This is a genomic window from Acidobacteriota bacterium (assembly GCA_016184105.1).
In the GTDB taxonomy this organism is placed as follows: Bacteria; Acidobacteriota; Vicinamibacteria; order Vicinamibacterales; family 2-12-FULL-66-21; genus JACPDI01.
On sequence record JACPDI010000011.1, the window covers coordinates 1 to 57671 of the forward strand.

The window sequence follows — 57671 nt, forward strand, 5'->3', positions numbered from 1 at the left end:
GTCGGGTTGCCTCCAGTCGTCATCGCGATCGTGGTCGCTGGAGGCACCACGACTGCCGCGCCCGCGCTCGATTTCGAACCGGTCGTCGGAGCGAGAATCGTGATCGCGAGGGTCGAAATCCATAGTGCTGCCTCCCCTGCTGCTGGTCTACAATGCCGATATGCTCGTCGCCTCTGGAAAGGTCGTGGATGGGCGGGTTGAAATCGATGTCGACCTGCCGGAAGGCGCATCGGTGACGGTGCTCGTGATCGAAGGCGATGGAACGTTCGAGGCAGATTCGGAAACAGAGACGATGTTGCTCGAAGCGATTGAGCAGTGCCGTCGCAACGGAACAACGCCGATGACGCAGTTCCTTGATGAGCTGCGGCGAAACGAATGAGGCCCGTGTGCGTACGGCGCTTCCGACATCGTGACGAGGTGACCCCATGAACGTCAAGTTGACAGCCGATCAGCGCGCCTTCGTCCGAAAAGCCATCGAAAGCGGAAGGTTTAGTCGCGAGGAACAGGCCGTTCAGGAGGCTTTGTCTCTGTGGGAGAAGCGTGAGCGCAGACGCCTTGAGATCATCGCGATGATCGACGAAGCGGACGCTTCTCTCGCACGCGGCGAAGGACGGGCGTTTACGAAAGAATCGACGCCGGCGCTCGTCGATGAGATCAAACAGCGTCTTCGCCGACGAATCGCCGCCGAGCGCTCCGCTACATCGCGCTGATGGCGTACCGCCTCGCACCACAAGCCGAAGCGGATCTCGAGGACATCGCCTTCTACATCTTTCTCGAAAGCGACAGTCTCGAAATCGCCGATCGCGTGACCCAGTCGATAGCGGAGCGGTTCGACTTGCTTGACGCGTACCCACGTGCTGGCCGGGCTCGTGACGATCTGCGGCCCGGCATACGCGGTTTTCCTGCAGGCGAATATGTGGTTCTGTACCGCATCGAGGGTGCCGATGTGGCGATCGTGCGTGTGGTCCGAGGCAGCCGCGATCTCGAAGCGCTACTAGACGACGAATAGCGGTCGTCACGTGTCGTGACGCTAAGCGGGGGACAAACGGGTGACAATCGGTAGTAGGTTGGGGTCGCTCGGGGTGGTCTAGGGCTTGCGAAAACTCCAATGAAAACGGGGGCAGCGGCTCCACGCTGCCCCCGGCTGCCTTATACCCGCAGCCTTCTAAGCCGGGGGCCGCAGGTTCGAGTCCTGCCGGGCGCGCCATTCGCAAGATTTCCGCAGCAAGAAACGCGTAGTCCTGAACCCGCTGTTCCGCAGGCCTTCGGCTGGGAAGCCGAGGGTCTGTGACACTCAATCGAAAACGCCCGCAATCCCGGGAGTCCACGGGCGCGCACATCTGTCGATTGGCATCCATTTCGACCCGCGGCATGGCACCGGGCATGGCACCCGCTTCCAAAGGGTTCATGGGCCACGCAGCGCCGGCCGGCCAGCCCAGGGCGAGGTGTCGAGCCGGTTCCGTAAAGAAGCGAAGCGCCGAAAGGTCGGGTACCAAACTCTGATCAATGGCTTTCATCATCGTGCCGAGGTCTCAACCATCGAGGACGAGTTCGGCGCCCGGCTCGATGCAACTGGGGGTGCGTCGGGCGGGTTGACACATAATCCGTGTAACCTTATTATGTGGACATGAATCTGACCCTCTCCGTCGAGGACGGGCTCGTCGAGCGCGCTCGGGAGGTGGCGCGTCAGCAGGGCACGAGCCTGAATGCGCTCATTCGCGACTACCTCGAGGGGCTGACCGGCCAGCTCGGGGGCGACGAGATCTTGACCGAGTTCGAGGCGATGTGGGCGGAGCCCGGTAACTCGGGAGGCAAACCGTTCAAGCGCAAAGAGCTCTATGACGAGCGCCTGAACCGCTACGCGCCGCGATGAGCGACCGCGTCTTCGTCGACACGAACATCTTCGTCTACGCGGACGACAGATCCGCGAGGACCAAGCGGGTGCGCGCGCGCACGGTGCTGTCGGAGCTCATTCGCGCCAAGCGTGTCGTCGTGTCGACGCAGGTCATGCAGGAGTACTTCGCGGCGGCGATCAAGAAGCTCGGACTATCCCCCGAGCGGGCCCGCATCCGGGTCGAGCGGCTCAATCGACTGGACGTCGTGCTCATCCGGCCGGAACTGATTCTCGGAGCGATCGACCTCTGCCGCCTGCACGCGCTGTCGTTCTGGGATGCGCTCGCCGTTCGTTCGGCCAGCGCTGCCGGATGCGGACGCCTGCTCAGCGAGGACCTGCAGGACGGCCAGACGATTGACGGCGTCAGGATCGAGAACCCGTTCGGATAGGACTCGTGGGTGCCTCTTCGTTTGTCCGGACGAAACCGCAAGCTCGCGGTCAGCGCTCCTTCTCCGATGATGCCGGGGCCAGGCCCCCACCCCTAACGATTGGCGCGTTTGGAGCCGACACAGGTAATGTTCTGTTCGCCATCGTACAACTACATTGATCAGCCTTCGCCCGCCTGTTCGTTGCATCGCGGTCGTCGTGTGCGCGAGCGCCACGGCGCTGGTGGCGACGTGGAGCGCGTGGCCGCTCCTATGGCAGACGCCGTTCTTCCTGTCGTTTGCTGCCATCCTGGCGGCCACGCACTTCTGCGGTGCTGTCGCAGGCGGCACGACGCTGGCACTGCTGGCAGCCGCGTGGCTGGCATTTCCGCCGCGTCCGTCGTCGCCGACTCACCTCGCGACTGCGGTGTTCGTCGTGCTCAGCGCGATCTTCATCTGGATGATCGCACGGGGGCAATTCCTGCAAAGGGCCTTCACCGCCCAGGAGGCTCGCCTGCGCCTCATCGTCGCGAACATTCCGATCGTCATGTGGGCGCTCGATCGGCAAAGGCGGTTCACGCTCTCCGAAGGACGCGGCCTGTCCGCGATCGGCTTGCGCCCGGGAGAGGTCGTCGGCCGATCCATTGACGAGGTCTACGCGGACGTTCCCGAGATCATCGATGCGGCCAGGCGCACGCTCGCCGGTGAATCGCTCACCTTCACGACGCGGGCGGCCGGACGATCGTTTGAGTGCTGGTATGCGCCGCTTCGCACGAAGACCGGGGAGGTGGATGGCGCGATCGGGGTCGCCGCCGACATTACGGCCCGCGAATCCGCAGAGGCCGCGCTGCGCGAGGACATCACCGCGCGGCGCGAGCTGGAAAGGCGACTCCAGCACGCTCTCAAGATGGAGGCGGTCGGGCGGCTTGCCGGCGGGGTCGCCCACGACTTCAATAACCTGCTCACGGCGATCCTGGGATATGGCGAGCTGGTGCTGGTGGGGCTCCCGGCAGACGATCCCCGCCGCGCAGACATGGCGGAAATCATCGGCGCCGCGCAACGCGGGGCGGCGCTCACGCGACAACTGCTGATCTTCGGCCGCCGCCACCTCTCGCGGCCACGCATCGTCGACTTGAACGATGTGGTAACCAGGACCCATCGCCTCCTCACGCGCGTGCTCGGCGAAGACATCACGCTCACGATTCGTTTATGGGGAGAGCCGCTGCCGGTGCGAATTGACGTGAGCCAGCTCGAACAGGTCATTCTGAATCTGGCGATCAACGCGCGCGACGCGATGGCTGACGGCGGGCAGCTCACGATTGCGACCGAGTGTGGAGAGCTCGAGGCCGAGCGGCGCGAGGAGGCACCAGGAGGGCCGTCGGCCCGCCTCACCATCACAGACACCGGGAGCGGCATGAGCCCGGAGGTTCAAGCCCGCGCGTTCGAGCCGTTCTTCACCACGAAGCCCGCCGGACAGGGCACAGGCCTCGGCCTGTCGACCGTCCACGGCATCGTCACCGAGAGCGGTGGCGCGATTACGGTCGACAGTGCGCCCGGGCGCGGCGCGACCTTCCGGATCGGGCTCCCCATCGCGCCGGGCGCCGTGGAGCCCCTGGAAGAAAGCGTCGCGTCGGCATTTCCCGCCCGCGGAATCGAGACGATCCTGCTCGTCGAAGACGACGCCGCGGTGCGCGTGACCGCATCGAGCATTCTGACGCGCCACGGCTATACCGTGCTCGAAGCGCGCGACGCACGAGAGGCGCTGGGCCACGTCGGTGACGGAACACGGATCGACCTCCTGTTGACGGACATCGTGATGCCGGGAGTCAGCGGAGTCGAGCTGGCGAGGCGTCTGACGGAGGTCCTGCCTCGGCTGCGCGTGCTGTTGATGTCCGGTTACCACGATCGCAGCCCGACCGTCGTCTCGTATCCTGCGGAGTGGACGATGATCGAAAAGCCATTCGTCCCCGTGACGTTATTGCGGGCGGTGCGGGAAGCTCTCGACCGAGCCGATGCGGCGTGACAGCGACCGGGCGCGGGAGCGGCGAGTACAATAGCCGTGTCAACCCGGTAGCCCAGTGACCGAACCTTCCACCAGCCGACAAGGAGAGCCGCTCCCGGCCAGCACGCGCTGCATCATCATCGGCGCCGGCTTCGCCGGGGCCGCCACCGCGTGGGCGCTCGCGCGAACCGGCCACGGCCCCGGACTGATCCTCGAACGGGAGTTCACGTTCGGCGTTCACGCCTCGGGACGCAACGCCGCGATCATGCGGCTGATCGAGGCCGACCCGGTCATCCGCGCGCTGGCGACAAGATCCGATCGGCACATCCGCGCGCTCAGTGCTGAGGTCCCGCTGCTGCGGCCGACGGGCGGGTACACGCTGGCTTCGGGCGGAGACGTCGCGGCGCTCGAGAGCCTCGGCGACTCGCTCCGCCGCGACGGAATATCGGTCGAGCCGCTGACGGCGGCGGCCGCCCGCGCGCGTGTCCCCGCGCTTGCGGAGGTGCGGTTCGACGGCGCGCTCTGGTCTCCGGCCGAGTCGGTCGTGGAGATACACGAACTCCTCTCTTTGTACTTGGAGCGGGCCGGGCGTGGCGGCTTCCGGCTCCACACGAAGGTACAGGTCGACGATCTGATCGTCGAGGGCGGTCGAGTGTCCGGCGTCCATGCCGGCGACCGCGACATTAGGGCCGACGTGGTGATCGACGCTTCCGGCGCATGGGCCGGCCGGCTCGGACGCGCCGCGCCGCTGCCCCTTCGTCCTCTCCGCCGCCACCTGTTCGTGACAGGTCCCGCGCCCGGCTGGCATCGCGATGGCCCCGTCGTCTGGATCTGGGAGAGCGATCTGTATGCTCGGCCCGAAGGCGAGGGAGTGCTGATTTCGCCGTGCGACGAAACGCTGACCGCCCCGATCGCGCCCGACGTTGATCCGGCGGCGATCGACCTGCTTGCCGAAAAGGTCGCGGCACACGCGCCGGGGTTACAGGATCTCGAACTCCGCCGCGCCTGGGCGTGCCTTCGGACCTTTGCACCGGACCGGCGCCCGGTGATCGGGGCCGATCCCGACCTCCCGGGGCTTTTCCATGTCTCCGGCCTCGGAGGCTTCGGCATGTCGTGCAGCGCGGCAGTCGGCGAGCTGGCGGCCGCGACGATCGCCGATCAGCCGGTCGAGTGGATCGATGCCGGCTGCGTGTCCGCCGGGCGATACCGTTCGTCGAGCCCTTTGACCATCAGCCACGCCGCCAGAGCCACATAGGCGGGAGCCAACGGCACGGCCAACTCCATCACGGGGGGATAGGGCCGAGCCGGCCACCAGGGCCAGTGCCTGGAAAAGCTCCGTCTTCGCCGGGTCCGCCGCTGCGTACTCCTGGCTCAATGACAACATCGACAGCAGCGCGCCGTTGTCAACGGCCTGCAGCGAAAACCCGGCCACGGCAAGCGCCAGGAGCCAGAGCGCCATCGCGGAGCTGTACCGTCGGAAGAACGGCCAGGCCGTGATGGCGATCGCAACCGCCACCGCGCTGCCCACGAACAGGAGCAGCACAGCCGCGCGCACCTGACCAGGGCTCCCCGCCGCACCTGCCAGGAAACCCGCGGGCCTTCTGACTCGGTCCAACAACACAAAGGGAATCGTCAGGCCCGCGATGAGATGCACGAGCAACAGCATGCCGACAGTCCGGCCGACGTTCTCTGCCGATCTCATCCGCGCCTCCCAGCAAGGCCAGCCTGCTCCTTCCACCGTCGTTCGTTCACACCGGCCACGAGGAGCCACACGATCAACAATCCTTCGCCGATCATGCCGGGGGCCAGATTGTAAGGGGACAGATCCTTTGCGAGCGGCGGCCAGAGAAACGTCAGCCAGCCCAAACCGGCAAACACCATCAACACACCGAGAATTCGAGGCAGGAATGTGGATCTGAAAATGAGGTAGCCGACCAGGAGGCACTGGAGACCGAAGAACACCAGGTCTCTCAAAAGAATGAACCCGGTGAGGCCGAAGAGGCTTATGGCGCACCCTGCGAGGCCGAAGAACGCCGCCAGCAAGGACACGCACCTGTTCACCGGCTTGAGCAGGTCATAGAGGAGCAGCGTCACGACGATATAGCACAAGGGCGCGACGATGTTGGCCGCGGAGAAGAGAGGACCGCCGCGAATGAAGAGAGCGAGTGAGCCCGCCATAAAGACCATCAACCAGAAGACGCCGGCGACCCTGGCCTTCAACCGGGGCGACGCCTCCGCAATCTGTTTCATCATGGTGACTACTCCGATCGGAGCGCCTGCAACACGTCCACGCGCGAGGCGCGTGCGGCCGGCATCAACGAGGCGACGATCGCGGCGCCGATGAGCACGGCCGCCGCGCCCGTCACGGGCAGCACGCCCGGCAACTGCACGTGCGCGACGAATTTCGCCGCCACGCGCGCGAGTGCGTAGCCGCCGGTCGCGCCGGCCGCGATCCCGATCGCGGCGATCAGCACGCCCTCCCGGAGCACGCGGGCCAGCAGCTGCCGCGGCGCGGACCCGACGGCGAGGCGCACGCCGAACTCGCGCGTGCGCGCGCTCACCGAGAACGCCAGCACGCCCGCCACGCCCACCACGGCGATGAGCAACGCGATGCCGGCGAATCCCGAGAACACGAAGGCATTCAGCCGCTCCGGCGACAGGACCTCCGCGCGCACGTCCTCGAGCGTCGCGGGGCGCTCGACGGGCTGGTCCGCGGAAATCTCGCGGATGACGCGCGTCACCGACGGCACCAGCGCGTACGGATCGCCCGCCGCGTGCACGAACAGACGGCCCGCGATGCCCATCTGTTGAACGGGGTGATAAACCGTGAGCGCCGGTCCACGCACGACGTTCTCATCGTCCACATCCGCCGCGACGCCGACGATGCGGCGCGGCATGGGCGTGCCGAAGAACGGATCGGTCCACCACAAGTGTCGATTCAGCGCGTCACCGTTCGGGAACATCCGCTGCGCGAGGGTCTGGCTGACGATGACCACGGGCTCGCTGCCGCCGCGGTCATCGTCGGTGAAGTCCCGGCCGGCGAGCATCGGAACGCCGAGCACGGCGAAGAAGCGGGGCGCGACGATCCGCAACCGCGCGCGCGGGTTCTCCTCGCCGGGCGCGGGCGTGTAGCCGTCGACGGCGAACTGGACACCGGGACCGAAGCTGCCGGCATCGCGCCACGGCACGAAGCTGCCGACCGCGACCCCCTCGACGCCGGGCAGGACGCTGATGCGCCGCGTCGCTTCCCGGTAGAAGTCGATCACCTGCGGGCCGGCGACGCCCGTCGCCGACGTCGGGATGTCGAGCGCCAGCACCTGCCGCATGTTGTAGCCGGTGTCCGCGGTCTGCAGGGCGACGAGCGTGCTGAGAAGCATGCCCGCGCCGGCGAGCAGCACGAACGAGAGCGCAATCTGGGTCGTCGCGAAGGCCCGCAGGCGGCGGTTGGTGCCTGCCGTGATCCGGACGCTGCCGCTCGCCAGGCCGAGGCCGGCAGGCGCGTGCGGCGACGGCAGGCGCGGGACGTATGCGAGCAGGACGGCCGCGGCCATCGCCAGGCCGGCGCCGACCCACAGCACGCTGGCATCGACCGTGACCTCGAGCGCGCGGACGGAAAAGCGGGCCGCGTAGCGGGCAACCAGGGCGGCGAGCGGGTACGACAGCACCACGCCCAGCGCGGCGCCGGCGCCGCAGAGCACCAGGCTCTCGGCCAGGAGCGTGCGCCGGAGCGCGCCGTGGCCGGCGCCGAGCGCGGCGCGCACGGCCAGCTCGCCTTCGCGGCGGACCGAGCGCGCCAGGATCAGGTTGGCGACGTTCGAGCACGCGATCACGAACACGACCGCGGCGGCGGCGAGCAGCAGGATCAGGACCGTCCGCGCGGGCGCCGCAATCTGATCGCGGAGCTTCGTGACGCGCAGCTGGACGTTGGCCTTCGACGAGTATGCCTCGGGGTGCTCGCGCACGATGGCGGCGTGCGCCGCGATCAGCGCGGCGCGCGCCGCTTCGAGCGAGACCCCGGGCGCCAGGCGGCCGAAGAGCTCCGTCATCCGGTGGGTGCGGCTGGTGGCCATCGTCGCCCCGAGGTGATGCGGGCTCGTCACCACGTTGGCGATGATCTCGGTGTCGGCCGGATACGGCACCGATGGCTCGAGGACGCCGACGACCGTCGCGGTGCGTGGACCAAGGCGGATGACCCTGCCGATCACCGTCGGATCGCTGTCGAGCGAGCTGGTCCAGAATCGGTGCGTGAGGACCGCCGCGCCCGCCGCCTTGGGACCGTCGTCCTGCGCGTTCAGCAGGCGGCCGAGCACCGGGCGAAGGCCCATCACGTCGAAGAACGACCCGCCGACAACGCCCGCCCTTACCATTCGAGGCTCGCCGCCGAGACCGATCATCGTGAAGTCCACGGTGGAAAAGTCGCCGAACGCGCCGAGCGTGGTCACGCGTGACTTGAAGTCGTCGATCTCGGGCATCGAGAACGTCATGTTCTCGGCGCCGAGGCCCGGCGCGCTCTGACGGATGTAGATCAGGCGATCTTCGTCGCGATTGACCAGGGGACGGAGGAGCACGCCCCTGACGACGCTGAAGATCGCGGCGTTGGCGCCGATGCCGAGGGCGAGCGTCACCACGACGGTGGCGGCCAGGCCCCTGGCGCGCAGGAGAGAGCGCAGGGCGAACCGGGTGTCCCGCCCGAGAGCCTCGGCGGCGTCGAGCCCGCGAGGGCGCCAGACGCTTCGGATCGAATCGCGCGTGAGCGCGACGTTGCCGAATTCCTTCAGCGCCGCCAGCCGGGCGGACGCGGGATCCTCGCCGCGCTCGATGCGCTCCTTGATGCCGGGGGCCAGATGCCCGCGAATCTCTTCGTCGAGCTCGTCGTCATCAGGCCGCATGCGCTACTCCTTGGTCGCGGGCGCCGGGTTCATGATGCGCCCGATCGCGTCCACGAGCTGCGACCAGCGATCCCGCTCGCGCGACAACTGTGCTTTTCCCGCCGCGGTCAGCCGGTAGTACTTCGCGCGCTGGTTGGCTTCGCTGACGTCCCACTCCCACTTCAGCCATCCGCGCTTCACGAGCCGGTGCAGCGCGGGATAGAGGGAGCCGGTCTCGACCCTGAGCAGGTCGTCGGACTGGGCGCGGATCGCCTGACCGATCCCGTGGCCGTGCTGCGGGCCCCACTGGAGGGTCCGGAGGATCAGCATGTCGAGGGTGCCCTGGAGGAGCTCCAGCCGTTGTGCGTCGGTGCGTTTGGCCATAGTCGTAGGCAGTCTACGGCTTTAGACGTAGCATGTCTACTGCTTGTTCCCGTGCGGGAGCCGACTTCACAGACGCGCCGGACGATCCCGAGCGGCGGCTACTCGGTTCGCAGCGCCAGCGTCGGCGCGATGCGCGGCGCGCCGGCACGCCGCCGGGCCACTTGTTCCGCGCTCGTCCCACCGGTCAGCGCGCGCGCCTCGGCTCGAGCACGTAGATGACCCAGGGCGCAATCGTCGTTTCGTTGACCCACGTGAACAACTCGTCGTCTCTTGCGAGCGGCTCGTAGAGGCCGGCGATCTCGAGCCCCGCGCCTCGAAACACGTCTTCGTACGACTCGCGCGTCCAGAGCACATCCTCCACGGGCCGTGCGTCCTCGATCGCCGTGTTGACGATGCGGACGATGTCGCCGCTTCCGGCCGCCCGGTTCTCCGGAAAAGCCGCCGTCGTGAACGACGCCCACTCGTGCACGTAGATGGCCGGCGATGACACGAGGTTCACGATCCGTCCGGCCGGCCGGAGCACGCGTGCCAGTTCGGCGAACAGTCCAACCTTCTGTGCCATCCCCGGGATGTTGTCGAACGTGAATGCCGAGAGCACGAGGTCGAAGCTTCCGGATTGAAACGCGCACAGGTCGCCGCTCCGGATGCGGCGATAGTCTCCCCGGGGATCGATCGCTTTCGCCCTCTTGATCATGTCGCCCGCGATGTCGACGCCCGTGACCTCGAAGCCCTGTTCGCGGAGGAACCTCGTGGACCGCCCCGCCCCGCAGCCGAAATCCAGCGCGGTGTTTCCGCGAACGTGCTCGCGAAGAATCCGCGGAAGGTCGCGGTACGCCAGGTAGTAGGTGCCGGGAAACCGCAGCTTCGAGTACGCCTCGGCGAACTGTGCGTCTTCATACGCGTTCTTGAATGCCATCCGTGCACGATAGCGGCGTCCGGACGGCTCGCCGAGATCCAATCGGGCGGGCTTCTCGTGCGACCGGTTACCGCAACCCCGCGGTCCTGGCCATAATTGGATCTGTCAGTACAAATGAGAATTGGCCATTGTCACTGGTCCAATTTGATGCGATCCTGCAGGAGCCTCCACGAGGCTCGCCATGGTGATTGTCACCGTCGACAAAGGCGCGGCCGCGCCGGCGTACCGGCAGATTTGCGAGCGCCTCATTCAGTTGGTGGACTCCGGGGCGCTGGTGGACGGCGATCGCCTCCCCCCGACCCGCGTCCTCGCGCAGACCGCGGGCATCCACCGCACCACCGTCATGCGTGCGTACGGGGAACTGTGGGCCCTCGGTTACCTGGAGAGCCGTCCCGGCTCGTACTCCACCGTTCGCCGGCCGAGCCGGGCCGTGGCAACAACCCGGCGAGGGACTGACAGCCTCATCGACTGGAACGCGGTGAGCCGGCCGGCCGTGCGGCGGGCGGCCGAGGACGCCGCCCTGCTCGCACGGGACCACGTCGCGGCGCCCGGGGTCATCAATTTCGCGCGCCTGTCCGCCGATCCCGCGCTGGCGCCGGTGGACCAGATCCGGCGGTGTCTCAAACAGGTGCTGCTCGAGAACGGCCGGCTGCTCGTCGACTACGGCGATCCCGCCGGCTACCAGCCGTTGCGCGAGGCACTCGCCCGGCGCATGCGCGTCCACGGCGTCACGGTGTCAGCCGAGGAGATCCTGATCACCAACGGGGCGCAGCACGGCCTGGATCTCGTGATGCGACTGCTCACGCGGCCGGGCGACCGGGTGGTGACGGAATCCCCGTCGTACGCCTCGGCGCTGTCGCTCTTCCGGCTTCACGAGCTGCGTGTCCATGGCATCCCCATGCGATCGGACGGCATGGACCTGGACGCCCTGGAGGCCACGCTCAAGCGCACGCGTCCGGCGCTGGTGTACACGATCCCGAACTTCCAGAATCCAACCGGCCTGACGACCGGCCAGGCTCGCCGGGAGCGGCTGCTCGCCGTGTGCGAGGCGCGCCGCGTCCCGATTCTCGAGGATGGATTCGAGGAGGAGATGAAGTACTTCGGCAAGGCGGTGCTGCCGGTCAAGTCCATGGACACGCGTGGTGCGGTCATTTACGTCGGCACGCTCTCGAAGGTCGTCTTCCCCGGCCTGCGTGTCGGTTGGATTGCGGCGCCGCGCGCCTGTGTCGATCGGCTTGCCGCGATTCAGCGGGCGTCCTGCCTGAGCGGCAACCTCCTGGCGCAGGCGGCGGTCGAACGGTTCTTCAGCCTGGGCGCGTACGACGCGTACCTCCGCCGGACGCACGCGCTGTATCGGAAGCGCATGCAGACGATGCTGCGGAGCCTGAGGCGGTTCGCTCCGCCGGGCGTGGAATGGACGGAACCGGCCGGCGGGTACGCGTTGTGGCTGCGCGTGAACGCCGACCAAGGCACCGAAGAAACCATCTACGAGCACCTGTTGCGGGCCGGCGTCAAGGTCGCGCCTGGCGCCCCGTTCTTCCCGAAGTCGCCGCCCGCACGGCCGCAGTTCCGTCTGTCGGTCGCATGCGTCACGGAGGAGGAGATCGTTGAAGGCTGCCGCCGGCTCGGGCGCGCGCTGCGTTCGGCGCGTCGATAGGTGGCTGGACCGCAGCCGGTGACCTCTCCGCAAGACATTCCTGATCCTGCCGGATTCCCGGCAGAGCGGAAGCCCGACGCAACCCTCCCAGCTAACCGGTTGACATGTCGAACCTTCCGGACGACCTCAGCGCCTCCGGCGAACCGGAAGGTTACCTGCCCGCAGACGGCGCGGCTGTTGCACTCCTCGCTCAGACAATCGAACGCTGTCCAATCCAAAGGAACATCCAACATGGAGGAACCATGCGAAACGCTCTTGTGATCATTGCCGTCGCGCTGACGGTTTCCGCCCCCGCCGCCGCCCAGATGCACGGTGGCGGAGCCGGTCAGCCCCAGGGCCACGGGCACGGTCCGGCCAGCATGCCTACGGCGATGATGTCGACCGACCAGATGATGCGGAACGTCGACGGGACCATGAACAATATCTCCGCGATGATGCAGAACCTTCAGGCCATGCACTCCGGTCAGACGGGTCAGGGCCCGCATGGCCAGATGCTCGGATCGATGCAAACGATGATGGGCCAGATGCGCGACATGCAGGCGGCGCTGAACGGGATGATGCAGGATCCCACGCTGCATCAGAACAACGCCGCTATGAAAGGGTTCGACCAGGCGTGTAAGAACTTCGAGCAGATGGCGTCGGCCTTTCAGACGATGACGAAGAACATGACCCAGGCCATGAAAGGCGTGCATGGCGACGCAAAGAAATAGCGGCGCGACACTGGCCACGGTGGTCGTGCTGCTCCTGGCCGCGTCGGACGCGGCCGGTCAAACGACCGTGTCCGTGACGCTGAATACGCGTTTTCTCTCCGGCTCGTTCGGCAGCGCGGAGACAACAAGCTTGTTTTACGCGCCGGCCGGTATTCGACTCGAAACGGGCCGGTTCGAAGCGGCCACCTACTTTCCCTATCTGACCATCCGCGATGGCACGGTTGCGCCGTCCGCTGGCGGATTTGTCCCAATGCAGGGCACCGTGGTCGGTTCGCCCGACCTCGGGATGTCCATGGGCGCGCAGATGGGCGGGCAGACGGGCGGCATGATGGGCGGCTGGTCCGCCCCCTCGCTCGGTTCGCCGCCTGCAAGCGGCACCTCACCGCTGTTGACGACCGCTTCCGGGTTTGGCGACGTCATTGGCAGCGTCGGCTATCGCGTGCTCGACGATCCGGCGGCCGGGCTGCAGGTGGTCGTTGCAGGTCGCGTCAAGATCCCGACCGCATCGGCATCGCGTGGGCTTGGAACCGGCAAGGTGGACGTCGGAGGCACCGGCACGCTGCGGAAGCAGTTCGCGAGCGGTTGGGTGTACGGCGAAGGCGGGTATCTGCGCGTGGGCGACCCCGCGGGCGTCGACCTGCGAAACGCGGTGCTCTGGTCGTTCGGAACGGGTTACTTCGTCACCAAGCGGGTCGCGTTGCTCGGGTCTGCGTCGGGAAACAGCGCCATCCTCCCGGGATTCAGCGCTCCAGCGGAGATCGGCGGCGGAGTCGGCGTGCGTCTCGGCAGCACCACGCTCAGCATCCTCCCGACGTTCGGGTTGTCGGAAGCCAGTCCTTCCTATGCCGTGAACATTTCGCTCGGCACTCAGCTGTTCAGACGCTGAATCAAGGCGCTTGGCGGTGGTGAAACCTCCCCCGGAAGTTTCACCACCGCTCGCCTGAGCGGCGGCAAACCACAGCCCGACGTGCCGCTCCGTGACCTGCAGCCGACCTAGGGCGTGAGGGGACGCACCGGGGTCATTTGATCCCTATCCCCACGCCGCCGTACCAGCGCGACGGGACTGCCGCCGCATTCAGGCTCTGCGAGCGGGCCACGAACGGCGCGATGGCGAGCCGCTTCGCGATGACGGGCAGCGCGAGCGTGACCCCCACGTTGAGATCGTTCCAGGTGGACAGGTCGATCCATTGGCGGTGGTTGTAGCCGATCGACGCCCGCCCCGTGACGACCCAGCGCCCTCCCCCGAACGCGTGCGGCAGCGCGGCACCGGCGCTGACGTAGGTACCCGACCCCTCGGCAAAGTCGTGGAAGACGCGTACGGCGGGTGAAAAGCGCGACGCGTGCGCGTAGCCGGCGTAAACCTCCTGCGAATGGCCGCCCGCCTGCACCCCGGGGAACACGTAATTGATGTACCCCATCGAGATGGTGCCTCCAGCCGCGCGCGCGGAGTAGTCCACCGTCAGGTCGTGCTCGGTCATCGGGTCCAGGCCGTCCACCTCCGCCAGGTTCATCCACGAGGAGACCGTGACCGGGCCCGCGCCAATCCAGAGCGAGGGCTGGACGCTGAAGCCGGATGGAACGAAACCGCGCCAGACGTACGCGGACGTCGCGGCGATGTCGGTTCCAGCCGCGAAGAACGGCGCGGCCGGGGACGCGGCCGTAACGGACTGGGCGGGCGGTACGACGGTCGCCGGCCGCAACAGGGCACCGAGATACACCAGTACCAACACGGGCCAATGAGCCATGGCCGTTCTCCTTTCGAGTCAGCGGTTGATGCGGAGGGAACGAGAGAGCGCCGGCGCCGCAGGGCGGCGCCCGGCGCCCGGAATTGATCGGGTCAGGCGGCGCCCTCGCCGGCGGCTTCCGGCCAGAGGCCGTCGAGCGGCGCGGCGGCCAGACGCTCGCCGTGCTGCGACAGGTCGAGGCCCATCGCCTCCTGCTCCGCCGACACGCGCAGCGGGATGATCGCGTCGGTCAGCCGGTAGAGGAGCATCGCCATGCCGAAGCTGTACGCCGTGACGACGACCAGCGCGCCGGCGTGGCGCACGAGGAGCGTCCACGAGCCGTTCACGAGGCCGCCGTCGGTGGCGAAGACGGCGGTCATGATCATGCCGGCCATTCCGCCGAGCCCGTGACACGGAAAGACATCCAGCGTGTCGTCCAGCTCCGTGCGCATGCGCCAGTTGACAGCCGCGTTGCTGATCACGCTGGACACGGCCCCGACGATGATGCTGCTGCCGACCGAGATGTAGCCGGCGGCGGGAGTCACGGCGACCAGACCGACGACCGCGCCGATGCAGGCGCCGAGCGCCGAGGGCTTGCGGCCGCGTGCGGCGTCGGCCAGCATCCACGTCAGCAGCGCAGCGGCGGACGCCGTGTTGGTGGTGGCGAAGGCGAGCACGGCCGTACCGGAGGCGGAGAGCGCCGATCCGGCGTTGAACCCGAACCACCCGAACCACAGCATGCCGGTTCCCAGCAGGACGAACGGGATGTTCGCCGGCTCGTGCGAGGCGCCCGGCACGCGATCGCCGCGCGCGCCGAGGAAGATCGCGCCGGCCAGCGCCGCGAGCCCGGCCGACATGTGCACGACCGTGCCCCCCGCGAAGTCCAGCACGCCCCACGCGCGCAGGAAGCCGTCGGGGTGCCAGGTCCAGTGCGCCAGCGGCGCGTACACGAGGACGCTGAACAGGCAGATGAACAGGATGTAGCCCGAGAACCGGACGCGCTCGGCGAACGACCCGGTGATCAGCGCCGGCGTGATGATCGCGAACTTCATCTGGAAGAGCGCGAAGAGCAGCAGCGGGACGGTCGGAGAGAGCGCCGCGTGCGGCTCGAGGCCGACGCCGCGGAACAGCGGAAAGGTGAACGGGTTGCCGATGATGCCGCCGAGACTGTCGCCGAAGGCGAGGCTGAAGCCGACCACGATCCACAGCAGCGTGATGACGCCCATCGCCATGAAGCTCTGGAGCATCGTCGAGATGACGTTCTTCCGCTGCACCATCCCGCCGTAGAAGAACGCGAGGCCGGGGGTCATCAGCAGCACCAGACCCGTCGCGGTGAGCATCCAGGCCACGTCGCCGGTGTTCACCGGCGGCGAGGAGGTCTGGCAGAAGGCTTCGGCGGGCGCAAGGAAGACGGCGGCGGCCGCGAGCAGCGGAACGGTCAGGGCTTTTCGCATCGTCACACTCCGGCAGGGGCCGATCGGCAGCGCGCGATCGGCGATGTCGCGGGAGGGCGGCGGCTCGGCCCGCCCGCTTGCCGGGCGGTTCTCCAAGACTCGTGCCGCCTCGGCCGCGGGCGCGGGGCGCCGTCGCGCGCGATTTCCGGCCTGAATTGCGCGTACCGGCCGCGCCGGCGGGGAGAGAGCCAGACAATAATGTCTGTTTTTGGGTTATGTCAGACAGCGATGTAGGAATCGGCCTGCAGCAGGAGAGTTCCGGACGACCGAACGCCAGACAAATACGTGCGGAAATCGGGATAAAACGACGTAAATGTCGGTCATGGGCGGAAGCGCCCCACGTCGATGTGGTGCTGCTTCACCTTGTACCGGATGATCCGCTCGGTGGACTGCAGCAGCTTCGCGGCGCGCGCGCGGTTGCCCTGGGTGGACTTGAGGGCGTCGAGCAGCAGGTCCTTCTCGAAGGCGCTCACGGCATCGGCGAGGGACAGCTGCGGCACGGTGCCGGTCGCCTCGGCGGTCTGCAGCGCCGGCGGCAGGTGATGGCCGTGGATGACGCTGCCCTCGCAGACGACCACCGCGCGCTCGATCGTGTTCTCGAGCTCCCGCACGTTCCCGGGCCAGTGATAGCTCATGAGCATGTCGATCGCCGGCGTGGACAGCCGTTTGATGTGCTTGCCGTGCTCGGCGGCGTACTTCTGGACGAAGTGATCGGCCAGCAGCATCACGTCGGGACGGCGCTCGCGCAGCGGCGGCACGAAGATGGTGAACACGTTCAGGCGGTAGTGCAGATCCTCGCGGAAGATGCCGCGCGCGATCGCCTCCTCCAGGTTCTTGTTGGTCGCCGCCACCAGCCGCACGTTGACCTTCACGGCCTCGACGCCGCCGACGCGCTCGAACTCCCGCTCCTGGATCACGCGCAGCAGCTTCACCTGGGTCGAGAGGTTGATGTCGCCGATCTCGTCGAGGAACAGCGTCCCCCCCTCCGCCAGCTCGAAGCGCCCCGCCTTGCGCCCCTGCGCCCCGGTGAACGCGCCCTTCTCGTAGCCGAACAGCTCTGACTCGATGAGCGTCTCCGGCAGCGCCGAGCAGCTCACCTTGACGAACGGCTTCTTCGCGCGCAGCGAGTTGAAGTGGATGGCGTGGGCGATGAGCTCCTTGCCGGTGCCCGACTCGCCGCGGATCAGCACGGTGGTGTTCGTCCGGGCGACCTGGGCGATCTGCTCGTAGACGGCGCGCATCGGCCCGCTGGTGCCGATGATCCGCGAGAAGTCGTACTTCTCCCGGAGCTCCTCGCGCAGGTGCGTGTTTTCCGCCAGCAGGCGCCCGCGCTCCTCGTCGAGCCGCCGCTCTCCGCGCAGCGCCTGTCCCAGGATGGCGGAGGCGACCTTGAAGAACCGGAGGGCGACGTCGTACGCGCGGTCGGGACGATGGGCGAGCTCCAGCTCGAGGACGCCCGCGGTCTCCCGCCCGACGGGAACCGGGACCGAGACCAGCGCGCGGGCGCGGCCCCGATCCGGCCGGCGCGTGGGCGCGAGCAGCGGCTCGCGCGCCGTGTCCGGGACGACCACCGGCCTGCCGCTCTCGAAGACGCGGAGCGTGATCGGCGAGGGGGGATCCAGCTTCGCGCGCCGCTCGCCGGCGGCGGCGATCGAGGCCGCGAGCCGCAGCGGGTCGCCGGGCTGCTCGGCCAGCCAGACGCGCGCCTGCAGGACGGCGTGCTGACGCCGGAGCACCTCGAGGAGGCGCTGGCTGCCCGAGGCGACGGTCGCGCTGTGCGCGAATGCCTGGGTGACCTCGACGAGCGCCGTAAGCAGGCGATCGGCCGGCTGCGAATCGGACGGGGACATGGCGGATGCGCCACTATAGCAGGCGCGGCGGCCGCGCTGCGGCCGGGACGGCATCCTCTCAGCGGTCGCGCGCCGCGGTGACCACCTCCGACGGAATGATCCCCGGCACGAACTCCTGCTCCACGTGATGAAATCCCGCCTGGGCGACGCGGCCGGCCATCAGCACCGGCCGGCAGCCCCCCGCGACATACGGCACCCAGCGCGCCGGAAGCGCCGTGTACGCCGCCTCGTAGAGCCGCATGGTCTTGCTGCCGGCCCGCTTGCTGAAGTTCGCAAGCGCGAGACGGCCACCCGGCTTCAGCACGCGACGAAACTCCGACAGGACACGAGGCATCTCCCCGAGCGGAATCAGGTCGAGCATGTAGCTGTTGTAGACCACGTCGAACGTCGCGTCGCCGAACGGCAGGGACCGCGCGTCCGCTTCGCGCAGGTCGAAATGCGCGTAGCCGGCGCCGAGCGCACGGCGCCGGGCCGCGCGAAGCATCTTCGGTGAAAGGTCGACGCCGTATACCACCTGCGGGCTGTCGACGCGCTTCAGAATCTCCAGAAACGTGACCCCGGGACCGACGGCGACCTCCAGGACGGCGTCCTGTCGCGTGAGGCCGGCCCGGGCGAGCGCGAGCATCCTCGCCTTTCGCTCGAGCGGCGCGGCGAGCGCGCCGTAAAAGTGGCTGTAGCAGTCGTACGCCCGGCGAAGCGCCGGCGTTGACACGCGCGCGTCGATCATCGAAACCTGTTCGCCATGTGGTCCTGTCATCTGCGTGGCTCCTTACCGAGGCGACCGAGCGCCGGCTCGAGCATGGCGCTGATCAAGTCCGTCAGGTGATCGGCCTTGATGAGGAACACGCCATGGATGTCGTCCCCCTGCTCCCAGCTGACGAGCGCCAGCTGGTCCCCCGCGCGGATCGCGGCACGCTCGCGCACGCTCTTGGGCAGCACCATCTGGCCGCGCTCGTCGACCGTGACCAGCCCCGCCACGCGGCAGCAGCCCGCCGCGGCGCTTGGAGGCCGGCGTTCGCGCCGTTTCGGTCGCGTGTCGGTGGCCGCGGTGCGCGATCGCGTCATCAGCATAATCAGATTATTCTGATTAATCTGATATGTCAACACTGCCGCCGGGCCGCGGCGCGCGGCACTACAATGGGTCCCGATTCCTCGTTGCACGTTGATGCGAAGACATCAGGCGCTCGGTGCGGCCTCGTCAACGGCGCAGGGCTCGTGCGGCTGGGACATCGTCACACCCTGCTGGCGGCGCGGCCATCGCCGCCGGTGCGCTCCCCGACTTTCATGGGCCCGCGCGACGACCGCCGCTTGAACCACTCGAACACGGCCGCCGGACGGATGTCGTCCAGCAACGTGTAGACGACCGGCACAACCAGCAGCGACAGCACCGTCGACGTGATGAGGCCGCCGATGACCGCCCGAGCCATAGGCGCGCGCATCTCGGCGCCCGCCCCGATGGCAAAGGCCAGCGGCAGCATCCCGAAGATCATCGCCAGCGTCGTCATCACAATCGGACGCAGGCGCGTGGTGCCAGCCCTCAGCAGCGCCTGATGCCGCGGCAGTCCCTCCGCCCGTGCCTGGTTGGCGAAGTCCACCAGCAGGATCGCGTTCTTCGTGACCAGGCCCATGAGCATGATGAGGCCGATCATGCTCATGATGTTGAGGGTGTCGCCCGTCAGGTACAGCGTGGCCGCAACCCCCACGAGCGAGAGCGGCAGCGACAGCATGATCGCCAGCGGATGCGTGAAAGAGGCGAACTGCGACGCGAGGATCAGGTAGATGAAGATGACGGCCAGCGCCAGCGCCTCGAACATGCTCCTGAACATGTTGGCGAGCTCTTCGCTGTCGCCGCCGGCGATGATGTCGTACCCGGGCGGCACGCCGATCCGCGCGGCGGCGGCCAGCACGTCGCCGGACACCTCCTGCAGCGGCCGGCCGTCGGTGTTCGCCGAGACGCGCACCTCCCGCACGAGGTCGCGCCGCCGGATCGACGAGGGCCCGCTTCCGGGCCGCACGCCCGCGAACTCCCGCAGCGGCTTCAGGATCTTGTCACCGCGATCGTCGTCTTTGTCGGTCGGCACCGACAGCAGCATCAGGTCCTGCGCGTACCGCCGTTGGTCCGGCCGCAGCCTGACTCTCACGTCGTGCGTGTCGCCCGCGCTGTCCTCGATCGTCGTCGCCACCTGTCCGACGACGGCGGCCTGCAGCGTGGCGGCGATGGTCGCCACCGGAATGCCGAGATCGCCCGCGCGCTGCCGGTCCACCTCGATTCGCAGCTCGGGCTTCGATGTTTCGAGGCTCGACTCGACGTCGGCGACACCCGGGATCTTCCGGACCTCCGCCGCGAAGGCCTTCGACAGGCGATCGAGGACCTCGATGTCAGCCCCACGCACGCTGATCTGAATCGGCTTCTGCCCGAAGGCGTCCGCCTCGATGAAGGCATACGTCAACCCGGGAACCTGCGCGACCGCACGGCGGCCTTCCCGCAGCACTTCGCTGAACGTCTTCTCCGTGCCGTGCTTCAGCTTCACGTACGTCGATCCCTCGGTGACGGGCCGGAACGACACGCCGGCTTCGCCGATGGTCGTGTACGCGTATTCCACATCGGGCAGGGACCTGAGGCGTGCCGTCGCCCCCAGGGCGCGGTCGCCGGTTTCGCGCAGCGTCGTGCCGGGCGTGGCCTTGAAGTGCACCTGGTACTCGCCGCGGTTGAAGTCGGGCAGGAAGTCGCCGCCGAGCACGGCCAGAATCGGAAAGGCGCCGATGAATGCCGCGACCGCCACGGCCACCACGATCCAGCGATGCCGCAGCGCCCGGTCGAGCGCGCGCTCGTACGTGACGTGGAGGCTGTCGAACAGGGCGTTGAACCGCTGCAGCAGGCGGCCAACCGGCCCCCTGCGCCGGCGCTCCTCCACATCCGGGTCGTACCACTGGGACGACAACATTGGGTCGAGCGTAAAGCTCACGAACAGCGAGACCAGCACCGCCGCGGTCACCGTGATGCCGAACTCGTAGAAGAACTGCCCCACGATGCCGGACATGAACGCGACGGGCACGAACACGGCCACGATGGTGAAGGTCGTCGCCATGACGGCGAGGCCGATCTCCGAGGTGCCGTCGCGCGCCGCATTCAGGTGATCCTTCCCCCGCTGCATGTGCCGGACGATGTTCTCGCGCACCACGATCGCGTCGTCAATGAGTATCCCGATCGCGAGCGAGAGTCCCATCAGCGTCAGCACGTTCAGCGTAAAGCCGAAGAGACGCATGGCGATGAACGCGGCCACGACGGAGATGGGCAGCGTGAGCCCCGTGATCACGGTCGATCGCCACGAGTTCAGGAACAGGAAGACGATGAACACCGTGAGCAGCCCGCCGAGGACGAGTGTCGTCTGGACGTCCTCGATCGAGTCGCGGATGAATGTCGAGTCATCCCGCACCATCTGGAGCGACACGCCGGCCGGCAGGTCGGGCGCGAGCCGCGCCACCGCCGCTCGAACGCCGTCGGCCACCGCCACGGTATTCGCCCCGGCCTGCTTCCGAACGTCCAAGGCGATCGCGGGCCGGTCGTCGACGAACGCCAGGCTGCGGGCCTGCTCGATGCCGTCCACCACCTGGGCCACGTCGCGCACGAGCAGCGTCCGGCCGTCGGCGCGTTTGACGGGGATGGCGGCGATGTCGGCAGCCGATCGGCCCTGCGCCGCGACGCGAACAGTGGCTTCCGTCCGGCCGCGATCCGCCGCACCCGCGGTGGCGTCGACGTTCTCGCGGCCGAGCGCCTGAACGACCTCGTCGAGCGAGAGCGCGTACCCCTCCAGCCGATTGCGGTCGACGAGCACCTGAATCTCGCGCGTGGCCTGGCCGACCAGATTCACCGCCCCGACGCCGGGCACGTTCTCGAGCCGGCGCTTGATGACTTTGTCGGCGATGTCCGTGATGGCGCGCGCGGTCAGGGCCGGCGCGTCGATCGCCACCGACACGATTGGCGTCGCGGCGGGATCGAGACGCTGGATGATCGGCTCGTCGATGTCGCGCGGCAGGTCGCCGCGGATGGCGGCGACCTTGCCGCGGATGTCCTGCGAGGCGCTCAACGTCGGGACCCCGATGTTGAACTGTACGACAATGTTGGAGAGCCCTTCCTGAGAGGTCGACTCGATGTGGCGCACGCCTTCGACCGTGTTGATGGCTTCCTCGACCTTCTTCGTGACGTCGCGCTCGACCGTTTCGGGAGCCGCTCCCGCATAACGGATGGTCACCGTGACGACCGGGAAATCGACGTCGGGAAACAAATCGACCTGGAGCGCCCGGTACGAGCTCAAGCCGAGCACCGCCAGCGCGGCCATCATCATGGTGGCGAAGACCGGCTGTTTGATGGAGAGATCGCTGAGAATCATGGCTCGGGAACCGGCTTCGCGCCCGCGTGCACATCGACCGGCGCGCCGGCGCCGAGCGACGCCGGCGGATCGACGACGACGACTCGCCCGGGCGAAGGCCGGTGGTCACCTGCACCAGGTCGGACTGTTCGACGCCGACCCTCACGTCGCGGCGCTCGACCCTGCCGCCCGTCACCACGAACGCCTGCGCTCGGGCGGGATCCGCGCCGTCGCGGACGAGCGCCGCTGGCGGCACGGTGAGGCTTCCCGGTACCTCGCGCACGCGAATGTCCGCGCGCGCGAAGAGACCGCCGACAAGCTCGGGTCGACCGGGCACGCGGACCACCACTTCGAAGGAACGGCTGCGGGAATCGACAAACGGCGCGACACGGTCGACCCGCCCGGTCGTGGTGAAACCGGGAAGGGCGTCGATCGTCACGGTCACGGCCTTGCCCACTCCGAGTTTCGACAAGTCGGCCGACGGCACCGCCGCTCGGAACTCGAACACCGCATCGTCTACGATGTCGACGATCGGCGTGCCAGCCGCGAGCATTGTCCCCACGTCGGCGGCGCGATGGGAGATACGGCCGGCCACCGGCGCCCTGACCTGTGTTCGCGCAAGCTGCTGTTCGGCGATGCTCAGCTCTGCCCGCGCCTGCGCGAACGATGCCTCGGCGACCTGCACGGCAACCTGGGCCGCGAGCCCGTCCTTGTCCGTGATCCCGCCGGTCTTCAGCAACCCCGCGGCCCGTTCTTCCTCGGTCCTGGCGTGCGCACGATTCGCCTCCGCAACGTCGAGGGCCGCCTTCGCGCGATCGCGCGCGAGCTTGAGATCCGTGTCATCGAGCACCGCCAGAACCGCGCCCCTGGGTACCCGATCGCCTTCGCGAATGAGGACCCTGAGCAGGCGCGCCGGGACCTCGGCCACGACCGGCACGTGGGCGCGCGGATCCAGCGTCCCGGTCAGTGTCAGCGTCTCCGTGAGATCGCGCGTCTCGACGGCCGCGGTTCGCACGGCGATTCGTTCCTCGACGCTCGCCGGACGTTCGGTTTCGGTGCGGGCGCCGCACGCGGCCGCAGCCGTTGCGACGATCGTTCCCAGCACCACGATGCACGGGCGAGAGGGGGTCTGCATGGCTGCCTTCTTCGGAGTCATCGCTTCGCCGGGGCCGCGGGCCGCCCGTCGGTCAGGGGATCGCGGCCCATGACGAAGCTGAGCGAGGCGCGCGAGTTCGCGCGCGTCAACAGGGCCTGGTTGCGGATGTCCTCCGCGAGGACGAGCGCCTGTTGTGCGTCCAGCACGTCGAGCGGGGTCGCGGTGCCCAGCCGGTAGTTCGCCTCGGTCATGTCGACCGCCCGGCGCGCCTGCGCCACGTTGAGATCGGCGGCTGCCAGCGTGCGTTCGGCCAGCAACAGCGAGTCCCAGAGCGCCTGCACGTCAAGCCTCACCTGGTTTTCCAGCGCGGCGATCCGCTGGGCCACGACGTTGCGCTCCGCGAGTCCCTGGGCTATGCGGCCTGCGGTTCTGTGGCCGTCGAACACCGGAATGGTGGCGGTCACGGCCGCCGACCACCGTGCGAAGTCGAGGTCGGCGAGGTCGCGCGGATTCCGCGCGGAAAATCCATACCCTGCGGTGAGATCGACGCGCGGCTTCATCTCCGCGCGGCTGACGTCGATCAGCCTGTCGCGCACTTGAAGCTCGAGCCGAAGGGACTGGAGTTCCGGACGTGACGCCAGCGCTTCCTCGACTGCCGCCTCGAAGGTGCTCGCGACCGGCTCGACGCTGAATGAATCGGTGGGCTCGACGGCGGAGTCGATCGGCCGCAGCATGATGGTGTTCAGGCGCGCGCGAGCCGCCGCCACCTGCGTCTCGGCGCGAAACAGCGCCGCGCGCTCGTTCTCGAGGTCGACTTCGACACGAAGGACGTCGAGCTCGGTGGCGACGCCGGCGCTGCGGCGGCTTCTGGCCACGTTGACGTGGGCCTCTTTCTGCTCGATCGCGCTTCTTGCGACGCGCAGCTGCTCCAGGGCGAACAGCAGATCGTTGTAGCCGTGAATGGCCTGCAGGGCGATGGTCTGGCGCGCGAAACGCACCTGTTCGTCGCCGGCCTCGCGGGCGAGCTTCGCCGCGCCGACGGCGTGGCCCAACTTGAAGCTGAACAGCGTTTGCTGAACGGCCGCGTACGCGTCGAACATGTTGCCCGGGATCGGCCGCAGCGCGGCCCGGAATTCGGCCGGAAAGCTGTCGAAGTTCGGCGTGTTCAGCAATCCCGGGTCCCTGGAGCGAAGCGCGCGCATGGACCAGGAGAGATCGGGCAACGCATCGGCGCGCGCCTCGGTGATCCGGCCTTCAAGTACGGCAACCTGCTCGAGCGCAAGTTTGACCTGGGGATGCGCCGTGATCGCCTGGGCAACGGCTTCCGCGCGCGAAAGCGGCTGGGCGGACGCTGTGATGGTGGTGCCCACTAACACCGCGATGGCAAGAGCCGGGCTGACTGCTCGTACGGTCATTGCCAGCCGTCCAGAACGGTGTCGACCAGCAAGTCGGCGAGCTCCGGCGTCAGCTCGGGGCGTCCGGCGATGAGGTATCCGTGAGCCGCCTCTTCGATTGCGCCGGCAAGGATCAGCATCCGGATCTCGGTGGGGCCGGGCGCGATCTCCCGTGTTTGCACGGCCTCGTCAACAGCCCGGGCCAGGACGCCCACGATCTCGTCATAGACCTCCATGCAGTGCGGCAGCTCGGTCGTGCCCGGCATCGCCCAGACCATGCCATGGAGGAATCGCCACAAGCGCGGCTGCCTGTGCACGTCCTCGAAAACGGCCCGCGTGATCGTTTTCAGGCGTGTACGGAGCGGACCCGGTGTGGCGAGAGCACTGTCAACGATCGCTCGGAACTGCTCGAAGCTCGTCGTGGCGAGCGCGCGCAGCACCCCCTCCTTGCTTCCGAAGAAGTGATAGAGCGACGGCTTGGTGATGCCGGCGGCTTCACAGATTTCGCGCACCGACGTGGCGTCGTAGCCGCGGACGGCGAACAGATCCAGCGCGGTCGCGAGGATGCGACTGGCGCTCGAGGGGTGCACGGGTGCAGCCGAATCGGTGGGGTCCATACTGACGAGGTAATATACCTAACGGTAGGTACACTGGTCAAATCCGCGGCTCTGGCCATCAGAATCGATATCGACCCCCGTTCGGGAGCACGTGCACGCGCTCCCTCACCGGGTCGTGCTCCAGCAGGTTTTGCAGAACCTCGCGGGGTTCGTCGACCGCGTCGAACGCCATCCTGAACGAGCCCCAGTGGATCGGAATCAGGTGACGGGCGCGCAGCATCGCGAACGCGTGGAGCGCGTCGGCGGGGCTGAGGTGGTGGTCCTTCATGAACCACCGCGGCCGGTACGCGCCGATCGGAAGCAGGGCGACATCGATCCGATAGGCGCGGCCGATCTCGCTGAAGGCGGGCGACGGACCGGTATCACCGGCGAAATAGACGCTCTTCTCTCCGCGAACGATGTAGCTGAACGCTCTGGGCCACGTGGCCGACGCGGAATTGCGGGCGCCGCTGTGCGCCACCGGCACGGCGATGACATCGATGCGCCCGATGCGTGTCAGCCGCCCCGCCTCGACCTCGTGCACCCGCGTGAACCCTCGCTCCCGCAGGTAGTGCCCGTTCCCTTTCGCAATCAGGATCACGACCTCCCTCGGGAGACGCTCGAGCGTGCGGAAGTCCAGATGATCGCGGTGCGCGTGCGAGATCAGCACCGCGTCGAGCGGCGGCAGCGCGTCGATTCCCAGCCCCGGCGCCCGCGACCGGCGGAGGAACATGACACGATCGTTGAAGTTCGGGTCGGTGAGGATCGTCGCCCCGTCCAGATGGATCAGCGTCGTCGCGTGCCCGACGAAGACGACCGCGTTCTCTCCTCGCTCGAACGTCGGTGCGGCGCGCGGGACGAGACTGGCGGACGTCGTGATCCGACCCACGCACGCCCGGACCGACAGGGCGGCCGTCGTCAGCAATGCGGCAATCAGCGGCCATGCGATGGACATCTTCATCATGTGAAGAGGACGATCGCCGGCGCGTCAATGTTCACGTGCTTCGGCATCAGCAGCCGTCCTACAGCACGCGGAACGTGACGCCCATCTTCACGACGATCGAATCGGCGTTCCACGTGGCTCACCACGTCTTGAACCATACGCATACGTATGGTTAGCCGGACTCTACCGGCGGCGCGGCGCCTTGTCAATACGCCTCCGTATGGTCCAAAATGCCCCGTGGGCTCATCCGCACGCCGGCGGGGAAAAAGCCGGGCGCTCGGCGCCGCGGACGGGGTCGCGGCGGCGCTCGAGGCGATCAGGAAAGACGGGATCGAAGCGGTCGCCGTGGAGCCCCTCGCGCGGAAACTGCGGGTCACGAAAGGGAGCTTCTACTGGCACTTCACCGATCGCGACGCGTGGCTGACCGCGGCGCTGCGACGGTGGGAAGAACTCGAAACCGAGGCGATCATCGCGGGACTGGCGTGCGTCGACGACCCGGGTGAGCGGCTGAAACTGCTGCTCATGGACATCACGGATCCCTCGCGCGACTACGGAGTGGAGCTGGCGCTGTTTCGTGCCGGCGATCACCGCCTCGTCCGCCCGGTGTTACGCCGCGTCGTGGCCCGGCGAATGGCGTACGTCGAGGAGTGCTACCGTGCGCTCGGATTGACCGGCGCCGAAGCAAGGCGGCGCGCCTTTCTTGCGTATACCGCGTACGTGGGGTTTCTCCATTTGCGGCCGGAAGCCGCGAAGCTCCTGTCATCCGGCGAGGAGCTGGCCGCCTTCCGGCAGCACGTGATCGACACGCTGATCGCCGGTCCGCCCAAGCCAGGATAACTACCGCGACGGAGCAGGACACCGGCATCGCAGGCACGCGGACTGTGCCGCTGAAGACAGGAGCATGGCTATGACACCGCAGCGACTGCACGCGCTCATCGGACTCCTGCTGCTGATGGCGGGCATCGCGTTCGACTTCGGCTACCTTGCCCCCAGCGTCACCCGGGCCTTCAAGGGCGATCCCAGCCCATACCTGAACTCCTTCGCCCGGTACATCCATGATCTGACCAGGACGTACATGCTGGTCCTTGGCCTCGCGAGTCTCGCCCTGGCCGTCTTGAGCGCACGGACCGGTACGCCGGCACGCGCGGACTGGGCCGCCTGCCTCCTGGTCGTCGGAGGCTCCCTCGTCGTCATCGCGACCGCCTTCTGGTATGCGAGCGCAGGTCCTTCGTTCCAGTGGGAGACGCGCTGCACCGTGCTCACCGCCGGCCTTGCCGCGTTGCTGCTCGGCCTCGGGCTCGATGTCTACCGGATTGGCTGGAAAGCATAGGCAGGAGTCTCCATGCGCGCGACTGAGATCTGCGTACCCGGCTTCGAAGAAGTCTATCGGCTCGACGATCCGCTTGGCTTCGTGGCGCTGCACCGCTGCCGGCGTGCCGCCGCGTTCGGGGGAACGCGCATCCGCGCCTACGCCTCGCCCGACGAGGCGCTGCACGACGCGCTGCGCCTCGCCGAAGCCATGACGCGCAAGTACGCCATCAACGGGCTTCCGTTCGGCGGCGGCAAAGCGGTGCTGGTGCAACAGGCGATCGGCGACCGCGCGGATGCCCTGAACGCGCTCGGAGACTTCGTGGAGTCGCTGGGCGGCCGGTTCATTACCGGATCGGACCTCGGCGTCACGGAAGCGGACGTACAGCTGATGGCCGGTCGCACATCGTACATCGAGTGCCGCGACGGCGCCGAGGCCACATCCGACAGCGTCTTCTATGCGATCCAGGCCGCGCTGGAGTTCTGCCGCGGGAGCGATTCCCTGCAGGACCGCACGATCGCCATCCAGGGCGTCGGCGCGGTCGGGTCCCGGCTCGCCGTCAAATGCATCGAGGCAAGCGCCCACGTCATCGCCGCGGACACGGACGCGGCTCGAATCGCGGCGCTTTCAGCCGCCGTTCCGGTGAAGCCCTGCCCACCCGACGAGATCCTGCGCATCCAGGCGGACGTCCTCGCGCCGTGCGCGGTGGGGGGCGTGATCCGAGGCCACGACGTCGAGGCGCTTCGCTGCGCGATTCTGTGCGGCGGCGCCAACAATATCCTCGACCGCGACGAGACGGGGGACGCCCTGGCGGCACGCAGCATCCTCTACATTCCGGACTTTCTCGCCAATTCCGGGGCGGCCGTCGAAGGTGCGTGGACCCAGCTCTCCGGCCCGGGGGATTATCAGCCGCAGGTCGCAGCGATCGGACGGCGGGTTCGTGAAGTTCTGGAAGAGGCGAAGCGGACGAGCGTGTCGCCACTGGCCGCAGCCCTGCGGAAGACCGCGGCACAGGCGGCTCGGTGACTGCGCCGTCCACAGCCTACGAAACGCGCTCACCCTTCGGGGATTGGCCTGGCAGAAGAAAAGTCTCGATCAACTCGCCGTCGCCGCAGACCGTCATGCCGGAGGACCGCTTGTACCACCGACCCTCGGGTACCTCAGGTCCGGTGTCGAGCCATTTCGCGAGCAAGCCAAGTTGCGTCGCCGGAATCATCCGGCTCTGGATGCGATCGAGGAGATGGTGAAACAGCGCGGGAGGAAGGTTTTGACGGCGGACCTTCGGCACGGCTCTCTCAAATGCCGTAGAAGCCGCGCGTGAGGCGCTCCTTGATGCGTGCCGCCTGGATTGAGTCGGACGCGGACGCGAGCTGTTTGGCGAGGAGCGCCAACTCATCGGGGCTGAGGCGATTGCCCTTCCCTTCGAGCGCCGTCAGTTCGGCCGGGCGCCTTTCCGGTTAATACGGGAGCGAAGGCACGATCGCAGCAGCAGAAGCACCGTTCGCGGTCCCGCCCCAAACACCCGATTCTCCCCCCTCCGTCGGATAGCCCCGCGCGACCGCGTGAGGTCTACTGAAGAGACTCGCTGTGTCCAGTGAACTGGCCACTGGCCACTGGCCACTGACCACCACCAATGACCCAGGCCTTCCACGCCCTCGTCGGCCATATTCCTGCGTGGCCGTCCGCCGCGCGGCTCGTCACCGCCGCCCTTTCGCGCGCCTTTCGGTGGCGGAGCGGCCCGGGCCGCATGTCGGTGGCCGACGTGAGCCTGCAGTGGCTGCGGGAGCACGAGGTCGCGTCCTACAAGCACAACGACGACTGCTGAACGAGCGCGGGGCCGCCGCCCTGTAGACGCCTGTTAGTTCCGTAAACGAACAGTTCAAAATTGGAACCAATCGGGGCGCCGGCGCGTATCTCCCTCTGACGCCACGGGAGGGCGTGCGAGCGATGGCGCTGAGAGGGACGACCGCCGCCGGCTTAGGTGTCCTGCTGTCCACGGCTTCCGCGTTCGCGGGTCCCCCCGGCCGGGAGCTGCGGCCGGGGGACCAGGCTCCCCCGTTCGTGCTCGAGGACGCGTCTGGGAGCCGGCACGCGCTCGCCGGCCTGAAGGGCCTCCACGTCATCCTGCTGTTCGGCCACCGCAACGTGAGACGGGAAAACCAGCAATGGGCCGAGGCTTTCCAGGCGCGCTACGGACGAACGCCGTCGGTCCGGATTTTCATGATCGGGGACATGCGAGGCGTGCCGGTCTTCGTTCCAAGAAGCCTCATCAAGGATCGAGCCCGGGCCACCAGGCCGCCCGTTCCGCTGCTGCTCGACTGGGGCCAGAAGGTCAACACGCTCTTCGGTGTGGACCCCAGGCGGATCGACATCTTTGTCGTGGAGCCCTCCGGCGCGATCGCGCTTCGCCACCGGGCAGAAGGCTTCACCGACGCCGATTTCGCCGCCTTGATCGCGCGGTTGGACCCGGTTCTTTCCAGTGCGGATCGATCGGGGTTCGCAGCGGCCGCCACGCCATGACCGCGTCCCGCCCCGCACCTGACCGCCTGGAGGACCGCGTGGCCTCCTTCGCCCGCCTGCTCGGCGAGATACACGAGGAGGAGCTGCGACTCCTCCGCGCGGCGGGCCGTTCGCTGACCGAGTACTACGTCCTCCGGATCCTGGCCCACGATCCAGGCGCCACGGCAACACAGCTCGCGCGCCGGCTGTCGCTTGCGAAAAGCTCGGTGAGCGTCGTGATCGACGACCTGGTCAACGAGGGTCTCGTGCAGCGCACGCAGAACCGCGGCGACCGCCGCCGGATCACGCTTCGGCTTTCGCGAAAGGGCAGGAACTGGGTGACCCGGTTCCTGGCGCTCAAAGGGTCGCTGCTCTGGGAAGCGATGTCGGGGTTGACCGCGGAACAGCAGCAGATGGTCGAACACGTCATGGCGCGAGTGACCGCGGCGCTGGAACGCCGGCGTGCCGGCACAGGAGGGCCATCATGACGGCGACGAAGGAATTGACCGGAAGTCACGCCACGAGCGAATGGACCGGGTTCACCGGCCGGCTCGGCGCGTGGTACCTGGCAAGCCGGTATCGACGTCTCGCCGAGCTGCTCGTCCTCGGGAACCTGCGGCCGCGCCTGTTGCGCGCGCTCGATCTGCGGGGAGACGAACTCGTGGTCGATGCCGGCTGCGGTTCGGGCTTCTACAGCCTGGCCATCGCCGGCCGCCTCACGTCCGGGCGCGTCATCTGCGTGGATCTGTCCGACGAGATGATGGCGCGGCTCGCGCGGCGCACCGCGCGACAGGGACTGAGCGGCCGCGTGGACATTCGAAAGGGGGACGTCACCGCCCTCGACCTCGACGAGGGGCTGGCGGGTTGGGCGGTGTCGAACGGCGTGTGGCATGAACTGCGCGAGCCCGCGCAGGCCGCGCGCGAGCTGTTCCGGGTTCTGCAGCCGGGGGGACGCGTCGTGGTGACGGACTTCCGCGACACGCGTCTCGGACGCCGGATTGCCGCGGCCCATCGCGCGGGCGACCACGGACCGTTCAGCGTGGACGAACTGAAGGCGCTGCTGGAAGCAGCGGGCTTCGCCCGCGTCGGCGCCGAGCCCGTCGGCCATTGGGTTCTCGCGTGGGGAAGAAAACCGTCGCCGCTTCAGGGTGACGGTGGGCGGGATCGGGTCGGCCACTGATGCCGCGGAGACGTGCGTAATGCAAGGCGACGTGACCGGCTCCGGAGCCGCGACCGGATTGTCGAGACACCGGCGGACAGCGCGCTGGCTGCTCGGCATCCTCATGTTGGCCGGGGCCCTGGCGGCGTACGCCTACCGTCAGACCCGCAGCGAATCCTCGTACGCCACCGTCGTCGTCCACGAGGAGACGCTCGTCCACGAGATCTACGCGACAGGCACGCTGAACGCGCGAGTCACCATCGACGTGCGCAGCCGCATCCCCGGCGTCGTGAAGATCGTCGATACGGATGCCGACCGGCGCGTGGCGCGCGGGCAGCGGCTCGCTCTGCTCGACACCGATCTGCTGGAGGCCGAGCTGGCGCAAGCCGAGGCCACGCTCGAATCCGCGAACGCGCTGCTCGAGAAGTCCGCCGTGCAGCTCCGCGAGGCGGCGCTCGGCCTGGAACGCGCACAGGAACTGGCCTCGGCCGGTCACCTGTCACGAAGCGAGCTTGACGCCGCGGAGGCGCGGTACCGATCCGCAAATGCGGAGAGGTCGGCGCAGGAACGCCAGGTCGCCCAGTACGAGGCCGCCGTTCGACGCGCGCGGTTGAACCTCGAACACGCGACGCTCAGATCGCCCATCGATGGCGTCGTCCTCTCGCGCAACGTCGAGGTGGGCCAGACCGTGAACGCCACGCCGCAGCCGCCGACGCTCTTCGTCCTCGCCGCCGACCTCGCCGAGCTGCAGCTCGACGCCGATGTCTCGGAAGCGGACGTCGGCCATGTCGCTGCCGGACAGCCGGTGCGCTTCTCGGTCGACGCGTATCCCGGACGCCTCCTCACGGGCGTTGTGAAGGAGGTCCGATTGGGACCTCTTCTCGTGCAGCAGGCCGTCTACTACCGCGTGACCGCGGCGGTCGAAAACGCAGCCGGGCAGCTCAGGCCGGGCATGACGGCCGACGTCTGGATTGAGACGGCGCGACGCGCGCGCGCCCTCCTGGTCCCGCCGACGGCGATCGCGGTGGAGGCCGGCAGAACCTGCGTCGAGGTAATGGAGGGCGGTCACCTCAGGAGGCGGGACATCGTCCGGGGCCTGACCAACAAAGATGGGCGCGTCGAAGTCCTTTCGGGCCTTGCCGCCGGCGAGCAGGTTCTGGTCGCGGCCAAGGGCGTCTGACGTGGGCGAGCTTCGGGTCGCGGCGTTTCTCGCATTCAAGTCGGTTGCGCGGGGGTATCGGTCGACGCTCCTCCTGATGGTGGCCATCCTGTCGCTCACCTTCGTCAACGCGCTCTTTGTCGCCGGCATCCTGAACGGCATGACGAACGCCATCCATCGCCAGGTGATCGACCACTTCACGTCGAACCTCGTGATCGATCCCCAGGAGACCCCGGTCCTGCTGGCCGACGAACCGACCGCCAGCCTCGACACCGCTTCCGCGAAAGTTGTGCTGGAGCTGCTGCGCACGCTCAACCAGGAGCTCAAGCAGACCATCGTGATGGTGACGCACGAACTCGAGGACAGGCGATACGTGGGAAGGGTCGTCTGGCTGCGCGACGGGCTGATCGACAGAGTGGAGTCAGCCGGTTACGACGCGGTCGCCGTCAAATGAGGCGAGCGACCGGCGGGCGACCGTCGAGCAGCGGCCCTTTCTCATCGACAGGAACCTGCCCGGGCAGATCGGTAGCAGGCAGCGCGCGTCATCGCGACCCTCGCACGGTGGCCGCCGCGGCCGCGCGGCCATCGAGCCTGCCGCTCGAAAGCAGCCTGATGAAGGCGACCAGTGAGTCGATGTCGCGCGGCGTCAGCCGCGGGCCCCAGGCCGGGCACACCGGCGGCTGCTTTGACGTGCCGCCTCCCCGCGCAATCCTGGCGAGCAGCCGCGCGTCGCTCCATGCGCCGACGCGCGTCGAGGGCGCGAGGCTCGGCACTTCAGTCGCCAGGTTTGGCGCGTTGATGCCGAACCCATCGCCGGTCCGGCCGTGACAAGGGCCGCAGTACGGCTCGAAGAGCAGACGGCCGGCTTCCTCTTCGCGCGAGAGCGGAGGTCGATCCGTCTCCTCGACCTGCGGCCGATCCCCGGCCTCCAGGCGAGGTCCCAGCGCGAGCATCGCCCACGCGCCCAGCGCCGCGGCGACGGCGACGGCCACGATCGCGATCGCAAGCCGTGTCCTCATCTCCGCCTGCCGCTGTACAGCGTGCGCTCATCGAGAGAAAGCAGGAAAGCCGTGATGGCCCGAGCTTCCTTGTCGTCGAGTTCGTACGCGGGTTCCCGGGCTGCCGGATCGAGCCGGCGCGAGTTTCGCAGCCACGAGTAGATCCAACCTTCAGTCAGGCGCCGTGCCGCCGCCGTCAGGTCCGGGCCGACGGCGCCGCCTTTCATGCCGACCTGGTGGCAGCTGTCGCAGGCGTACTTGGAGTAGTACAAGGTTCGCCCGTGTTCGATCAGGGACGGCGTGATCTCGTTTCGCTGGAAGACGGCCCTCGGGACCGTTGCGTCCACCAGTACGTTCTCGATGTAGGTCGCCATCGCCTCGACCTCTTCGCGACCGAGCCGGAATCGTGGCATCCGCTCCTCGAGCGAAGGCCGGATCGTGTCGGGTTGGTCGAGAAACCGGCGGAGCCATTCAGGGCGCACCCTCGAACCCTCTCGAGTCAGATTGGGAGCAAGCGAGCCGCCGCGCCCCCGGATCGTGTGGCAGACCAGGCAGTTCAAATCCGCCGCCAGTTCGCCGAACCGCCCCTCCGGCTCATACACATTCGATGGAGGGACGTCACGCAAGTACTCGCCGGGAGGCAGTTCATCGGTGAGGCTGGCCAGATAGGTCAGGAGCGAGAAGCGCTCGTAGCCGGAAAAGGCGAAGTCCGGCATCTTGAGCCCGTCCCGAAAGCTCCGCGGTTGGCGCAGCTTGGTCTCCGTCCACGCTCGCCAGCTTCGCGGCACGTCACGCCGAAGCCCGAAGTCCAGCCGGTCCACCTCCTTGTCGGCGTAGCCCGTCAACTCCGCTCCGACACGGCCCGTTTGCTCGAACGGCGGAATGAGGTGACACCCGAAGCACCCGTAGCTGCGAACGAGCCGCCGCCCTTCCGCGTGGCGCCCGGCAACAGACGGAGCGGGGGGCCAGGCTCCCTCGTCGAAATCTCGCAGTTCCGATGAAACGTACGCGACCATGTCCGTCAGTTCGCGGTCGGAGAACCGATAGCGCGGCATCTTCGTTCCGGGGTGCAGGCGTGCGGGCTCATGCAGGAACGATCGCAACCAGTCGGGGCGGATCTTGCTCGAGACGCGCGCGAGATCCGGGCCGATGACGCCCCCACGGCCGTTGAGCGCGTGACAGGTGACACACCGCGATTCCTTGAACAGCGTGTCTCCCCGCTTGATCGCTTCGGAAGAGGAAGGCGCGATCGTCAACGGGATCGCAGTCGAATCGGCGGTTGGAGACAGGAGAAACGCGGAGATGTCCGCAATCTCCTGGTCGCCGAGCAGGAAGTTCGGCATGCGCGTGCGAGGCAGGTAGGCCCTCGGGTCCCGCAGCCACCACGCAAGCCACTGCGGCCGGACCTTTCGCCCGACGTTGGCGAGAGGCGGGCCGATGCGGGGAGCTGACACGCCTTCCACCTCGTGGCAGCCGTGACACCCCGCTTCGAGAAAGAGCCGGCGCCCTGCGCGGGCATACGGCTCGGCCGGAACGTCCTCTCCGCGATGACAGATGGCGCAGCGGGCGCCGACAAGATCTCCGGAAAGCAGCGGCTGACGCCAATGGGCCACGGCACCGTGAGCGGCGGGCAGACGCGTGGCGCGCCCCTGCCCTCCGTGACAGATGGTGCACCCGAAGCGTTCCGGCGGATGCTCCTCGAGGTAGCGGCCGACATGGCTGCGGAGCGGCTCGGGCGCCTTCTCAAAGCCGGGACGGGTCGAGGCGATGTGACAGCTGGTGCAGCGATCGACGTGCCCCAACGAGTCGAGCAGGAACTGCTGCACCTCGGCCCGCCCGCGGCCGGCCGTCACAAGGTCGGCGCGCGCACGCGACAAGGGGGACTCGAGCTTCGCCAGGCTCTCGCGCGCGGCACGCACGTCCGCCGTCAGCGCCCGCTCGACACGGCTGGCTTCGTCGCGGGCGGCGGAGAGCCGCTCCCGCCGCCGCGCCAGCTCATCGACCTCGAGCCGCAACGCCTCCAAACGAGATCGGAGCCGCGCGCGATCCGAATCATCATCGGCCAGGATGAAGTCGCGTTCGATCCGCTGGTAGTCCGCGCGCAGGCGCTGCAGCGTATCCTGCACGACGGACAGCTCCCGGCCGCCGGTCTCGAGCTCGCGGCGTACGCGATCGTGCGCCGCCGACTGTGGCAGGCGCCGCAACGCCTGTTCGGCCGCTTCGACCCGCGCGGAGGACAGCCGCACCTCGGCCTGCCGGCCGCGGAATTCCTCGTTTGCCGCGGCGAAGCCGCGCTCCGCCCTGAGGCGTTCCAGCCGGAAGAAGTCGTGCTGATGGCGGCGCCACGCCGGAGTCGCTTCCTGGATGATGAGAACGGCGAACACCACCAGCAAGCCAGTGCCGGAGAGAGCCGTCCAGGTCCGGATCGGAAACTGCCGCGGGTCCAGTCGCATGTCGCTTCAGATCCGGAACCAGGGGGTCACGAGGACGTAGTGAACCTGGAAGACCAGGCGCAAGATCATCTTGATTGGCATCGCCAGCATCCCCAGCACCAGCGACATCAGGACGAGGTAGCGCGTCCGGCCGATGACGCCGAACACGCCGGGGCGCAGCCGGCGCGGCAGATATAAGCCCGCGCCGAAATACAGGGCGATGGCCAGGGCGCCAACCGGCCACGGAAAGTCCCACGTCTTTTCATAAACCGGCTTCTGCACCTCCCAGCTTTCCCAGAACCAGTACCAGACCCAGCCCGGGCCCCGAAAGAACTGGCCGATGATGATGAGACCTATCCACAGGAAGAACCCGAAAAGAAACACCGCCGTGGCATACCGCCTCTGCCAGAAGTTGTAGTAGCCGACGCCCGCGCGGTTCGGGTCGAGGTATGGCAGCAGGACCAGTCCAACGACGATCAGGCCTGGAATGAGAACGCCTGCAATCCACGGGTCGAAGTACACGAGCATCTCCTGCAGACCCAGGAAGTACCACGGCGCCTTCGCGGGGTTCGGCGTGTTGGTGGGATTGGCAACCTCCTCGAGCGGCGCGTTGACGACGAGCGACCAGACGTGCAACACGAGGAGCGACAGGACGACCGCGAGGAACTCGCGCGCCACCAGGTGCGGCCAGACCTCGACGAGGGCAGGGGCTGCCTTTCTGGCGACCGGCTTGGGCTGCGAAGCCGGTGCATCGCCTGCGGATCCCGCTTCGGCGGCGGCATCCGAGCCGCTGTCCCCGCGCGCGAATGCCGCCGCCGACGTCGAGAACCGATCCTTCCGGACGCGCCAGAAGTGCACCGCGACCAAAACGGCGGCGGCGAGCGGCAACGCGAGGCAGTGCAGCACGTAGAACCGGATGAGAGCGCTCTGGCCCACCGTGCGACTCCCGAGAATCAGGAATCGCAGGTCGTTGTCGTAGGTGACGAGACTGAACGGTCCTTCTGCGCCGAGCACCGGCGTCGCCGTCGCCATGTTGGTGCCGACCGTGATGGCCCAAAACGCGATCTGATCCCAGGGCAACAGGTACCCCGAAAAGCTCAGAAGCAGGGTCAACACGAGAAGGATGACGCCAACGACCCAGTTGAACTCCCGCGGCGGTTTGTAGGACGAGGTCAGGAACACCCGCAGCATGTGCAGCCAGACGGTGATGACCATCGCGTGCGCCGCCCACCGGTGGAGGTTGCGCAGGAACTGGCCGAACGGGACCACGAACTCGATGTCCTTCATGTCGTCGTACGCCCGGCGCGTGTCGGGGACGTAGTAGAACATCAGGAACACGCCGGTGAGCGTGAGAAGGATGAAGAGGAGGAACGAGAGCCCGCCCAATCCCCACGTGTAGGAGAACCGCAGCCCGCTCGCCGGCATCGTCGTCGGGTGCAGGTGCAGGAAGATGTTGCCGCTGACCTGCAGCAGGCGGTTCCGCCGGGTGTCCTCGTACCCGTGCCGGAACATCGAGCGCCCGGCGGATGACGCGACGATTCGAGACCATGCCTGCGTGGGCCAGGCGCGCCAGCGCGACACGTCACACCTTCAGGAGCGCTTCAGGGCTGTTCCACTCGCCGAGTTCCTGGCGGTAGCTTCGACTCCGGTCCACGAGGAGCTGCCCGTCGTCGGCGATCTCGATGCGGAACCGTTCCAGCGGCCGTGGCGCCGGCCCCTCGAAGTTGACACCCGACCGGTAGAACCCGCTGCCGTGACAGGGGCACTTGAACTTCTCTTCGGTCTCGATCCAGTTGGGGGTGCAACCCAGGTGGGTGCACTTGGCGGACAAGGCGTAGAAGCCGTCCTCGCCGCGGACGATCCACACGCGGTACCGCCTCTTCCAGCGCTCGCTGACCTCGCCGGCGGCGTAATCGCTCGGAAGGCCGGCTTTGAACGCGGCGGCCGGCTCGAAGGTCACGCGCGGGAAGAGCATCCTCAGCGATCCGCCGGCCATCCCGAACAGTGAGCCGAGAAACGTCCACCATGTCACCCGCGACAACCAGTCGCGTCGCGGCATCCAGAGATTGCCCGCCGCACTGTCGCTCGCCGGCGTCTTGTCCTCCACCGTCCGACACCTCCTCCACGTCTACGAACCGCCGGGTCGTGGCGGGCCGCCGCGGTTGCGGCGATCTTCAACCACGGCGTACCACAACATCACGGCCAGCCACCCGACCAGCAGCGTCAAGGGGATCACGACTTCGCTCATGAAGGCCCGCTACTTGCGAAGCTCGAAGTCCACCTTCAGCGTTTCACCCGCGCCGACGGTGATCCGCTCGCGTTTTTCCTTGAGCTGCTCCCGCCAGGACACGATGTCATGCGTGCCAGGCGGCACGTTCTTCAGGACGTAGGTGCCGTCGGAGGCGACCTGCGCCACAAACGGCGTTTCCACCACGACCACGTACGCCGACATCTCCGCATGGACGTTGCACAGCAGCTCGACGACGCCCGGCTTGTCGAACACGACGTACTTCGTGACGCCGCGCGGGTAGGTGCCGAGATTGAACCGCTTGACCGGCGAGGGTGAAAAGACGTTGTGGCGAACCTCGTCGCTGTTGGGGAACGCGACCTTCGTTCCAGTCACCACCGGGAGCACGTGCGGCACGAAGGCCAGCTTGAGCTGGTCCATCACGGCCTCCGTCGTTGGCGCGAACGCGCGGCCGGCGACCTTCTCGATGTACACCAGCGCTCCGGCGCAGTCGCGCACGCCTCGGCACGTCACCTTGCCTTGGACCGTCGCCGTCTGAGCGGCGGCGCCGGCCCCCTGGGCCAGCACGAGAGCGATCACAGTCAGTCGCGTGCGCACTGGGATCACTCCTGGTCAGAACAGCAGATCGAGCCGGATCCGGCCGAATGTGTCGCCGCTCTTCTCGAGGAACGACTCGGACTCGGCCACCACACGGACGTTGGCGCGAATCGCCAGCACGATTGCCGGCACAATCTTCTTGATGTCCCTGCCCATCACCGCGTCGCGGAAGACGGTGTCGTAGCGGACCGCCGCCAGGATCCAGGGCTTGATGACGTAATCCGCCTGGACGAAGGCGGCGGTGAACTCGTTGGCGGCTCCCCCCGGCGCCATCTTGTCGCGCCCCCGCATGACGGCCGCGTACAGGTTCAGGTCGCGGAAGAACAGATCGACGTCTCCGCCGGCACGCCAGAACTCGTCCTCGCGCGCCGGTGTCCCGAAGAGGCCTTTGCCGACGTAGCCGAAGGTTCCGATCCTCACCGAGTCGTCGCGCCAGTTGTTGCTCTGCGGGAGTTCTTCGGTTTCTTCGGCCGAGCCGGCGACGCCGAACCCGCCGATCTTGTAAGACAGACGGTAGTACACGTCCTTGGCCGTGTTGTTGTCCCTGAAGGGACCGTTTCCGTTGACCACACCCACGGCGTACTCGACGCCCCCCTTCCCGCGCGGCCCGCTCTTCACTCCCCAGAACTCGATTCCCGCCTGCCGCGTCTTGAAGTTCAGCCCGCCCGAGACGTGCGTGAAATCCGACGTGATGACGTCGGACTGCGTGACCCGCCGCCAGAAGCGCGAGAACGGCACCGCTCGCGGCTCGAACCGGCCGACCACGAGGTTGGCGAGCGTCGTCCCGCCGATGTGATCGAATTGCGCGAACGCGCGCGCCAGGTCGAGGCGGTCGCCGGAGGTAATCTCCAGTTCTCCCCAGTACGAGATGTTCTCCCCTGCCGTTCCGCCCACCAGGAACTCGAACTCGTTGGGGAAGACGAAATCGACCTTCGGCGCCGCCGGGTTGGCGGGATTCGGGTTGAGCACCGTGTCCGAAAAGATCCGAATGGCCAGCGGCGCCACGCCCGGAATCCCGCCGGGCCAGACGGCGTTGGGCCACACCCGCTTCCATGCGGGCGCGCCGAGCGGCACGTCCGGGATCTTCACGAACTTCTCGTCGTTGGGCGGAATGCGGTAGCCGTTGTTCCGGAACGCGATGCCGAACGCATTCAGCTTCGGAATGACCACGTGGCACGTCGTGCACGCGGTCTGGTAACGACGGGCAAATGCTGGAATCGCGTCTGCCCGACCCGGCCACAGGAAGAAGGCGATCGCTGCGAGACAGGTCGCAGTCAGCGAACGTCTCATCTCGGCTCTCCTTTCAGGAAGACAGATCGGCCGGAGTGGCCGCCACCGGATGAGCAAGCCGAATACCGGAGATCTGTCGGCGGGATGCGGGTAGCCGGTTCAGGCGGAAGTCGTCATCGCAGCGCGGGTTGGAGAGGCGACGGGTCAGGCCTGCACCGGGCGGGCGCGGTGCCATGAGCGTCGCAGATTCGCGACGCTGTCGCACGGGTGCGACAGGCTAGTTCGAACGCCTGCGGGCCGCATCACCCGGCGGCGGACCTCCGCCACGGAAGTCCTGGGGACGGAGGCCATGGCGGGCGAGCAGGCGGTGGAGCACCGTGCGCTTGAGGCCTGCCCGGGCCGCCGCGCGCGAGACATTCCCACCGGAGACCTCCATCAGGCGCTGGAGGTACGCCGTCTCGAACTCGGCGATCGCCTGCTGCTTGGCGGATCGAAACTCTCCGCTCAGGGCCCCGCCGCTGCGGAAATCGGTCAACGATGAAGGCAGGTCGGACGGCATCACCTGATTCGACTCGGTCAGGGAGACCGCCCGCTCGATGACGTTGCGCAACTCGCGCACGTTTCCCGGCCACGCGTGGCGGTCGAGCACCATCACGGCGGCAGCCGAGAGGCCTCGGACATCCTTGCCTTCTCGCGTGGTGAACTCCTTCACGAAATGCTGGGCGAGCAGTTGGATGTCGCCGGCCCGGTCGCGCAGCGGCGGGGTGGAGATCGACACGACGTTGAGCCGGTAGTAGAGATCCTCGCGAAAGCGCCCGGCGCGCACGAGGTGCTCCAGATCCTGGTTCGTCGCCGAGAGAATCCGGACGTCGACCGGAATCTCGCGGGCACCGCCGAGCCGCCGCACGCTGCGTTCCTGCAGCACGCGCAGCAGCTTGGCCTGCATGGGCAGCGCGAGGTTGGAGATCTCGTCGAGGAAGAGCGTGCCGCCGTCGGCGTGTTCGAGCAGGCCGGCTCGCGTCGCGACGGCGCCTGTATAGGCGCCGCGCTCGGCGCCGAACAGCTCCGATTCGAGCAGCGTCTCGGGCAGCGCCGCACAGTCGACCGGCACGAAGGGACGCCCGCCGCGGCGGCTGGCCGCGTGAAGAGCCCGGGCGACCAGCTCCTTGCCGGTTCCGCTTTCACCGGTGATCACGATGTTGGCGTCGGTATCGGCGACTTTGCGGATCACATCGACCAGCTGCTGCGTCGCAGGGCTCGATCCGATGATGTGCCTGAAATCCGGGCTGGCCGTCACCTGCCGCTTGAGCACCGCGTTCTCGTCGCGCAGGCGGCGGAACTCGATCGCCCGCTCCACCGCGATCTCGAGTTGCTCCATGGTGAACGGCTTCGGAATGTAGTCGAACGCCCCTTCGCGCGTGGCGCGCAGGGCCGTCTCGATCGTGGCGTGCGCGGTGATGATCAGGACACCCAGCCGCGGATCCCGCCGGCGCGCGAGCTGCGCCACTTCCAGTCCGTTCCTCCCCGGCATCACCAGGTCCGCGATCAACAGGTCGAACTCGTGGGCCGCCAGCCGCGATTCCGCCTCCTCGGACGTCGACGCGGTCTCCACCAGATACCCGCGCCGCGACAGGATCTTGTCGCACGTGGCGAGCATGTCCACTTCGTCGTCCACGATCAGAATACGCGGCATCGCGTCGCTCACAGAGCGCCTCGGCCAGGAAGACGTCCCTCGAGAGCCGGGTCCACGGCTGCGGCCGGGGCACCGGCCGTCGTCGCGGCGGCCTCGACGTCCCGCCGGCCGGCGAGCGGGAGCCTGACACGAAACTCGCTCCCGGCGCCAGGGGTACTGGCCACGTCAATCGTTCCCTGGTGATCGCGGACGATGCCGTACGCAATGGAAAGCCCGAGCCCGGTGCCACGGCCGGGCTCTTTCGTCGTGAAGAACGGGTCGAAAATCCGGTCGAGATGTTCCGGGGGGATCCCGGCTCCCGTGTCGCGCACGACAACCTCCACCGCGCCGGCTCCCGGCTGCCCGGAGACATCGATCGCGATGGTCCCACCCGCCGCCGTCGCGTGCACGGCGTTGATCAGGAGATTCATGAAGACCTGCTCCATCCGGGTGGGATCGCCGAGGACCGGGTCGGCGCTTGTACCAGTCCTGCTCAGCCGGATCCCCTTTTCCACGATCATCGGCCGGACAAGGTCGACTGCCGCGTCGAGAACGCCGCCAACCAGGACGCGCTCGCACCGCAGCGGCGCAGGGCGCGTGAAGGTCAGGAGGTCGCGGACCGTCTTCGCTATTCGATGCGCCTGCCGCCGGATCGTGTGCAGGTCGTCGGAGATCCCGGCGCACTGGGGGTTGTCGCTCGTGACCGAGAGCAGATAGTCGGTCCGCGCGACCAGGATGCCGGCGGGGTTGTTGATCTCGTGCGCCACGCCGTCGGCCACCGACCCGATCGAGGCCAGACGTTCGGCGCGCGACAGCCTGTGCTGCGTCTTCTCCAACTCCTCGAACTGGCGGCGAATCGTGCGATCCGCCACCAGGACGAGCATGCCGTTGACCAGGCTCGCGATGAGGACCGCCAGGGTGAACACGGCGAAGGCGAGCTGCATCTGCCAGCCGATCCGCTCGTTGATCCGCGCCAGGCTGTGAACCAGATCCACGCGTCCGAGAGGTTGCCCTTCGACGACGATCGGCGCGAAGACCAGGGAGGCGACGGAGAAATCCTCGAGGCTGACGCGGGGCCGCGGGACGCGCTGACCGATCCATCGTTCCTGATCGATCTCGCCGTTTTCATTGATGGTCAGCGCCATGCTCCGCCCTCGCAGCGAGACCTCCACGCGGCGGAGATCCGGGTACCGTCCGAACTCCGCCACCAGCTTCCGGACCACGTCGTCATGTGTCACGACCCGATCCGGCGGTTCACCGCGCTGCGTGTAATACAGCATGTGCCCGCGGACGAACTCGGCCAGGTCTTCCGACTGGAACGCCGCGAACTCGGTGAGCTGGCGACGCTGGATCTCCGATACGGCCAGGATCAGGCTGCTGGCCAGCAGGACGAACGTGAGATTGAGGCGAAGGAAGAACCGCACCGTGGTCTGCACGGTCTCGCGTTCGAGCGCCAGCGTCAGCAGCACCAACGCGACGAGCGTGCCGGTATGTTCGAGGGCCCACGCCAGCTCGGTGGCTGCCGGTCGCCATGCGCCGAGCCCCGCCGTCAGGCGCGCCGCCGCCAACACGAGAAGCGCGGCGGCCGAGAGCGCGTGCGCGCGCCAAATCAATCCCGCGCCGATCAGGAGCACCGCGCCCTCGGCCGCACGCGCGGTCGTCAAGGGAACGATGCTGCGCATCGCCAGGTCCGCATCTGAGGGGACACGCGCCGCCACAACCACACACAGCACGAGGCCCGTCGCGACGACGACAGCCGCCGCTCGCCGTCTGCCGCGCAGGAGGAGGTACCCGCTCACCAGGAGACTGACGCCGATCAGGCGAAGCAGGTCCGCTGAAGACAGCAGCCAGTGGTAGCCGGCGTCGACTGACGCCGGCGGACACACCGCCAGGCGGCAGTAGACCGCGCGGGTCGCGAAGGCGAGGGTCAGGAGTGCAAAGCCGGCGAGGAGGAGACGGCTGGCAGCTGAAGATCCGGTGGATCGCTCGCTGGCGCAGATCCACAGCAGCACCACGAAGGCCAGCCCGCTCAGAACGAGCTGAAACAGCACCAGTACGAACGTGCCTTGCGGCGAGAAAGACAGCACCATACGGCGCCTGGTTCGACTTCGCGGCTCGCGCTAATGGGGACTGAGCACAGAGCAAACGACGTACCGGCCGGGTTGTGACGGGAACGCTGCCGAAATTGCGGCGGAATCGAGGCGGCCGGTGGTTGAACCGGGCAATTGCCGGAAATCCGGCAACGCGGCGAGCCGCTTGCCCGGTTCGTGAGGAGATAATGTGGCCGTGCACACCCGGCGCAGCGCGTACGTCGAGGGGCGTGAGCTGGCGCTCGTGGTGCTCGGCTCCGTCGTCCTGACCGTCTTTCTCACAGCTCCGCTGCCATTTCGGCTCGGGACCGCCGCCCGCCTCGACAACGCCGATACCCGGTTTCTGATCTGGAATGTCGCCTGGGTCGCGCGAACGCTCGTCGTCGATCCGCTGCATGTCTACGACGCCAACATCTTCTATCCGCACCGATGGACGCTCGCCTACTCGGAAAGCAATCTTGGCGCGGGCGCGCTCGCGGTCCCGGCGTACTGGGCGACCCGGAACCCGTACTTCGCACACAACCTGGTCGTCCTGCTGTCGTTCGTGCTCGGCGCAACGGCCACGTACTATCTCGTTCGTTCTCTCGTGGGCGACAGGCGCGCGGCGGCAATCGCCGGAATCTGCTTCGCGTATTGCCCGTATCTCTTCTCCCATCTGCCGCACGTGCATCTGCTGATGATCGCCGGGCTGCCCCTGAGCATGCTGGCGTTCCATCGGCTTGCCGACCGGCCGACGGCATGGCGCGGCGCCGCGCTCGGCGCCGCCGTCGGTCTGCAGGCCGTGTTCTGCGGGTATTACGGCATCTTTGCCGGCCTCACGGTCGGCTTCGCGGCGATCGTCATCACCGTGACGCGGCGGCGCTGGGCCGACGCCGCGTACTGGACGGCGATCGCCGTCGCCGCCCTCGTCACGATGGCGATCGCGATTCCGCTGTTCCTGCCATACCTGCGCCTGAGGTCGGAAACGGGCTTCAGCCGGCCGCTGGAGGACTCGCGCCTCTGGTCGGCCACGTGGCGCACCTACCTGGCGTCGTCGGCCTACGCGCACGCGTGGATGCTGCCGATCATCCGGCAATGGAACGAGGTGCTGTTCCCCGGTTTCGTGGCGAGCGTGGCGGGCGCGGCGGGGCTTGCGTTCGGCTGGCGCGCGGGCGGCCGATTGCGCGAAACCGCCGTCTTGTACGGCGGGCTTGCCGCGCTCGCGTTCTGGGCGTCATTCGGACCGGACGCCGGCTTCTACCGTGGCCTGCACGCGATCGTCCCCGGCTTCGGCTTCCTCCATGCGCCCAGTCGATTCGGTGTCGTCGTCGTGTTCGCGCTGTCGGTGATGGCCGGCGTCTCGATTTCGGCGCTGCTCGCCCGGCTGGGGCGCTCGCGGTTCGCGGCTCGAGCGGCCAGGCTGGCCGCCGGTGTCCTGGTTGCCGCGGCGGCGCTCGAGTTGAAGACTCCGCTGGCGTTCCCACCGGTGCCCCCCGTGGAGCCGGCCTATGGCGTCCTCGCCACGCTGCCGCGTGGTCCGGTGATCGAGATACCGTTTTACTCGAACCGGTTCGCGGCGGCGCGAACCGAATACCTGCTCAACTCCACCGCCCACTGGATGCCGCTCGTGAACGGGTACAGCTCGCACACGCCGCGGGATTTCATCGAGCACACGAACGCATTGGCCGGATTTCCGAGCCTCGAGGCGTTCACACTCCTCGAGCGCGATCGTGTCAGGTATGCGGTGTTCCATCTCAACCGGATCGGCCCTGACGCGCGCGAAGACGTCCTCGCACGCCTGCGCGCGTTCGACCGCTACCTGGCGCGCCGGTATGCGGACGATCGAATCTGGCTGTATGAAATCCTCGAGTTCCCGCGATGACGCCGCCCAACTCTGATATCTCTGACGGAGGCTTCCGGTGATCCCTTACCACGACGAAAACGCCACCCAGCGCCGGGCGTACGTGACGATTGTCCTCGTGGCGATCAACGTCGCGGCGTGGGTCCTGGTCCAGGGTGCCGGCGCCCCGGTGCCGCTGGCGACCTCCGTCTGCACCCTCGGGCTCATCCCGGGCGAGCTGACGATGAGCGTGCCGCCGGGTGCGGGGTTTCCGATGGGCGACGGCCTGGTGTGCGTGACGGATCCGGGGCGCCAGGCGGGCAACGTGATGACCTCGATGTTCCTCCACGGCTCGTGGATGCACCTGCTCGGCAACATGTGGTTCCTCTGGCTGTTCGGGAACAACGTGGAAGACTCGATGACGCGGACGCGGTTCATCGTGTTCTATCTGCTCTCAGGCCTCGGTGCCGCGCTGTTGCAGGTGATGATCGAGCCGGACTCGATCGTGCCGATGGTGGGCGCCTCGGGCGCGATCAGCGGCGTGATGGGGGCGTACCTGATTCTCTATCCACGCGTTCGCGTGTTTACGCTCGTGCCGCTCGGGTTCTACATGACGTCGATCGCGCTGCCGGCCTGGGCGATGCTGATCTACTGGATGGTCCTGCAGCTGCTCGGCGGGGTCTCCCGCATCGGATCCGGCGGCGAAGGGGGCGTGGCGTTCTGGGCGCACGTCGGCGGGTTCGTCGCCGGCGCGGGTCTCATCAAGCTGTTCGAGCGGCGCGATCGCGTGCGCTCCCATCAGGCGCACCGCTGGCGGCCGGAGCGCGTCGGGCTGCGGTGAGCGGCGCGTTTCAGGGCATGCAGCGCGGGTAGGACCCCAGATCCCTGACCCACCGCGCGAACTCCGTGAGGTGCTCGATGGCGCGGCCGCAGCGCGGATCGTCGCGTCCGACGCCGAGATCCACGTAGAAGAAGTACTCCCAGGGCCGCCCGCGGTCGGGACGCGACTCCAGCTTGGTCAGGTCGATGCCGCGCAGGGCGAAGACGCTCAGCGCCTTGAACAATGCCCCCGCCTCGTTGTGCAGCGCGAAGGCCAGCGTGGTCTTGTCGGGAGTCCCGAGCGGCTCGGGCTCGCGGGCGATCAGCACGAAGCGCGTGATGTTGTCCGCGTAGTCCTGGATGCCGGCGCGCAGGATCTCCAGACCGAAGATCTCTGCGGCCCTGGACGAGGCGACCGCGGCGGTGTCGGTCAGGGCCTGGTCGCGAATCATCTGTGCGCTTCCCGCGGTGTCATAGGTGGCAACCACCTCGACACCCGGGAGCGTCTGCAGGTAGCGCTCGCACTGCGCCAGCGCCTGGGGATGCGAGAACACCCGCTTGATGGCGGAGAGCGGCGTGCCGGGCAGCGCCAGCAGGCTGTGCACGACCGTCAGCTCGGTCTCGGCCACGATCGGCAGCCCGTGCTCGAGCAGCAGGTCGTAGTTGCGGTGAATGCTGCCTCCCACGGAGTTCTCGACCGGCAGAATGCCGTGCGAGGCGCGCCCGGCAGCGACCGCGGCGAACACGTCCTCGAACCGCTCGAACGGCAGCGTTTCCGCCTGCGGCCACACGGCCAGCGCGGCGGCTTCGCTGTAGGCTCCGGCAGTGCCCTGAAATGCCATTCGCATAGTGCATCAATAATAATGATGTTCTGGTTCCGGGTGCCGGGGTTCACAGTCATGAGATTCGCCCCGTTTGGCCTCGCTCTTCTGTTGCATCCTGGGCGGCCTGCTCCCCGCCCACCAGATGACCGGCGACGCGCGGCTGCTCGCCAAGGCGGAGGACCTGGGCACCCGGCTGCTGCCCGCTTTCGCTCGAAGACCGGAATGCCGTACCGCTACGTCAATCTACGTAACGACGTCTACTCGGAGTGCAGCGCGACGACGGGGTCGAGCTTCGACGCCCGCACGGCGGGATACAGCCCGAACACCAGGCCGATGGAGACCGACACCGCGAAGGCGAGCACGATCGAGGCCAGCGTCACGATCGTGGACCAGCCGGCGAGGTAGCCCACCATCTGCGAAAGGATCACGCCCAGCAGGATGCCCGCGAGGCCGCCCGTCACCGTGATGAGCGAGGTCTCGATCAGGAACTGCCGGACGATGTCGCGGCGGCGCGCGCCGATCGCGCGGCGGACGCCGATCTCACGCGTGCGCTCGAGGACGCTGGCGAGCATGATGTTCATGATCCCGATGCCGCCGACCAGCAGCGAGATCGACGCGATCGCCACCATCACGACCTGGAAGATGCGGCGCGTGCGCTGCTGCTGCGCGAGCAGTTCGGCCGGAACGATGACGCTGAAGTCCCCCGCGCCGCGATGCGACGCATCGAGGAGCCCGCGGACGAGGTCGCCGGCCGCCGCGATGTCCGCCCCGGGCGCGAGCTGCAGGTAGATGCCGTCGATCTCGTCCTTCTGCCAGCTCAGGGCGTCCTCGAGCCGCAGGATCGCGGCCATCAGCGGCACGTAGATGACGTTGTTGCGGTCCTGCGCCGGCAGGCCGGCGACGTCGGTCTGGACGGTGACCTCGGGGCCCGCGACGCCGATCACGCGGAACCACTGCTGGTTGGTCTTCACGTAGCGCCCCAGCGGGTTCTCGGTGCCGAACAACGACGCGGCCGTGCCCTGCCCGAGCACCGCCACCGGGGCGGCGCTCTCGCTCTCGTCCGGTGAGAAGAAGCGGCCGCCGGCGACGCGCAGTCCGCCGATCTCCTGGTACGAAGGCGCGACGCCGTACACGGTGGGCATCTCCCCTTGCGGCTTCGGCAGCACCTTGGTGGGCACGACGCGCTTGCGGCCGCTCGACGTGGAGAGCCGATCCACGCTCGCCTGGATGGTTCGCAGGTCCTGGAAGCTCAGGCCGGCCGAGAGCTTCCGCACGCGCTGCAGCGCCTGGTTGTCCGCCGCTTCGCGCGCTTCGACAATCACGTTGCGGACGCCGAGCTGCTCGATGAACGCGATGACCTCCTGCTGCGCCCCGGCGCCAATCGACAACATGGCGACGACCGCCGCCACGCCGAAGATCATCCCCAGCATCGTCAGCAGCGTGCGGAGCGCGTGCGCACGGAGGTTTTCGAGCCCGAGCCTCAGCTCCGGCATGAAGCCGGCCCGGCGATCGAGCGCCGTCGCGGCGAGGCGACCGGTCATCGCGCCCCTCCCGCGGTGGCGACGGTGGGGCCCGGCGCGCCCGGCGCCGGGCGCGTCTCCGCGTCCGGGTTCACGAGCGCAACGACCGAGCCTTCCGCCAGCCCTTCGATCGCCACGCGGCTCTCGGTGCGGTGCGTGATCCTGACTTCGCGCGGCTCGAAGCGGTCGCCGTTCTTCACGTACACCACCGGCTTGCCGCGCTTCTCGAACAGGGCCTGCCGCGGCACGTGCAGCGCCGCTTTCAGCTCCGTGCCCGCGACCACCACCTGCACCGAGGTGCCGGGCCTGAGCTGCGCGTCCGGACGGTCGAAGCGGAGAATCGCATCGAACTGCCGCGTGGGTCCGGCCCGCTCGAAAAAGCTTCCGCGCGACGCGAGCCCCGCGAGGTTCGCCACCCGCGCGACCAGCCGCCGCCCGGGCAACGCGTCGGCACGCACGGACGCGGGCTGCCCGGCGCTGATGTTGCCGCGCTCCTGCTCGTTCACCTTCGCGCGGATTTCGAGCCGCGACGAATCGAAGACGTCGACCACCGGGCGGCCGGGAAATACCGTGTCCCCCGCGTGATACTCCGGCAGCGTCATCCCGCTGAAGAAGAACCCCCCGCTGGCATCGCGGTTCTCCTTGATGACGACCAGGCCGTCAAGCGGCGCCTCGATCGCGAGGCTGTCGATGGTCTGCCGCGCGCGCTCGGTGGCGAGGCGCGCCTTCGTCCGCTTTTCCTCGACGACGGTCAGGGACGCGCGGTTGGTTTCCGCGCGGGACTTCACGTCCTCCTCGAGCTGGGCGAGCCGGCGCCGCGCCTCATCCAGCGCCAGCACGCGCTTGCGTGCCTCGATCGCGCCAATCAGTTCCTCACCGGCCGCCGCGTCCAGCTCCGCGCGCCTGACGTCGAACCGCGCGGTCAGCAGATCCACCTGGTCCTGCGCCGCGCGGACCTCGTTGTCGGCGCGCATCTTCACGATTTCCTGCTCCGCCCCCTCGAGCTCCGAGCGGCTCTGCTCGAGCTGATATTGCTGCTCGGCGGGATCGAACTCCATGACGATGTCGCCCGCCTTGACGGAGGTTCCCGTGTCCGCGAGCTTCACCAGCCGCAGCGTCCCGCCGACCGGCGGCGCTGTCAGCGTGATCGACCGCGCCGCCCGCACCTCCCCGGTGGCGTGGACGTCCAGCTTGAGGCTGCCGCGGACCACGCGGGTCGTCGGAACCTCGTCGCGCGCGGCCGGCCAGGCGACGGCCGCCACCCCAGCCGCCGCGGCCACGGCAAGGACGCCACCCGCCGCTGCGATCCACGCGCGCCGCCCGGTCACGGCGTCGAGCTCTCCTGCTTCTTCTCCGCGGGCTTCTTCAGCGAGATGCGATCCCCCGGCGACACGCCGGACGCGAGCGCGATCTGATCGCGTCCCCGGCGTGCCACGGTGACGGTCACCGGCTCGAAATCCGATCGCACCTGCCGGAACACGGTGGGACGCCCCGCGACGACAAACACCGCCTCGGCCGGCACGAGCAGCACGTTGGGCAGGCTGCCGACGGCGATGCGCGCCGTCGCGCTCATGCCGGGCTTGACGCGCGGATCGGCGTCGGGCAGCGCGAGCTTCAGATCGAAGTTGCGCGGCGGCGGCCAGCCCGAGGAGAAATCCACGCGCGCCAGCACGGAGATATCCTGCACGCTGGCCGTGAACTCGCTGTCGGGAACCGCATCGATCCGGACCGTCGCCCGCTGCCCTGTTTTCACGCGCCCCCGATCCGACTCATCGAGCCGCGCCGTCAGGTGCAGGGTCGCCGTATCGGGCAGCTCCACGATGTTCGCGCCCGACCAGGCGCGGTCACCCTCCCGGAATTCCTGCTCGCCGCCGAACGGGCCTCCCGCCCGGAAGTTCGGCATGATGCTGACGATGCCGGGCGCGGGAGCGTTCAAGCGCAGCGCCGCCAGCGACCGCTCGGCGCGGTCGAGATCCGCCTGGACCTTCCCGCGCTTGCGCTGCCTGCTGGCCACGTCCGAGCCCGCGGCGGCGCGATCGGCGCGCGCCTTCTCACCGGCTTCTCGGAGCCGCTGCTCGGCGTCGGCGAGCGCGAGCTTCGCCTTCTCGTAATCGAGCCGTGCGATGACATCGCGCTGCGCCACATCCAGCTTCGCGCGGTCCACGTCGTACCGCGCCTTGAGCACCGCGGTGCGGTTCTGCTCGTCCACGATGGCCGCCTGCCCCCGCGCCTGCTCGATCTCCGCCTCCGCCTGCCGCAGCTCCGATCGCTTCTCCTGCACCGTCCGGCTCACCGTCGTCGTATCGAATTCGACGACCAGGTCGCCGGGCTTCACGGGCGTGCCGCTTTTCGCGAGCTTCACGATCTGCAGCTCGCCCGACTGCATCGGCGCCGACAGCACCACGGATGCGCCCGCGCGGATGTCGCCGCGCAGTTCCACGTAGTCCACGAACTCGCCGCGCGTCACCTCCGCCGTCGGCAGGTCCGGCGCCGCGCGTCCCGCGCGGACGAAGACGACCGCGATCGCGCCGGCGGCCATGAGGCCGGCGGCGGTCAGCGACCGCGCGAGTGTCCGCCCGGTCACGGCCGCCGCTCCGGGCTCACGTCAACGGCCGCGGACAGATCCGGCATCAGGCTGGGATGCGAGCGGGAGATCGAGACGATCGCGACAAACGACCGCACCTTCGGCGTCAGCGTGCTGAGCACGGCGAGCGGCGAGAGCTGCTCGACGCGGCCGTCGAACACGAGATCCGGATACGCGTCGAGCTGCACTCGTGCCTGCTGACCGATGCGGACCAGGCCGATGTCCGCCTGGTTGACGCGCGCGCGCACCTGCATGCGGCTGGGATCGACGACGTCCATGATGGGAAGGCCGGCGCGAACCTCCTCTCCTTCCTGGACGTCGCCCATCGTGCCCCCCTTCCAGATCTGTTTCACGACGGCCAGGCCGTCGAAGGGGGCGGCGATCGTCATGCGCCGCGCGTTCTGCTCGGCGTGCGCCATCGCGCGCCGCGCCCGATCGCGGCGGATCTCGAGAATCCGCACCTCGGCCCGTGCGGCGCTGCGCTTGAGGTCGAAGTTCCTCTTCAGCGCGGCAAGCTTCGCGCGGGACTGCTCGAGCGCGAGGGAGTTCTTCTCGGCTTCGATGTTGGGAAGGAGGTCGTTCTTCGCCACATCGAGCGTCGCGCGCGCGACGTCGTTGGCGGCCTGTTCCAGCTCGGTCTCGTCGTGCGATCGGGCGGCATCCTGCTCCGATCGCTTCTTGCGGATCTGCTCTTCGAAATCGAGAAACTCGGCGCGGCGGTCGAGCGCCGTGCGGACCTGGTCCTGCGGGTCGAATTGCACGAGCACGTCGCCGGCGCGGACGCGGCTCCCTGCCGCCGCGAGCTTCGTAATGACGAGGGAGTTAGCGCCCGGGCCGGTCAGCCGCGGGGTGATGATCGTGACGCTCTTGACGGCCTCGACCGTGCCCGCAATCCGCAGGAGGCCCGTGCCGTTCGGCGAACCTGGCGCCGATTGCGCCACGGGCTGCGGGATCGCGGCAATGGCTGCCGAGGCGGCCGCGATGGCGATCAACCGGAGCAATGGGGTTCCCATCAGCGGGCGGACTGAGTATACGACGAGCGAGCGGGCCGAATGGTTGGCGCGTCACCGCGACCCCGTCCCTTTCTCGTGCCGCAACACCCAGAGTCCCCACTGCTTGTCGGTAATGTAGATGTTGCCGCGCCGGTCGACGAGCACATCCTCGACCTGCGTCTCCAGCGCGGAGGTCGGAATGGGGCCAATCCGCCTTGTCGGCGTCGGCGGCACGAACCACGCGACCTCCCGCGGCACGCGCGGCCGGCTGATGTCGTAGATCCGAAGGCCCGCATTGAAGTACGTGAGATACACCAGATCCCCTTGCTCCTCGACATCCGGGAGGTGCTGCTCCTGGTTCAGGTTGTGCGGGCCGAATCGCCCCCCCTTGTCGCAGAAGTCCGTGAACGGCGCGCCCGCGGGCGGCACCGGCAGGGGAAACAGCGCCATCAGGCGCGGCTTCGACGGGTCGGAGATATCGACGACAGACGTGTGGTTCAGCGCTTCGTCGCACTTCTCGTTGCCCGCCTCCGAATTGGCAATCAGGACGGGCTTGCCGGGCACGGTCATCACACCGTGCACGCTCGTGCTGCCTCCCGGCTTGAACGGAGGCACGAACGGCAGCTCGCCAACGAGCCTCGGCTTCGAGACATCCGAGATGTCGAGGATCACGACAGACGGCCCGTAGCCCAGATACGCGGTGTTCCCCTCGACGTACGCGGGGCCGTGGAACGACGCCGGCTTCGTGGGCGTCTCGCCACCGGCGACGTGCTGCCCCGGCATCCACCAGCGACCGGCTTCCTTCGGGTTCTTCGGGTCGCTGATGTCGAGAATCACGTAGATCTGTCCCTGGTAGCCCGGCATGCCGGCGGCCAGGTGGGCGTACTTACCGCCCGCATACCAGTTTCGATGCGTCCCGGTTCCACCAGTCTTCCAGTGCGACACCTGTCGCGGATTGATCGGGTCGCTGATGTCCCAGAACACCACTCCTTCGTCGAACGGTTTCTGCGGATCCCCGCCCCATCCCGTCTGCGCGCGCTGGAGCGCCGTGACCATGATGTTGTCGTGCAGCTCCATCTGGATGGTCCACGTGTTCTCCTGCGGCCACGGAACGAACTTGGCCAGCTTCGGCGCGGCCGGATCCGTCACGTCGACGATGCTCCAGCCGCGGTGCCAGAGATGCCCCATATACAGGTACCAGCGTCCCTTGACTTCGCGGATCGCGAGCTTGAACGCGCCACCCCGCCCGTCCAGGTCGCTGTATCCGATCGCCGTCATCCGCTCCGCCGTCCACCCCTGCGGGATCTGCTGGGCGCCCACGCGCCGCGCGGCCGGCGCGATCGTGCAGACGGCCAGCCCCAGGGCGAGCGCCGTTGCCGCGAGCCTCCTGCTTCTCATGCATGCCTCCTGCGGCTGGCGGTCGATCACTGCCCCGCGGCAGCGCTGTTGGCGGTTGCGGGTTTCCTGCCGGTGTAGCGGAGGATCCAGAGCCCCTGGTTCTTGTTGGTGATGTAAATGTAGCCGCGCCGGTCGACCAGCACGTCCTCGGTCTGGACGACAAGCTTCTCCTTCGGCACAGGCCCGTACCGCTTCACGGGATCGGGCGGGACGAAGTAGCCCACCTCTTTCGGGAGCCGCGCATCGCTGATGTCGAACACGCGCAGGCCGGCGTTGAAGTAGGTCGCGTACATCAGGTTGCCCTGCTTTTCGACGTCCGGGTGGTGCTGGTGCTGGTTGATGTTGTGCGGCCCGAAGCGTCCTCCCTTGTCGCAGAAATTCTTGTACGGCGCGCCGGGCGGGGGCACCGGTATCGGCATGGTCGACATGAGGCGCGGGCTGCCCGGGTTGGAGATGTCGATGAGCGAGGCCTGCGGAAGCGGCTCGTTGCAGCCTTCGCCGATCGCTTCCCCGTTCACCCACACCAGGTTGCGCCCCTTCATCGGCATGATGCTGTGCACGCCGATGCTGCTGTTGAACGGCGGCGTGAAGTCGAGCGCGCCAATGAGCTTCGGCTGTTTGATGTCGCTGATGTCGACGATCCGCATGCCGGCGGCGCCGTAGTCGAGATACGCCGTGTTGCCGTCCACCATCGGGGGTCCGTGGATCGAGATGCCCGCCTCGGGCGGCTTCTCACCGCCCGCGACGTGCTGGCCCGGCACCCACCAGCGGCCGGCCTCCACCGGGTTGGCCGGATCCTGGATGTCGACGATCACGTAGATCTGCCCTTCGTAGCCGGGCATCGCCGCCGCCGTGTGCACGTAGCGGCCGCCGAAGTACCCGTTGCGATGCGTGCCGCGCCCGCCGGTCTTCCACTGCCCGAGCCTTTTCGGGTTCACCGGGTCGCTGATGTCCCAGATGAGGAATCCCTCGTCGAAGGGCTTGTCCGGATCCGTGCCCCAGCCGGCGCCCCCCTGCTGGAGCGCGGTGACCATCGTGCTGCCGTGGACCTCCATCTGGATGGTCCACGTGTTGTCGGGGCCCGGGACGAACTTGACGACCTTGGGCGTTGCCGGGGTGGTCACGTCCATGATCGTCCAGCCGCGATCCCACAGGTGACCCATGTAGAGATACCAGCGGCCGCCGACCTCCCGAATCGACATCTTGAAGCCGGGCCGGCCGTCAATTTCGCTGTAGCCGACCGCCTCGACGTTCGACGCCGCGAAGTTCTTCGGCACGGGGTCGGCCGATACGACCGCGGCCGGCCACGAGACCGCGATTGCAGCAGAAGCAGCGAGCGCGCGCCGGCCGAGCGCGCGCATGAGACCTACGGTCATGAGGAACTCCTCTCCCCTGTTTCAGAACGCGAGCTTCACGCCGAACTGCGCCTGCCGCGACGGCGTGATGGTGCGGGTGATCACGCCGGCGGACGCCACCCGCTGTCCCGGCGCACGGAAGATCGTGCGGCCGGTCGGGACCGAAAAGTTCGCGCGGTTGAACACGTTGAAGATCTCGGCGCGCAGCTCGAGGCGCCGGGACCTTCCCATCTCGAAGAACTTCGAGAACGACCAGTCGCTCGTGAACAGCCCGGGACCGGTGAGCACGCGCGACCCGACGTTGCCGAGCGTGCCCGGGGGCGCCGCGACGAAGCACTCGGGATTGAACCACTGCTCGGGGCGGCCGTTGATGGCGTTGTCGGCGTCGCATCCAGGCGCCCAGCTCGGCCGGTCCGGTCCCGCGCCCAGCTCCCCCTGCCGCGAGTTGTGGTAGCCGAGCGACAGCTCGAACGGGACGCCGCTCCGCAGCGACGTGATGGTGTTCCACTCCCATCCGCCGAACACGGACCCGAGGACGCCGGGCAGGTCACGGCCGGGCAGCTGCCACGTGGTCGTGATGTTCATCGAGTGGCGGTTGTTGAAGGAGCATGGGCCGCGGCTGGACGATCGGTCGCCCGAGTACTGCAGCGACGCGCCGCCGTTCAGCGAGCCGCCGCCGAACTCGTTCGACGCATCGTCGGTGCAGCTCGAGAGCGTGTAGTTCGCCCGCATCGCAAGGCCCCTGGTGGACCGGCGATCGAGCGTCACCTGCATCGAGTTGTACGAGGAGGTCGCGTCGAAGGAGAGGATAGAGATCGAGCGGAAGTTCGGATTCGGCCGCTGACCGCCGGTGGCCGGCCAGAAGAGCGACCCGTCGCCAAGCACCTGCGGCTGGAAGAGGTTCTGGTTGCCGGTGCGCCCCAGGTAACGGCTCTGGGAGCCCACGTACGCCACCATGATCGCGGTGCTCCAGCCAAGCTCCCGCTGCAGCGTGAGATCGTACGAGTACTTCGTCGGCGCCTTCGCGTCGTACTGCACGGCGCCGAAATCCGGCAGCGACTTGGCGGGATCGACCGCGAGCGCGTTCGGGAACGGCGGGTTCGGGATCGTGATGCCGATCGAGAACGGCCCGTTCGAAGGCCCCTGCAGGAAGTAGTACCAGGTGTTGATCTGGTCGTAGAAGATGCCGGCGCCGCCGCGCAGGCTGGTCGTGCCGTCGCCGAACATATCCCAGTTCAGGCCCAGGCGCGGCGCGAAGAGCGCGCGCGGCTGCTTGAAGTACGGCTTGCCGACGGTCGGCGCCGGGTCGAGCAGCCCGCCGCGCAGGTTCGAGATCTTTCCCTCCTGCTCGTCCGGGCCGAACATCATCTCGTACCGGACGCCGACGTTCATCGTCAGGTTGGACCGCGCGCGCAGGTTGTCCTCGAGGTACACGCCGAAGAGCTGATTGCGCCAGTTGCGGCGGATGGCATCCACGTCGGGGCCGCGGAAGCTGAACGTGTTGGGGCGCCCCTGGAGGAAGCTCTGGAGCGTCAGGAACGTGTACTGGCCGCGGGCGGCCGGATTGGCGACCACGGTGTCGTCCCACGTCCGCTTGTACACGGCGCCGAACTGGAACGAGTGCGCGCCCCGCGTGTACGTGAAGTCGGTGTTGAGGCTCATCATCTGGTAGTCGAACCAGCGCGGCGAGATCGTGGTGCCGGTGAGCCCTTCGCCGAGTCCCTTGAGCCCGGTAATCGACACCTGCCCGAATTGCCCCACCTCGGTGGGGGCAAAGAAGGGCTCGGGGACGAAGTACAGCGAGCGGTCGATCGGAACCGTCGTGTCCGTGCGGTGGAAATACCAGGTCTTGTTGTAGCCGAACCGCGTCGTATTCAGGAACGTGGAACCGAACGTGTGCACGTTCTGCACGCTGACGATGTGGCGGTCGTAGGTCCGCGCCTCGGCGAAGGTCGGATTCTCGCTCGGCGTGAACTCCTCGGACCAGTCGCCTGTGTATACGCCGTATAACTGGTTGTGCTCGCCCATGTGCTGATCGAGGCGCAGCGTGAAGAAATCCTCCTCGATGTTCTGCTCCGGATTGCTGAAGAACTCCGCCGTTCCGTCCCCGAACGTCCGTCCGTTCGGAACGGGCATCAGCGCCATGTACGGAGCCACGACCGGGTTCACACCGACGAACAGTTCGCGGCCGGGGTTCGCGCGATCCGGCAGGTACCCAAGACGCGCCCTGGCATCGGGGACGATGGCCAGGTGCGAGAGGCCGAGCTCCTGGCGGAAGCCCTCGTAGTTCGAGAAGAAGAACGTCTTGCCCCGGAAGATCGGCCCTCCCGTCGACGCGCCGAACTGGTTGCGGTTGAACGGCGGGTTGGTCCCCCGATCGAAATAGTTCTTCGTGTCGAAGGTGTCGTTGCGGTGGAACTCGTAGAGCGTGCCGCGGAAGCTGTTCGTGCCCGACTTGGTCACCGTGTTCATCACGCCGCCGGCCTTCTCGCCGTACGCGGCGCTGTACTGGCCGACCAGCAGCTTGAACTCCTCGACCGCCTCGACGCCCATCACGATCCCGGCGGCGCTCACCGGCGAGGTGGTGAAGGTGAACGTCATGTCGACGCCGTTCAGCAGGAAGCGGTTGTGCTCCGGCCGCGTGCCGCTGACCACCATCTGCGTGCCGAAATTGTGGTAGTTGTTCTGCTGCACTCCGGGCTGCAGCACCGCGAGCTGCTGGATGTCGCGCGCGTTGAGGGGCA

Annotated in this window: 51 protein-coding genes and 1 pseudogene (1 of these 52 running past the window's edge); 21 read left to right on the top strand and 31 right to left on the bottom strand. The window is 67.9% G+C overall.

The features are described from left to right. Positions 1 to 124: 124 nt before the first annotated feature. From HYU53_03695 to HYU53_03725, 7 genes are all read left to right on the top strand, one after another. On the top strand, positions 125 to 379 hold the full coding sequence (locus HYU53_03695) for a hypothetical protein (protein MBI2220292.1): 255 nt from the start codon (positions 125 to 127) through the stop codon (positions 377 to 379). 46 nt (positions 380 to 425) lie between these two features. Beyond that, entirely contained in the window at positions 426 to 710 is a 285-nt protein-coding gene (locus HYU53_03700) for a hypothetical protein (protein ID MBI2220293.1), read from the top strand. Further along, positions 710 to 1009 (top strand): type II toxin-antitoxin system RelE/ParE family toxin, encoded by a 300-nt coding sequence (locus HYU53_03705; protein MBI2220294.1) that lies wholly within the window; start codon positions 710 to 712, stop codon positions 1007 to 1009. Before HYU53_03700 ends, HYU53_03705 begins: the two co-directional genes overlap by 1 nt. 618 nt (positions 1010 to 1627) lie before the next feature. Further along, a complete protein-coding gene (locus tag HYU53_03710; protein ID MBI2220295.1) occupies positions 1628 to 1873 on the top strand; it encodes a hypothetical protein in 246 nt (81 codons plus the stop codon). Further along, positions 1870 to 2283: a PIN domain-containing protein gene (locus tag HYU53_03715; protein MBI2220296.1), complete on the top strand. Its 414-nt coding sequence runs from the start codon at positions 1870 to 1872 to the stop codon at positions 2281 to 2283. Before HYU53_03710 ends, HYU53_03715 begins: the two co-directional genes overlap by 4 nt. 196 nt (positions 2284 to 2479) lie before the next feature. Continuing rightward, positions 2480 to 4282, top strand: a complete 1803-nt coding sequence (locus HYU53_03720; GenBank protein ID MBI2220297.1) for a response regulator — start codon at positions 2480 to 2482, stop codon at positions 4280 to 4282. Positions 4283 to 4337: 55 nt separating this feature from the next. After that, the gene (locus HYU53_03725; GenBank protein MBI2220298.1) at positions 4338 to 5516 is read left to right on the top strand and encodes an FAD-binding oxidoreductase; all 1179 of its coding nucleotides are present in this window, start codon (positions 4338 to 4340) and stop codon (positions 5514 to 5516) included. A gap of 443 nt (positions 5517 to 5959) precedes the next feature. On the opposite strand, the gene HYU53_03730 is transcribed toward HYU53_03725, so the two are convergent. The 4 genes from HYU53_03730 to HYU53_03745 form a co-directional block, all read right to left on the bottom strand. Continuing rightward, on the bottom strand, positions 5960 to 6514 hold the full coding sequence (locus HYU53_03730; GenBank protein MBI2220299.1) for a DUF4386 domain-containing protein: 555 nt from the start codon (positions 6512 to 6514) through the stop codon (positions 5960 to 5962). A 5-nt stretch (positions 6515 to 6519) separates the two neighbouring features. Further along, positions 6520 to 9150 (bottom strand): ABC transporter permease, encoded by a 2631-nt coding sequence (locus HYU53_03735; protein ID MBI2220300.1) that lies wholly within the window; start codon positions 9148 to 9150, stop codon positions 6520 to 6522. A gap of 3 nt (positions 9151 to 9153) precedes the next feature. Continuing rightward, on the bottom strand, positions 9154 to 9513 hold the full coding sequence (locus tag HYU53_03740) for a PadR family transcriptional regulator (GenBank protein MBI2220301.1): 360 nt from the start codon (positions 9511 to 9513) through the stop codon (positions 9154 to 9156). 184 nt (positions 9514 to 9697) lie between these two features. Further along, entirely contained in the window at positions 9698 to 10429 is a 732-nt protein-coding gene (locus HYU53_03745) for a methyltransferase domain-containing protein (protein MBI2220302.1), read from the bottom strand. Between the two features lie 181 nt (positions 10430 to 10610). On the opposite strand from HYU53_03745, the gene HYU53_03750 reads away from it, so the two are divergent. The 3 genes from HYU53_03750 (at position 10611) to HYU53_03760 (ending at position 13682) form a co-directional block, all read left to right on the top strand. Then, the gene (locus HYU53_03750) at positions 10611 to 12086 is read left to right on the top strand and encodes a PLP-dependent aminotransferase family protein (protein ID MBI2220303.1); all 1476 of its coding nucleotides are present in this window, start codon (positions 10611 to 10613) and stop codon (positions 12084 to 12086) included. Between the two features lie 104 nt (positions 12087 to 12190). After that, positions 12191 to 12796, top strand: coding sequence for a hypothetical protein (locus tag HYU53_03755; GenBank protein MBI2220304.1), 606 nt, complete (start codon positions 12191 to 12193; stop codon positions 12794 to 12796). A gap of 19 nt (positions 12797 to 12815) precedes the next feature. Next, positions 12816 to 13682: a hypothetical protein gene (locus HYU53_03760; GenBank protein MBI2220305.1), complete on the top strand. Its 867-nt coding sequence runs from the start codon at positions 12816 to 12818 to the stop codon at positions 13680 to 13682. Between the two features lie 133 nt (positions 13683 to 13815). Here the strand turns inward: HYU53_03760 and HYU53_03765 are convergent, their stop codons facing one another. From HYU53_03765 to HYU53_03810, 10 genes and pseudogenes are all read right to left on the bottom strand, one after another. Continuing rightward, entirely contained in the window at positions 13816 to 14541 is a 726-nt protein-coding gene (locus tag HYU53_03765) for a hypothetical protein (protein ID MBI2220306.1), read from the bottom strand. A 92-nt stretch (positions 14542 to 14633) separates the two neighbouring features. Next, positions 14634 to 15974, bottom strand: a complete 1341-nt coding sequence (locus HYU53_03770; protein MBI2220307.1) for an ammonium transporter — start codon at positions 15972 to 15974, stop codon at positions 14634 to 14636. Between the two features lie 320 nt (positions 15975 to 16294). Continuing rightward, a complete protein-coding gene (locus tag HYU53_03775) occupies positions 16295 to 17824 on the bottom strand; it encodes a sigma 54-interacting transcriptional regulator (protein ID MBI2220308.1) in 1530 nt (509 codons plus the stop codon). 58 nt (positions 17825 to 17882) lie between these two features. Then, positions 17883 to 18581, bottom strand: coding sequence for a methyltransferase domain-containing protein (locus HYU53_03780; protein MBI2220309.1), 699 nt, complete (start codon positions 18579 to 18581; stop codon positions 17883 to 17885). Continuing rightward, on the bottom strand, positions 18578 to 18889 hold the full coding sequence (locus tag HYU53_03785; GenBank protein MBI2220310.1) for an AbrB/MazE/SpoVT family DNA-binding domain-containing protein: 312 nt from the start codon (positions 18887 to 18889) through the stop codon (positions 18578 to 18580). Before HYU53_03785 ends, HYU53_03780 begins: the two co-directional genes overlap by 4 nt. A gap of 167 nt (positions 18890 to 19056) precedes the next feature. Beyond that, complete coding sequence (locus HYU53_03790) at positions 19057 to 22215, bottom strand: efflux RND transporter permease subunit (GenBank protein ID MBI2220311.1); 3159 nt, start codon at positions 22213 to 22215, stop codon at positions 19057 to 19059. A gap of 82 nt (positions 22216 to 22297) precedes the next feature. After that, positions 22298 to 23350: pseudogene (locus tag HYU53_03795) on the bottom strand (efflux RND transporter periplasmic adaptor subunit). Beyond that, positions 23347 to 24705, bottom strand: a complete 1359-nt coding sequence (locus tag HYU53_03800; protein ID MBI2220312.1) for a TolC family protein — start codon at positions 24703 to 24705, stop codon at positions 23347 to 23349. Before HYU53_03800 ends, HYU53_03795 begins: the two are co-directional and overlap by 4 nt. Beyond that, on the bottom strand, positions 24702 to 25301 hold the full coding sequence (locus HYU53_03805; GenBank protein MBI2220313.1) for a TetR/AcrR family transcriptional regulator: 600 nt from the start codon (positions 25299 to 25301) through the stop codon (positions 24702 to 24704). Before HYU53_03805 ends, HYU53_03800 begins: the two co-directional genes overlap by 4 nt. Before the next feature lie 58 nt (positions 25302 to 25359). Continuing rightward, positions 25360 to 26235: an MBL fold metallo-hydrolase gene (locus tag HYU53_03810; protein ID MBI2220314.1), complete on the bottom strand. Its 876-nt coding sequence runs from the start codon at positions 26233 to 26235 to the stop codon at positions 25360 to 25362. A gap of 156 nt (positions 26236 to 26391) precedes the next feature. Here HYU53_03810 and HYU53_03815 point away from each other — a divergent pair, with 156 nt between their 5' ends. The 3 genes from HYU53_03815 (at position 26392) to HYU53_03825 (ending at position 28558) form a co-directional block, all read left to right on the top strand. After that, the gene (locus tag HYU53_03815) at positions 26392 to 27060 is read left to right on the top strand and encodes a TetR/AcrR family transcriptional regulator (protein ID MBI2220315.1); all 669 of its coding nucleotides are present in this window, start codon (positions 26392 to 26394) and stop codon (positions 27058 to 27060) included. A gap of 70 nt (positions 27061 to 27130) precedes the next feature. Continuing rightward, positions 27131 to 27553, top strand: coding sequence for a hypothetical protein (locus HYU53_03820; GenBank protein MBI2220316.1), 423 nt, complete (start codon positions 27131 to 27133; stop codon positions 27551 to 27553). Between the two features lie 12 nt (positions 27554 to 27565). Beyond that, positions 27566 to 28558: a Glu/Leu/Phe/Val dehydrogenase gene (locus HYU53_03825; GenBank protein MBI2220317.1), complete on the top strand. Its 993-nt coding sequence runs from the start codon at positions 27566 to 27568 to the stop codon at positions 28556 to 28558. Positions 28559 to 28574: 16 nt separating this feature from the next. Here the strand turns inward: HYU53_03825 and HYU53_03830 are convergent, their stop codons facing one another. Then, on the bottom strand, positions 28575 to 28820 hold the full coding sequence (locus tag HYU53_03830) for a hypothetical protein (GenBank protein MBI2220318.1): 246 nt from the start codon (positions 28818 to 28820) through the stop codon (positions 28575 to 28577). Positions 28821 to 29165: 345 nt separating this feature from the next. Between HYU53_03830 and HYU53_03835 the strand changes: the two genes are divergently transcribed. The 6 genes from HYU53_03835 (at position 29166) to HYU53_03860 (ending at position 32803) form a co-directional block, all read left to right on the top strand. Further along, positions 29166 to 29357 (top strand): hypothetical protein, encoded by a 192-nt coding sequence (locus HYU53_03835; protein MBI2220319.1) that lies wholly within the window; start codon positions 29166 to 29168, stop codon positions 29355 to 29357. 122 nt (positions 29358 to 29479) lie between these two features. Beyond that, positions 29480 to 30052, top strand: coding sequence for a redoxin domain-containing protein (locus HYU53_03840; GenBank protein ID MBI2220320.1), 573 nt, complete (start codon positions 29480 to 29482; stop codon positions 30050 to 30052). A 38-nt stretch (positions 30053 to 30090) separates the two neighbouring features. Beyond that, positions 30091 to 30519 (top strand): MarR family transcriptional regulator, encoded by a 429-nt coding sequence (locus HYU53_03845; GenBank protein ID MBI2220321.1) that lies wholly within the window; start codon positions 30091 to 30093, stop codon positions 30517 to 30519. Continuing rightward, entirely contained in the window at positions 30516 to 31211 is a 696-nt protein-coding gene (locus HYU53_03850) for a methyltransferase domain-containing protein (protein MBI2220322.1), read from the top strand. The genes HYU53_03845 and HYU53_03850 overlap by 4 nt, the downstream gene beginning before the upstream one ends. Before the next feature lie 19 nt (positions 31212 to 31230). Further along, a complete protein-coding gene (locus HYU53_03855; protein ID MBI2220323.1) occupies positions 31231 to 32370 on the top strand; it encodes an efflux RND transporter periplasmic adaptor subunit in 1140 nt (379 codons plus the stop codon). Position 32371: 1 nt separating this feature from the next. Continuing rightward, positions 32372 to 32803, top strand: a complete 432-nt coding sequence (locus tag HYU53_03860) for a hypothetical protein (protein MBI2220324.1) — start codon at positions 32372 to 32374, stop codon at positions 32801 to 32803. Between the two features lie 88 nt (positions 32804 to 32891). Here HYU53_03860 and HYU53_03865 read toward each other — a convergent pair whose 3' ends face one another. The 8 genes from HYU53_03865 to HYU53_03900 all read right to left on the bottom strand — a co-directional run bounded on the left by HYU53_03865 (position 32892) and on the right by HYU53_03900 (position 43616). Next, positions 32892 to 33368, bottom strand: coding sequence for a c-type cytochrome (locus tag HYU53_03865; GenBank protein ID MBI2220325.1), 477 nt, complete (start codon positions 33366 to 33368; stop codon positions 32892 to 32894). Then, a complete protein-coding gene (locus tag HYU53_03870; protein ID MBI2220326.1) occupies positions 33365 to 35800 on the bottom strand; it encodes a c-type cytochrome in 2436 nt (811 codons plus the stop codon). The genes HYU53_03865 and HYU53_03870 overlap by 4 nt, the downstream gene beginning before the upstream one ends. Before the next feature lie 6 nt (positions 35801 to 35806). Beyond that, positions 35807 to 37360, bottom strand: a complete 1554-nt coding sequence (locus HYU53_03875; protein ID MBI2220327.1) for a cytochrome b N-terminal domain-containing protein — start codon at positions 37358 to 37360, stop codon at positions 35807 to 35809. Between the two features lies 1 nt (position 37361). Continuing rightward, positions 37362 to 37838, bottom strand: a complete 477-nt coding sequence (locus tag HYU53_03880; protein MBI2220328.1) for a Rieske (2Fe-2S) protein — start codon at positions 37836 to 37838, stop codon at positions 37362 to 37364. A gap of 198 nt (positions 37839 to 38036) precedes the next feature. After that, positions 38037 to 38624: a methylamine utilization protein gene (locus tag HYU53_03885; GenBank protein ID MBI2220329.1), complete on the bottom strand. Its 588-nt coding sequence runs from the start codon at positions 38622 to 38624 to the stop codon at positions 38037 to 38039. Positions 38625 to 38639: 15 nt separating this feature from the next. Further along, positions 38640 to 39914 (bottom strand): hypothetical protein, encoded by a 1275-nt coding sequence (locus tag HYU53_03890; GenBank protein ID MBI2220330.1) that lies wholly within the window; start codon positions 39912 to 39914, stop codon positions 38640 to 38642. 217 nt (positions 39915 to 40131) lie between these two features. After that, positions 40132 to 41547 carry a sigma-54-dependent Fis family transcriptional regulator gene (locus tag HYU53_03895; protein MBI2220331.1) on the bottom strand — a complete coding sequence of 472 codons (1416 nt, stop codon included), beginning with the start codon at positions 41545 to 41547 and terminating at the stop codon, positions 40132 to 40134. A gap of 8 nt (positions 41548 to 41555) precedes the next feature. Next, entirely contained in the window at positions 41556 to 43616 is a 2061-nt protein-coding gene (locus HYU53_03900; GenBank protein ID MBI2220332.1) for a hypothetical protein, read from the bottom strand. A 190-nt stretch (positions 43617 to 43806) separates the two neighbouring features. Between HYU53_03900 and HYU53_03905 the strand changes: the two genes are divergently transcribed. After that, positions 43807 to 45477, top strand: a complete 1671-nt coding sequence (locus HYU53_03905) for a hypothetical protein (protein MBI2220333.1) — start codon at positions 43807 to 43809, stop codon at positions 45475 to 45477. Between the two features lie 37 nt (positions 45478 to 45514). Continuing rightward, positions 45515 to 46276, top strand: coding sequence for a rhomboid family intramembrane serine protease (locus tag HYU53_03910; protein MBI2220334.1), 762 nt, complete (start codon positions 45515 to 45517; stop codon positions 46274 to 46276). 10 nt (positions 46277 to 46286) lie between these two features. On the opposite strand, the gene pheA is transcribed toward HYU53_03910, so the two are convergent. The 8 genes from pheA to HYU53_03950 all read right to left on the bottom strand — a co-directional run. Next, positions 46287 to 47102, bottom strand: a complete 816-nt coding sequence (gene pheA / locus HYU53_03915; GenBank protein ID MBI2220335.1) for a prephenate dehydratase — start codon at positions 47100 to 47102, stop codon at positions 46287 to 46289. 233 nt (positions 47103 to 47335) lie between these two features. Continuing rightward, positions 47336 to 48619: an ABC transporter permease gene (locus HYU53_03920; protein ID MBI2220336.1), complete on the bottom strand. Its 1284-nt coding sequence runs from the start codon at positions 48617 to 48619 to the stop codon at positions 47336 to 47338. After that, positions 48616 to 49926, bottom strand: a complete 1311-nt coding sequence (locus HYU53_03925) for an HlyD family efflux transporter periplasmic adaptor subunit (protein ID MBI2220337.1) — start codon at positions 49924 to 49926, stop codon at positions 48616 to 48618. Before HYU53_03925 ends, HYU53_03920 begins: the two co-directional genes overlap by 4 nt. Beyond that, positions 49923 to 51182, bottom strand: a complete 1260-nt coding sequence (locus HYU53_03930) for an efflux RND transporter periplasmic adaptor subunit (protein MBI2220338.1) — start codon at positions 51180 to 51182, stop codon at positions 49923 to 49925. Before HYU53_03930 ends, HYU53_03925 begins: the two co-directional genes overlap by 4 nt. Further along, positions 51179 to 52183 (bottom strand): efflux RND transporter periplasmic adaptor subunit, encoded by a 1005-nt coding sequence (locus HYU53_03935; protein ID MBI2220339.1) that lies wholly within the window; start codon positions 52181 to 52183, stop codon positions 51179 to 51181. Before HYU53_03935 ends, HYU53_03930 begins: the two co-directional genes overlap by 4 nt. A gap of 63 nt (positions 52184 to 52246) precedes the next feature. Beyond that, positions 52247 to 53572, bottom strand: a complete 1326-nt coding sequence (locus tag HYU53_03940; GenBank protein MBI2220340.1) for a hypothetical protein — start codon at positions 53570 to 53572, stop codon at positions 52247 to 52249. A 26-nt stretch (positions 53573 to 53598) separates the two neighbouring features. Then, entirely contained in the window at positions 53599 to 54948 is a 1350-nt protein-coding gene (locus HYU53_03945) for a hypothetical protein (GenBank protein ID MBI2220341.1), read from the bottom strand. A gap of 21 nt (positions 54949 to 54969) precedes the next feature. After that, positions 54970 to 57671 carry the 3' portion of a carboxypeptidase regulatory-like domain-containing protein gene (locus HYU53_03950; GenBank protein ID MBI2220342.1) on the bottom strand. It continues 445 nt past the right edge of the window, so 2702 of the gene's 3147 nt are visible here — the last part of the coding sequence; its start codon lies off the right edge, out of view; it ends in the stop codon at positions 54970 to 54972.

Bases quoted from the DNA above. Each gene is read 5' to 3' on its own strand.
- HYU53_03700 (MBI2220293.1), top strand. From the start codon at position 426: ATGAACGTCAAGTTGACAGCCGATCAGCGCGCCTTCGTCCGAAAAGCC.
- HYU53_03705 (MBI2220294.1), top strand. From the start codon at position 710: ATGGCGTACCGCCTCGCACCACAAGCCGAAGCGGATCTCGAGGACATC.
- HYU53_03710 (MBI2220295.1), top strand. From the start codon at position 1,628: ATGAATCTGACCCTCTCCGTCGAGGACGGGCTCGTCGAGCGCGCTCGG.
- HYU53_03715 (MBI2220296.1), top strand. From the start codon at position 1,870: ATGAGCGACCGCGTCTTCGTCGACACGAACATCTTCGTCTACGCGGAC.
- HYU53_03730 (MBI2220299.1), bottom strand. From the start codon at position 6,514: ATGATGAAACAGATTGCGGAGGCGTCGCCCCGGTTGAAGGCCAGGGTC.
- HYU53_03735 (MBI2220300.1), bottom strand. From the start codon at position 9,150: ATGCGGCCTGATGACGACGAGCTCGACGAAGAGATTCGCGGGCATCTG.
- HYU53_03740 (MBI2220301.1), bottom strand. From the start codon at position 9,513: ATGGCCAAACGCACCGACGCACAACGGCTGGAGCTCCTCCAGGGCACC.
- HYU53_03745 (MBI2220302.1), bottom strand. From the start codon at position 10,429: ATGGCATTCAAGAACGCGTATGAAGACGCACAGTTCGCCGAGGCGTAC.
- HYU53_03750 (MBI2220303.1), top strand. From the start codon at position 10,611: ATGGTGATTGTCACCGTCGACAAAGGCGCGGCCGCGCCGGCGTACCGG.
- HYU53_03755 (MBI2220304.1), top strand. From the start codon at position 12,191: ATGTCGAACCTTCCGGACGACCTCAGCGCCTCCGGCGAACCGGAAGGT.
- HYU53_03765 (MBI2220306.1), bottom strand. From the start codon at position 14,541: ATGGCTCATTGGCCCGTGTTGGTACTGGTGTATCTCGGTGCCCTGTTG.
- HYU53_03770 (MBI2220307.1), bottom strand. From the start codon at position 15,974: ATGCGAAAAGCCCTGACCGTTCCGCTGCTCGCGGCCGCCGCCGTCTTC.
- HYU53_03775 (MBI2220308.1), bottom strand. From the start codon at position 17,824: ATGTCCCCGTCCGATTCGCAGCCGGCCGATCGCCTGCTTACGGCGCTC.
- HYU53_03780 (MBI2220309.1), bottom strand. From the start codon at position 18,581: ATGACAGGACCACATGGCGAACAGGTTTCGATGATCGACGCGCGCGTG.
- HYU53_03785 (MBI2220310.1), bottom strand. From the start codon at position 18,889: ATGACGCGATCGCGCACCGCGGCCACCGACACGCGACCGAAACGGCGC.
- HYU53_03790 (MBI2220311.1), bottom strand. From the start codon at position 22,215: ATGATTCTCAGCGATCTCTCCATCAAACAGCCGGTCTTCGCCACCATG.
- HYU53_03800 (MBI2220312.1), bottom strand. From the start codon at position 24,705: ATGACCGTACGAGCAGTCAGCCCGGCTCTTGCCATCGCGGTGTTAGTG.
- HYU53_03805 (MBI2220313.1), bottom strand. From the start codon at position 25,301: ATGGACCCCACCGATTCGGCTGCACCCGTGCACCCCTCGAGCGCCAGT.
- HYU53_03810 (MBI2220314.1), bottom strand. From the start codon at position 26,235: ATGTCCATCGCATGGCCGCTGATTGCCGCATTGCTGACGACGGCCGCC.
- HYU53_03815 (MBI2220315.1), top strand. From the start codon at position 26,392: ATGGTTAGCCGGACTCTACCGGCGGCGCGGCGCCTTGTCAATACGCCT.
- HYU53_03820 (MBI2220316.1), top strand. From the start codon at position 27,131: ATGACACCGCAGCGACTGCACGCGCTCATCGGACTCCTGCTGCTGATG.
- HYU53_03825 (MBI2220317.1), top strand. From the start codon at position 27,566: ATGCGCGCGACTGAGATCTGCGTACCCGGCTTCGAAGAAGTCTATCGG.
- HYU53_03835 (MBI2220319.1), top strand. From the start codon at position 29,166: ATGACCCAGGCCTTCCACGCCCTCGTCGGCCATATTCCTGCGTGGCCG.
- HYU53_03840 (MBI2220320.1), top strand. From the start codon at position 29,480: ATGGCGCTGAGAGGGACGACCGCCGCCGGCTTAGGTGTCCTGCTGTCC.
- HYU53_03850 (MBI2220322.1), top strand. From the start codon at position 30,516: ATGACGGCGACGAAGGAATTGACCGGAAGTCACGCCACGAGCGAATGG.
- HYU53_03855 (MBI2220323.1), top strand. From the start codon at position 31,231: ATGCAAGGCGACGTGACCGGCTCCGGAGCCGCGACCGGATTGTCGAGA.
- HYU53_03865 (MBI2220325.1), bottom strand. From the start codon at position 33,368: ATGAGGACACGGCTTGCGATCGCGATCGTGGCCGTCGCCGTCGCCGCG.
- HYU53_03870 (MBI2220326.1), bottom strand. From the start codon at position 35,800: ATGCGACTGGACCCGCGGCAGTTTCCGATCCGGACCTGGACGGCTCTC.
- HYU53_03880 (MBI2220328.1), bottom strand. From the start codon at position 37,838: ATGCCGCGACGCGACTGGTTGTCGCGGGTGACATGGTGGACGTTTCTC.
- HYU53_03890 (MBI2220330.1), bottom strand. From the start codon at position 39,914: ATGAGACGTTCGCTGACTGCGACCTGTCTCGCAGCGATCGCCTTCTTC.
- HYU53_03895 (MBI2220331.1), bottom strand. From the start codon at position 41,547: ATGCCGCGTATTCTGATCGTGGACGACGAAGTGGACATGCTCGCCACG.
- HYU53_03900 (MBI2220332.1), bottom strand. From the start codon at position 43,616: ATGGTGCTGTCTTTCTCGCCGCAAGGCACGTTCGTACTGGTGCTGTTT.
- pheA (MBI2220335.1), bottom strand. From the start codon at position 47,102: ATGCGAATGGCATTTCAGGGCACTGCCGGAGCCTACAGCGAAGCCGCC.
- HYU53_03920 (MBI2220336.1), bottom strand. From the start codon at position 48,619: ATGACCGGTCGCCTCGCCGCGACGGCGCTCGATCGCCGGGCCGGCTTC.
- HYU53_03940 (MBI2220340.1), bottom strand. From the start codon at position 53,572: ATGAGAAGCAGGAGGCTCGCGGCAACGGCGCTCGCCCTGGGGCTGGCC.
- HYU53_03945 (MBI2220341.1), bottom strand. From the start codon at position 54,948: ATGACCGTAGGTCTCATGCGCGCGCTCGGCCGGCGCGCGCTCGCTGCT.